Source organism: Bradyrhizobium ottawaense (assembly GCF_900099825.1).
Taxonomy (GTDB): domain Bacteria; phylum Pseudomonadota; class Alphaproteobacteria; order Rhizobiales; family Xanthobacteraceae; genus Bradyrhizobium; species Bradyrhizobium ottawaense_A.
Map to the genome: position 1 here is coordinate 7,858,340 of NZ_LT629693.1, position 54,988 is coordinate 7,913,327.

Consider the following 54,988-nt stretch of genomic DNA (forward strand, 5'->3'; position numbering starts at 1 on the left):
GCTCATTGCCTGGTCGGTCATGGGGAGGCTCCCGTCTGGAGTGAGGGTTGCAACTCCTCATCTTCAGACAGGACGCGCCTCTTATCTCTCCCCACCCCGCGCGGTTGGCTGCGGAGCGCTACCGCGCGAGCGGTTTAGACCGTATGTCCCTTTCCATGTGAAGGCGACTCGCCCTCGATGTGATGACGAGGGTTGCCCGGATAGGCCGGGTAGAGCCTCACACAAGGGGGGCGAGTCATGGAGCATCATAGCGAAGCGTTCGTGGCGTTGGACACTGCGAAATTGCGCAATGCGGTGGCGATTGCCGATGCCGGTCGAAACGGTGAGATTCGCTATCTCGGCGAGATCGACAATACTGAAGCCGAGACACGTAAGCTCGTGGCAAAACTCGCGAGCAAACATGCTCGATTGACGTTCTGCTACGAGGCTGGCCCGACAGGTTACGGTCTCTACCGCTTGATCAAGAGCATCGGCCATGACTGCATTGTGGTGGCACCGTCGCTGATCCCATCCAAGCCAGGTGATCGGGTCAAAACCAATCGGCGCGACGCCGTCAATCTCGTGAAGCTGCTCAGGGCCGGTGAGCTGACGGCGGTCTGGGTGCCTGATGAGCGTCACGAGGCGATGCGGGACCTCGTGCGGGCTCGCGATGCCGCGGTTAAGGACTACAGAATCAAGCGCCAGAACGTCTCCTCGCTTCTGCTTCGTCTCGGCCGTCACTATCCGGGCAAGAAAACCTGGGGGCGGACGCACATCAACTGGCTCACCGGCCTCAAGCTTGAGCATCGCGAGCAGCGCATCGCCTTCGAAGAAATGCTGTTGGCTGTACGACAGGTCCGGGAACGGATCGAGCGGTTGGAACAGGCCATGCGCGAGGCCGTGGCGGACTGGACTCTGGCACCAGTCATCGAGGCAGTGCAGGCGATGCGTGGCATCGACATGGTCGGGGCGATCGCGTTCCTGGCCGAGCTTGGCGATCTGTCGCGCTTCGAGAACCCCCGTCAGTTGATGGCCTATCTTGGCCTTACCCCGTCAGAGAGATCGACCGGGGAGAGCGTCAAACGCGGTGGCATCACCAAGGCCGGCAACACGCGTGCACGACGGCTGCTCATCGAGGCTGCGTGGAGCTACCGATTCCCGCCACGCGTCAGCAAGGACATGCAGACCAGGATCGGGGCCGCGCCACGGACGGCCCGCGAGATTGCCTGGAAGGCGCAGATGCGGCTTTGTGGCCGCTTCAGGACACTGACGCGGAAGGGCAAGCGGCCGACGATCGTGGTGACTGCGATCGCCCGCGAGCTGTCAGCCTTCATCTGGGCGATCAACCGTGAGTTCGTAGGATCTCATGCGACGGCGAACCGGTAGACCGGGGTCATGGACCGCTCGAGCTATGAAGGGCTCGACCGGCCCACAACCCCTCCGTCCTCACACGTAGCAACAGGCTAATATCAGCGGAGCATCATCGAACATCAATCGTGCAGCAGCGAGGGCGGGGCCACGGCAGGGGAACTCCCGCTTGGACTATGTGGCCGATCGCAAGATCGATGCCCGCGTTTAGACAGGGACAGCCCCGGACGAACAAACGGAAATGCGGTACCCAACCCGCGAATCAGAGTTTGATCACCGACGTCTTCAGGTCCCGCCCTCACCCCTGCACGATCTATCGCCCAGACCCTCAAGCCAGAATGGCAGTAAGAGGGCGATCAATCGCGCGTTCGGCGCTTGACGAGGGACATCAGCGTCCTTTGACCCACGACGGACATTGGTCGCATTCAAACGCCAGTAGCGTGCTAGTCTTCCCCATGGCGGGGCTAACGGGCTCGAAGGGTAGATTTCGATGACTTCCGACGTCGGGCGGGAACAATTACTTTCCGCAACACCACCAAGTCGAGACGAACTTTCATATCGATTGGAACAACAATCCTTACTTGGGGATTTCGGCCGCATAGCGATGCTGACCCGCGACTTCACGCAAATACTGCAACGCGCAACCGAATTATGCGCACAGGGTCTGAGAGTTCGCTTCGCTAAGGTCTTAGAATTTCTTCCAGATGAAAAACGCCTTATGGTTCGCGCCGGCGTCGGTTGGGCGCCCGGGACCATCAATATCGTTTCGCTTAGCACAGATACCGGGTCACCAGCAGGGTATGCATACCAGACTGGAAATAGCGTCATATCAAACCATCTAGAAGCGGAGACGCGTTTCCGCACGCCTCAGCTCCTAGCGGATCATGGTATCAGGCGGGCAATCAACGTGCTGATAGAACGGGGGGCGGAGGGCAATCAGTCCTTCGGCGTACTGGAAGTCGATAGCACCGACCCTGGCGAGTTCGACGAGGCGGACGCGCACTTCCTTGCGGGCTTCGCCAGCCTGCTTGGCATCGCCATCGAACGCCAGCAGGCCGACGCCAAGCTTCAGAAGGCCCTCGAGCATCAGGAGTTGCTGACACGAGAAATGAGCCATCGTGTCAAGAACAGCCTGACTTCGGTTGTCGGCCTCCTTCGCGTGCAAGCCCGGAGTGCACAATCCGAAGAAGTCAAGAATGCGTTAGACGATGCGAGTGCGCGCGTGGAAACCATCGCCCAGGTGCATGATCACCTATGGCGTGGTTCGCAAATCGGCTTTGTCGACCTGGAAGATTTTATGACCGAGCTTTGCAAAAAATTGAAGGGGGCAACCGAGGGGGTTTCCTTGCACTGCTATGCAGATTCAATGTTGCTCTCTGCGGATCACGCAATTCCGCTAGGATTGTTGGTCAACGAGCTCGTTACCAACGCGGTGAAGTATGCTTACCCGGGAGGCAAAGGCGCAATCGAAATCTCTGCCCGCGAGATAGAGGGACAACTTCGCCTCGAAGTTTCCGACCAAGGCATCGGCCTACCGGACGGCTTTGACATCGATCAACCGCGCACCAGTTTGGGGTTTAAGGTCATCAAAGGCCTGGTTGGCCAGCTTCAGGGACATATAGCCGTTGTCACTGGCGCGACGAAAGGAGCGCGGTTTTTGGTAAACTTACCTATTCTTCCCAAGAAAGTGATCTGAGGGGGGCCATAACGATTCCGCCAACCTTGCTCACTCGTGCCGGAGAGTTGATCGAATAACGCCAGTCATTGCTGCTGTGCATGAGTCGCCCTGTTGGCACCTTTGAGACATGCCGACGGACTCCGAGAATGTCTGTTCATGGGGGAAGACCGGAGTGCGCCGGGAGACCGGCAAGGAGTAGATGGTGGAAGTCCATCACGATGAAGGAGTAGCGAACCGCATCGACCCCGAGTCATGCGCAGATGCCCGCGAGGGCCTCGGCGAAGCGTTGACAGGGGAGCGCATAGGCCAGCCATTGAGCCGCGAAAGTACCCTCATTCTGGGTGCCGACGTCGTTCCGGTGACGGAAGGCAACACGGATGGGCGCGATAACGCGAGCGCCCAGACGGCCCGGCGTGGTCTTAGACACTGGCATGTGCGCACGCTCTTTGCTTGGGAACCGGGAGATCTCATGGTCGGCCAGCACCAGTATGCGTGCTGCACTGGCCCGCGTCGGGAAGGCGAGGAGCCGTAGCCGATGATGTACGATCATGAGAAGTCTGACCCCGCCATAGTAGCTGTGAAGCCAACGAACAAAGCCGGGCAACCGGCTGTGGAGTTGGTGGAGCCAAGGGCGGGGGCCGAGGGGAATGTGCGTCAGCAAAGCACGGGCCGGGCACAGTACCGGGGAACCGTGTCACAGGCGCTGGAGCGCATACGGCAAGCCGCAAGGCAAAGGAAGAAGGAGAAGTTCACCGCGCTCTTCCATCACGTCAGTATTGACCATCTCGCAGAGGCATTCTCTGAACTCAAGGGGAATGCTGCAGCTGGAGTGGATGGGCTGACATGTCGGGATTACGAGCAGCACCTTGAGCGCAATCTTGAGGACCTGCATGCTCGCGTCCATCGGGGAGCGTATCGGGCACTACCGTCGCGGCGGGTTTACATACCCAAACCGGATGGTCGGCAACGCCCGATCGCGGTCGCCGCCCTTGAGGACAAGATCGTCCAGAGGGCCACGGCTGCGGTGCTGAGCGCGATCTACGAGGAGGATTTCCTCGGGTTCTCGTATGGGTTCCGACCCGAACGCAGCACGCACGATGCGATGGATGCGCTCATGGTCGGGATCACCAGCACAAAGGTGAACTGGATACTGGACGCTGACATCCGCTCGTTCTTCGACACGGTGAGCCAGGAGTGGCTCATCAGGTTTGTAGAACATCGCGTCGGCGACCGACGTATCATCCGCCTGATCCAGAAATGGCTCAAGGCAGGCGTCCTGGAAGACGGAATCGTGACGGTCAGTGACAAGGGGACCGGGCAGGGATCGGTGATCTCACCGCTTCTGGCCAATCTCTACTTACACTACGTTTTCGATCTCTGGGCCGAGCGCTGGCGACGGCGTGAGGCAGCGGGCAATATGATCATCGTGCGCTACGCCGACGACCTCATTGTTGGCTTCGAGCACGAGACCGACGCCCGTCGCTTCCTCGACGAGATGCGTAAGCGGTTACAGGAGTTTGCACTGTCGCTTCATTCGGAGAAGACCCGGCTGATCGAGTTTGGACGCTTCGCGGTGGAAAACCGCAAGCGGCGCGGGCTCGGCAAACCGGAGACCTTCACCTTCCTGGGCTTCACCTTTATCTGCAGCAAAACTCGTCGGGGCAAATTCCAAATCAAACGAAAGTCCCGGCGCGATCGCATGCAGGCAAAGTTGCAAGCCATCAAACAGGAACTGCGACGGAGCATGCATCAGCCGATTCCCCAGCAGGGAAGATGGTTGCAGCAGGTCGTCACCGGTTACTTCAACTACCACGCGGTGCCGACAAACAGTTCGTCACTGTCCGCGTTCCTATTCCACGTTACCAATCTCTGGCGGCGAACGCTGCAGTGGCGGAGCCAAAAAGATGGGATGACCTGGGAGCGGATCAAGCGGTTGGCCGACCACTGGCTCCCGAAACCGCGAATCCTTCATCCGTGGCCAGAGAGTCGCTTCGCCGTCAGACACCCAAGGTGGGAGCCGTATGCCCGAATTGGGCCCGTACGGATCTGTGCGGGGGGCGCGAGGTAACTCGCGTCCCTACCGCGAAAGTCATCGGCCGACGTCCAAAACGGCGCGATTGACCCCAAGCGGAAGTCAGCATCGCCGCAAAGCGCAACCATACACTATGGATGAAAGCTCGCCTACTTTCGTTCGGCTTCAGCCTCTTGCTCCAGCCGCAAAATATGTGCGCGTAGCGCATCGAACCGCTCTTCGGTGACATCGCTGAACAGCGGATCCTTGTGACCGGTTACGGCCGAAGCGATCTCCGTCCAATCTTCAGGCTTGAGGGCCTTAAGCGCGGCAGGAAAGAAATCTCGATCTTCCATCATCATGTGGTGCCGCTCGTGCACGATGAAATCGCGAACAATGGTATCGACATCTTGCCGAAGAACTTCAGCATCCGCGAGCACGTTCTCGACCGCGCAAGCGACGCGGCGCAAGCGTTCAGCCCCTTTGTGGTGTTCGCCAGCGAGATCACCGACCTTCGCAGCCGCAACCGGATCGCGCGTTCTTAGCTTGGCAAAGACCAGGTCTTCCTGAGGATGGTGAAATACTTCCGGGTAGACTTCGAAATAGCTGATCACCGCGCGAATAACCTCGTAGTCGGGGCGGTTTCCCCGGTCGAAAACCTCAAGCTCCCGCTCGAGGATGGCGAGCAGCTTCTCAATATTGCGATGCTCTTGGGATAAGCGCTCAATGATCATGGCAGCACTCCATACAGTGAACCACAACAAATTATCCCTGACGCGATATCAGCTATTGCGGCAGATCAAATCAGGGTCGGAATAAGGTGCGCGATGAGAAGAACGAGCGGTTCAAAACGTAAAGTGAGTTCGCTGCGTGATGCGGTCGTTGGTCGGCTCTGATGCGGCGGCGGCGTCGGGGAGGCAGAATCATTCCAGATAGCTGAGATAGGCCGCGACAGCCTTGATCTGCGCCTCGCTCAGGTCGTGAGCGATCGGCTGCATGATCGCCGAGGTGTCGGGGTTGGCCTTGTCCTGACCACGCTCCTTGTCCCAATTTGTCAGTTTCCTGATGATGTAGTCATGGAGTTGGCCGGCCAAGCGTGGAAATGCGTCGGTTCCCTTGGCATCCGGGCCGTGACAGGACGCGCATGGGGGAATGTTCGCGCCTGCGCCTTCGAGATAGATTGTCTTGCCTTCGGCCAGATGATCCTTTGGCGCTCCGCCGAGCGGTTTGGGATTGAGATCTCTGAACTCTTCAGCCAAAGCTTTCAGCATCGCCGGACTGAGGACATGCGCGACGTTGAACATCACGGGGTTCGTCCGTCGACGTTCGACGAATGCCTGCAACTGATTCTCGAGATATTCCGGTTGCTGTCCTGCAAGCCGGGGCATCGGAAACGATCCGCGAAAACCTTGCCCCGCGACCCCATGGCAGGTTTTGCAATAATCCGTCTTGGCCCGGAGGTCCTGCGTCGAGACGGTTGCCTTTTCCTCAGCGTGCACCGCAGCAGTTACCACGATTGCGAAGGCTGCAGGCAGCCATACTGATTGGAAGCTCATAGGTCCGCCTTTCGACAATGACCCAAGCTACGCCTGACCGGATGCTTTGATCCAGCCCAAATCTTTCCCGGCCGATTTGATCGAGATCAACGCCAAGCGGCACACGTTCAGATCATTATTCCCGTTGGTAGGTAGATGACGGGGACTCCAGTCGTCTAGCCTGGGTGCTGGGCAAAGTTGGCGGGCGACGAAGCATGATGTTTCGGCGACGTTGAGTTGTTGCATATGCAACGATTGTTGCAAGAATGTCTCTCCAATCACCAAATCGGAAGCGTCGTTGCAGTTGGCTTAGCTGCGCCGGCGACTCTTGCACTATCGTCGTTGCCGTTAGCGGCTCTCAATTCGGTGTTGTGCATTTTGCACGGAGTACCGCGAACAACGGGATAGCACGTGATGGGAAGTGGCCGTCCTACTCGACCTTTCGGAAACGTCAGTCTGTTCGCGGCGGTTGCGGTTGTTGCCGTCCTGGTCGGCTATCTGACGATCGGCTTCGCGACGTCGGCGCAAGCGCTTCCGAGTTTCGCGCGTCAGACCGGACAGCCCTGCGGCACCTGCCACACCAATTTCCCCGGGCTCACTCCATTTGGTCGCCGCTTCAAGCTGCTCGGCTATACGACGGGAGGTGGTCTTTACCGGACCACGCCGTTCTCGAACAATCCGGGCCCCAATGATGCCGATGGTGCGCTGCGCAGCTATGCCAGCCGGATCGATGGCAATGGCGATGCGCCCAGGGCTGCTCCTGTCGCTGAGAAGGGGTGGGTGCCGCCGGTCTCGATGATGGCGATCGCCGGTTTTACCCACACGCAAGTCCCGGAGATCGCGCCACCGACTGATCCGTACAAGGCAAATGACAACACCGTGCTATCGCCATTCAGCGGGTTCTGGGGCGGCGCGATCACCAGCAACATCGGCGCCTTCGTTCAGGTCACCTATAACGCGCCAGGTCCGGTATCCAGCTTGTCCGGCAATCCAGCAGACCAATTCCTGCACACATGGACCTGGGACAATACCGATTTCCGTTTTGCCAGCACGGCAAATATCGGCGGACTCGACGTCATCTACGGCATCACCGCCAACAATAATCCGACGGTTCAGGATCCGTGGAATACGACTCCGGCGTGGGCATTCCCCTATGCCGGCTCGACGCTTGCGGCCAAACCTGCCGCCGCCACGATTATCGAGGGCGCCTTTGCCGCGCATGTAGGCGGCGTCGGTGCCTACACGATGATCAACGACATGCTGTTTCTCGAGTTTAGCGGCTATCAGACGCTCAAGTTTGAGCATCAGAACTCGCTGGGCCTGGACCCGTTCGCTTCGCCCGGCCTGTTCAACGGCGTGGCGCCGTATTGGCGCGTGGCGTTCGAGCCGCATTGGGGACCCCACACCTTCATGCTCGGCACCTACGGCATGATCTTCGATGTCAAACCGTGGATGGACAACACCTTCGTACTCGGAACGACCGGGACGCTGGCGCAAACCAACCGGTTCACCGACATCGGCGTCGACTCGCAGTACCAGTATCAAGGTTCGAATTACTGGGTGACACTGCGCGCCAACTATATTCGCGAATTCCAGCGGCTGGATGCGTCCTTCGCCACGGGCGTCTCGGCCAATCCAACCAACGAACTCAACACCCTTCGGCTAACGGGAGAGTTTACCTTCGGCGGAGACAACCGCATCTCGCTCACCGGTCAACATTTCAATATCTGGGGCACTGCCGACGCAGGCTTGTACGGCACCGACATGATCGCCGGGAACGCCCTGACCCCGAACAGCAACGGCTGGATGGCCGAGCTTGATTACATTCCGTTTGGCACGAGCAAGGCGCCGGGCTGGCCGTGGTTCAATGCCAAGCTTGGCCTGCAATATATCTATTACAACAAGTTCAACGGCACCACGGTCGGCGCCCATGACAACAACACCCTCTTCCTCCACGCCTGGTTTGCGATGTAGGCGGGATCGAGAGCACAAAGGAGATGTTTTCATGAAGAAACTGATTTTCCTGGGCGCAGCCGGACTTGCATTGTCCGGACCCGCATTCGCCGCCGATCTGCCGCCCGAGATGCCCTTGAAGGCGTCGTTCGTGCAGCGGTTCACCTGGACCAGTTGCTATCTCGGCGCCCACCTCGGCGGCGGCTGGGCCAAAGAGAATGTGACCGATCCGGTGCTACTGGTGCAGGACAATGCCGGACTGGGCGGACCGGGTTTCACGACCGGCGGACCCACCACGGTCGCGGTCAACCAGAGCGGCGCCATGATCGGCGGCCAGATCGGCTGCGACTATCAGTTCCCGTCGAATCTTGTACTCGGCGTCGAGGGAGCGGTGTCGGGCGGGACGATGAAGGGCAGTAAACTGGTGACGCTTCCGGACAGTCCACCGGACACCGCCCTTGTCCGCGTGAAAACCGATTTCATGCCGACGCTGACGGGCCGGATAGGCTATGCGGCCGATCACTGGCTGTTCTACGCCAAGGGCGGCGTCGCCTGGGCCAGCAACAAGTATAGCGTCGTCGGAACGTTCAACGGTGGGGCCGGACTCGGTCTGCCGTTCGACTTCGAAGGATTGAGCCTGCGTACCGGCTGGACCGCGGGCGCCGGCGTCGAATGGGCGTTCGCGGAGGATTGGTCGGCAAGGCTCGAATACGACTACTACGATTTCGGGTCCCATACCGCGACGATGAACGATGCGGTCAATGGTCCAGGCCCGCTGGGTTTCAAAACGACCATGCAGATGGTCAAGCTCGGGGTAAATTTCCATGTTTGGGGCTGGCAGTAGATCGATACACACGCGTTCGAATGATCGGCTCGTTCTTCAGCGGGGCAGACCACCGCACCCGGCGCAACGATGAAAGCAGGATGATGAAGATCGCTGGCTTACATTCGGCGTTGCGAACCGCGATCCTGGCCGTGGTGTTCTCCGCTGGTCTATCGATTACCGGTCACGCGGATGATTTTCAGGCCAAGCTTGCCTACTGCAAGACCTGCCACGGTTTGTCGGGCCAAGGTTACCATGGCTACTACCCCATGCCGCGGCTCGCGGGACAGCAACCCAAATACCTCGAGAACCAGTTGCGCGCGTTCATCGAGCACAGGCGGAAAAACGCGATCATGGCCAATGTGGCGCATGCGCTGTCGCCGTCGATGCTGTCGGCGCTGGCGCATCATTTCCGGGATCTCAATCCGCCGCCGCTGGGTGGCGGCGGATCGGGCGGCGCGGTCGCCACTGGCAAACGCATTTACGAGGAGGGACTTCCTGAATCCAATGTCCCCGCATGCTCCGCATGCCACGGTCCGGACGCCAGGGGGCAGGACCAGATCCCGCGCCTGGCCGGCCAGCTCCCGGACTACTTCTACAGCAAACTGGTCAACTGGAGCGCGGAGCGCGGTCAGAATTCTTCGATGCCGGATTCGTCTGCCGTCATGGGGCCGACTTCGCACAACCTAACTAAGTCGCAAATCGCAGCCGTCGCTGCCTATGTCAGTGGTCTCAGGTAGTCTTGAAAGTGCGGAAGCCAATTTCATGAAGTGGGTCTGGCCGAAACTAGCGATCCTTGCGATTCTTTGCTCGCCCGTTCCCTCATGGGGCGGCAGTTCGCTTGCGGCCAGCGTCCGCAACTGCACTTGGTGCCATGGGACCGGGGCGCAGGGCTATACGGTCGCGCCGCGATTAGCCGGACAACGATCCCTGTACATTGAAGCCCAGCTTCGCGGCTATGCCGCGCACATCCGCGATAACCCGCTTTCGAAACAGTACATGTGGGGGGCCGCAGCGAATCTGAATGCCGACACGGTGCGAGATCTGGCGGACTATTTTGCGTCGCTGCCGCCGAAAACCGCCCTTGATGGACATCGGGCGCTCGTGGAAAGAGGACAAGCGATTTACCTGCAGGGAATTCCGGAGGCCAATATCGCGGCATGCCTTGCCTGCCATGGCCCGGCGGGCCAGGGCATCAGAGAGATTCCGCGTCTCGGAGGACTGTCCTATTTCTACGTCAAACGCAGGCTCGAGGAATGGGGGCAGGGATATCATTCGGCTCCGATGTCGCCGATGCCTCTGGTTGCCAGCACGCTGGGCCCCGACGAAATCGAGGCACTGGCGTCATACCTTAGTTTCGTCAGGTAATTGCCGGCGACATCAGCCAATCAGGTATCGAACGGCGCGGAGAGGACTCGAAATGTCTGCTTCTGGCGCACTTTTCGGACATGAGCGGACCGGCTGAAAATGTCTGCTCTGGGGCGTGAAAAGGACAAAATAGGAATTCTGGGTGACGTCTAAGAAGGCTTCAAGTCGACATAGGCCTCGGCCCGCGCCCCATTCATGAAGCGCCGGCAATCGCAATTATGCATGGTCTCGCGCGCGCTGATGCTATCGAAATGATCGAAGATCTTCAGAGAGCGCATTTGAAACCCTTCCGCCGTGGCTTTCGACCGTGGTTCAACTATCGCAGTGACAGTGAAAGCGATCAAAGGCCAACGCTTTCAAGAGCATTCGATGGCGGGTGTGGAGGAGGGAAGTTCCTCCCCTGACTCAGCCTTCGATTATCTGGAGCGCCACTCCTGTGCTCTCTTCTGTCCGACTGCTTCTGGCGCAAAGCTGCCGTTCCTGTCTACAGGATACCTGTGGTCGAAGCGCAACGTGGGTACGCCGGCAAGCGGGTCAATCACAGTTCCAAAGATATTTGCGCTGGCTCATCAGGTCCTTCGCCTCCAAATCCCGAGACGGATACGCCGAGCAGCCTGACGGCTTTCTTCATCGGGAAGAGCGCCTTCAATAATTCGGCGGCTACATTCGCGAATTCGCTGCGGCTACCGACTGCGCCGGCCAACGATCGGCTGCGAGAGATCAACTCAAAGTCGGCGAACTTCACCTTAAGCGTGACGGTCCGGCCCCGCGTGCGCTTGTCCTCGCAATGCCGCCACACCTTGTCGATCAGCGGCTGCAGTTCCGACACCATCGCCTCCAATTCGGTGAGATCGGTGAAAAAGGTGTTTTCGGCACCGACGGATTTCCGGACTCGGTCGGCCCGAACCTCTCGGTTATCTACGCCGCGCGAGATCCAGTAGTAGTAGCTTCCGGCCTTTCCGAAGTTGGCCTGCATGAATTCGAGGGACTGGTTGCGCATGTCGAGGCCGGTGTAGAGTCCGAGCGAATTCATCTTGGCGCTCGTCGCCGGCCCGATGCCGTGGAATTTGCCGACCGGCAGCGTCTCGACGAACGCCGGCCCCATCTCCGGCGTGATGACGAATTGGCCGTTCGGCTTGCGGTGGTCGGAGGCAAGCTTGGCCAGAAATTTGTTGTAGGAGATGCCGGCGGAAGCATTCAGGCCGGTCACCTCCCGGATCTTGGCGCGGATCGCGAGCGCAACGTCGCGCGCCAGCGGAATCCCCTGCAGGTTTTCGGTGACGTCCAGGTAGGCCTCGTCCAGCGACAGCGGTTCGATGATCGGCGTGTGTTCGGCGAAGATCTCGCGGATCTGCTGGGAAACCGCCCTGTAGACCTCAAAGCGCGGCTTCACGAAGATCAGATCTGGACACTGCCGCTTGGCGGTCACCGAGGGCATCGCCGACCGGATGCCGAACTTGCGGGCTTCATAGCTCGCCGCCGCCACTACGCCGCGTTCGAGGGATCCGCCGACGGCGACCGGCTTGCCGCGGAGATCCGGATTATCCCGTTGCTCGACGGACGCGTAGAAGGCGTCCATGTCGACGTGGATGATTTTGCGTTGACGGGGCGAGGGCTCCGCCTGGTCGTTCTCGTCCGTCACGTTGTCTGGCCGGCCGGATCTTCCTTGACGCCGCGGGCGACGATCCGGAGCAACCCGTCCGGAAGCGGGCGCTGCAGCTTCAAGGCCTCGTCCGGAGCGGCCGTCATCCAGGTCTCCACCTCGGCCGGCGTCGTCAGGATCACTGGCATCGCCTTTGGATGGATGGCGCCGACCTTGGCGTTCGGTTCCGTCGTCAGGAACGCGAAGATGTCGTTGGTGGTCTCGCCCTCCTTGACCTTGCGGACGGATGTCCAGTTGGTCCAGATGCCGGCGAAGCAGGCGAGGGGGCGGGAGTCATCGAACGCAAACCAGATGTCGCCGCCTTCGGTCTTGTTAAACTCGCTGAAGGAGTTGAACGGCACCACGCAGCGGTTTTTAGTTCCCAGCCATCGCGTCCAGTGTTTGCTCTTCACGTTGCGGATATTGGTCGTTCCGCCGTCCGGCTCCATCCGGAGCAATTCCTTGAAATCGACGGTTTTGCCTTTAGCTTGCAACTTTTCGGCTCGTTTTTTGGTGGCGTCCATCAGCGCCTTCGACGACGATGGCATCCCCCACCGAGCCGTGGCGAGCTCGCGTCCCTGGGCTCCGTTACGTACGATCGGCGATCTGTAGTCCGGAAATACGCCCGGCATCGGTGCCAGATTGCCGACATACCGGTTGATCACCCGAAACAGCGCGATGATGGCGGCCTGGTTGGTGGTGATCGAATAGAGATTGCACACGGGGGTCTCGTTTGCTTTGACGGCCGCACGAACGGCCCTTGAATGGCGTCGAATCCTATTTGCGCGAGCAGGTGGTATCGCTGATCTTGTACTTGCCGCCGGAGAATTTGGGCCAGTCGCACGCGGTGCCGGACCTGGTCATCTGTTCGGCTATGTCGACCTTGTCGAGGAAGCACTGTGCCACGATGCGGTCCCGGCTGGTAGGTCGGGACCGCCCGTCGCAGACGGTGCCTTCACCCACTTGTAGGCAATGACCGTCTTGCCCTCGATCATGTTCGACAGCACGCCGGCGGCCTGTCCGTAACCAGCTTGCCCGCGTTCGGGTGCGTCGATTCCGCAGATCCTCACGCGTACCTTGGCGCCATCGGCTTCCATGGTGAAGGTGTCGCCGTCCGACACGGCTAGAACCTTTCCCAGGTAGTCCGCCGCGATCGCTGGCGAACAAACAAATGCGGCGATCAATATGGCGAGTAATCTCATTTCGGTATCTCCCGGCTACCGCCACATTCCCCGCGTGCGGGCGCCTATATCCACCTTCGGCCCTTGGCCGGGGGTGCGCGCCGCATTACCGGCAGGCACAATCGGCCAGGAAGTCCGCTCGAACAGACCCAGCAGCTTCTCGGGGATGAAGCGCGTCCTGGAGGCATAGAGATGGCGATCGCCCTGCGCGTGCTGGCCGTGGACGAAGAAGCGCTGCGGCACAACGAGATGAAGGTCGTCCTTGGCGCGGGTCATGGCGACGTAGAGCAGGCGACGTTCCTCCTCGATCTCGGCCGACGTGCCGGCGCCGAGGTCAGAAGGCATGCAGCCGTCAACAACGTTGAGCAGATAGACCGACTTCCACTCCTGGCCCTTGGCGGAGTGGATCGTGGACAGGATCAGATAGTCCTCATCAAGCAGCGGTACGCCGGCCTGGTCGCTGGTCGCGTCGGGCGGATCCAGCGTTAGCTCGGTCAAGAAGCGTTCGCGCGAGGGATATCCAGACGCGATCTGCTCGAGCTGGAGCAAATCAGCCCGCCGCGTGTCGGAGTCTTCGTGAATGCGGTCGAGATGCGGTTCGTACCACAGGCGTGCGCGCTCGAGATCGACGGGCCATTCCGAATACCGGAGATTGCCCAAGGTCTCGACGAAGCCCTTCCAATCATCGCCGGCGCGCGGCGGCGTCGGGATGCCGGCGAGCGCGGCGATCGGGTCGGCGGCCTCCGCCATGCGCTCCAGCACGCGCTGTGCGGTGGCGGAGCCAATGCCGGGCAGCAGATGCAGCAGACGGAATCCGGCGACCCGATCGCGCGGATTTTCGACGAATCGCAGCAACGCCAGCATGTCCTTGATGTGGGCGGCGTCGAGAAACTTCAGTCCGCCAAACTTCACGAACGGGATGTTCCGACGCGTCAGTTCGATTTCAAGCGGACCGCTGTGGCTGGACGTTCGAAACAGAACGGCCTGCTCCTTGAGGAGCGTACCGGACTCGCGGTTCTCCAGGATGCGCTCGACGATAAAGCGGGCCTGGTCGGCCTCGTCGCGGACGGTGACGAGTTGCGGCTTGGCTCCGGACGTGCGCTCGGTCCAGAGGTTCTTGGTAAAACGCTCCTTGGCGAGACCGATAACGCCGTTGGCGGCGGCGAGGATCGTTTGCGTCGACCGATAATTGCGGTCGAGCGTGATGATGCTCGCTGGCGGCGAGAACTGGTCGGGAAAGTCGAGGATGTTGCGCACGGTCGCGGCGCGGAACGAGTAGATCGATTGGGCGTCGTCGCCGACGACCGTCAGGCCACGGCCTCCGGGCTTGAGAGCCAGCAGGATGGAGGACTGCAGGCGGTTGGTGTCCTGATACTCGTCGACCAGGACGTGGTCGAAGCGGCCGCCGATGTCATCGGCCAGGCCGGCGTCGCCGACCATCTGCGCCCAGTAGAGCAGGAGATCGTCGTAATCGAGAACGTTCTGCTTCTGCTTGGCTTCGACGTAGGCCGCGAACAGTTCCTTAAGCTCCGCCGCCCATCCGGCGCACCATGGATACGAGGTGCCGATGACCTGCTCGATCGGCCTCTCAGCATTGACGCAGCGCGAGTAGATGGAAAGGCAGGTGCCCTTGGTCGGAAAGCGGCTTTCGGTCTTGGAGAATCCCTTCTCGTGCCGGACCAGGTTCATTAGGTCGGCGGAGTCTTCGCGGTCGTGAATCGTAAAGGCTGGATCCAGGCCGATGTGTTCGGCGTACTCGCGCAGCAGCCGGGCGCCGATGCCGTGGTAGGTGCCAGCCCACGTGAGCGCGTCCGTCATGACGCCGGCGTTCTCGCCCATCACCTTGCGGGCGATCCTTTCGACCCGCTTGATCATCTCGGATGCGGCACGCCGTGAAAACGTCATCAGCAGGATCCGGCGCGGGTCGGCGCCCTGTACGATCAGATAGGCGACCCGATGGGCGAGGGTGTTGGTCTTTCCGGACCCCGCTCCTGCGATCACCAGTAGCGGCGGCGCCGCCAATCCTCCCGCGGGGCCGTGCTCAACCGCACGCCGCTGCTCGGGATTGAGGGCTTCGAGGTAGGCGGTTGCCGTCTGCACCTTGGGCGTCCGTTCATGGTTGGAATAAGCGACGGTCAATGATTCCTGCCGTGATCGCAACCTAGACCTCCCCTCGAGGGTGACGCGGCTGCCAACCAAGTTGGAGCAAGGTCGCGGAGGGGCGCCGCCCGGCCTTGGCGCACTTGCGGCAGCGCAGCCGGCTTGCAAGATCGTGCACGAAGGTGGTTGGCGGATGCTTGAGGGCCGCCAGATCGACATCGTTCGGGGTCTTGCATCGCGCGCACTGGATTTCCAGCCAGGGAAAGCCGCCGTTGATCGCCTGGTCAATGGTTGGCGAGGGGTCGATCGGCTCGCCATCGCTCCACATCCGCTCGTTCCAGCTTTCACAGAGCATCCTATCGGCCTGCTGGATCAGCGCAGCACCCTTGGCTCGCATCTCTGCTGATTGCGCAGCCAGAATGCCGGTCATCGCGCGTGCTTTCCCCAATTCCTTCGTCAGAGCCTTTCGGTCTCCGCCTGACAGCGGCGTGGGGTGATGTTTTGGCGCCATCCGGACATCCAAGCGCAGACCAAACTCGGGGTGCAGGCTAGGTCATGTCAAATCCCGGCCAGCACCCGTCTTCTTCGTGTCTTCCGGTGCGCTGCTGGCAGGTGTTGTCGAGCAGTCGCTGCGCGACGTCCTTCCAGACCGCGTTTCCGCCATACAATCGGACTGCATCGGCAGTCTGGATTTCGACGGTCCGCTCGCAGCGACGGCAGGAGATGCGCAGCACGTGACGCTGAATTTCCGAAAGACGTCGCTGCCGCAGCTGGGCTCCGGTCGCATCGGCGCGAGGGTCTTTGAGGACCGATTCCCAGTATTCGGCCGGGAGGGGCGCATCCGGAGCCGCAGCGGAGGGGCCCCGCCTGCGGACGGCTTCAGCGGCCAGCTTTTCCATCTGCTTCGGGGTCGGCATGCGCCAGCTCGCGGGTCGGTCGGTCATTCCGAATTAGAACATAAAGTGAACAAAAGTCGAGTCCGATCGAGCCCGCTCCGTGAAAAAATCCTGCTGTTGGAAAGGTCGCGCTGTCGGAACCAAGCCCGCCCATTCGTCTTGAATCCGGCATCAGTAGTGGAGTTCCCCCGTCATGGCCCCCCGCGCTAACTGGAAAGGCTTCCTGCGTCTTTCCCTCGTCACCTGTCCGGTCGCGCTCTATCCGGCCACATCGGAATCCGAAAAGGTCTCCTTCAACCAGCTCAACCGGAAGACCGGCCACCGCATCAAATATGCCAAGGTTGATGCTGACACCGGCGAGGAGGTCGCCAACGAGGATATCGTCAAGGGCTACAAGGTCGACACCGACACCTTCATCGAGGTGACGAAGGAGGAGCTCGAGAACGTCGCGCTGGAATCGACACGAACCATCGAGATCGACGAGTTCGTCGACCGCAGCGAGATCGACCCGCGGTACCTGATCCGTCCCTACTACCTCGTGCCGGACGGAAAGGTCGGTCACGACGCCTTCGCCGTCGTCCGCGAAACCATACGTGAGATGAACAAGGTCGCCATCGGCCGGGTGGTGCTGACCAACCGTGAGCACATCATTGCCCTCGAGCCCATGGACAAGGGACTGATGGGGACGCTGCTGCGCTATCCTTACGAGGTGCGTTCTGCGGACGAATATTTCGACGACATCCAGGATGTCAAAGTCACCAAGGACACCCTACCAAGTTTCATCTTGTTAATGGCGATAATTCTCCGGACGTAATCGTGGAGGAGCCACGTTTCCTTCCCGCGATCCCAATTGGTCGCGGCGACACACCGGCTGCTGACGCCAGCATTGCTTACGGCAAGGACGTGATTGAAGCTCTCCCGGACCCTTTGCAGGCGTTACAGCAATGGGACAAAACCCTGCGAAGTGTCGACCGGAATGAATTGGCCGTACAGTTCACGCGGGCAGCGATCCATGTGCTAGGCCTAGCATCTCCTCAAGCAATGCCGGAGCAAACGCAGTTGTCCTCGATAGGCAAAAGCTCTTGAAGCCGGTAGGGGGCTGTGCGACTGCGCCGCCAGACTTTGAAAGTTTCTGAACCCCTCGAGGCCTTCTCCACCAGCCAGACCACAACCTTTAGCAAAACAAGGGCGAAGCCGAAAACCGGAATGAACCATGCGCATGTCTAGCGGCGCTCACCGTCATGTTTGCCCTGTCTTGCAATTCCGAGCAATTTATTCGTTCGCACGGCACGATACGCTGCCGGCCGCCTCGACGAGGAAGGGCAATGGCCTAACGGTAGCCACGTACAAACAGCCATATCGCGACGAGGAAAAGCACGACGGCGAAGACATTGCCGGCCGTTTCACGTCGCTGCGGAGCGGCCAGAAAGGCTTGCAGCGTGCCGGCCAGCAACACGATCAGGCTGTGCACGAGGGTGGCGACAGCGACATAGATGGAAACCAGGGCAGCCAGTTCGCGTATTGAAGGCGCGGGGCTGCTGATGAATTCCGGAATCACGGCAATGAAGAACAGTGCAGCCTTCGGGTTGAGCAGGTTGGTGATGAACCCGCGGCGGAATTGAACGAGGAGAGACTGGCTGATCGACGCCGTCTCGACCGGTTGGTGGGCATCTTTCCAACTGTCATAGGCCAGCCAGCAAAGGTAAATCGCGCCGGCCCAGCGAAGGGTTTCGTAAGCGACAGGATTGTTGAGGATCAGCGATCCCGCACCAAGCCCGACGGCAACGCCGAGAAGCGCCAGTCCCAGCGCGACGCCAAGGACGGCGGAGAATCCGGCGAGGCGGCCCCGGCTCGCGCCGAGCACGGCGAGGTAGGCCATGTTCGGGCCTGGCGTCATTTCGATGATGAGCGACGTCAGGACGAAGGCAATGAGGGGCGATTGAAATGCTGCGGAATACCCGGCGGCAAGTTGCAGGATCCGGTCCATGTCATCGCCCGCTCGTCAGGAGGCGCGGCTCCAAGTGTGTTTGCATGGAGCGGACGATGGATTTGACCTGTGCTCGAATTCATGATGGTCGCTCACGTGTACCACCTCGATGCAGTCGGCGTTGAGGCGTTCATTGTCAACCAGCCGTTCAGCCAGTACCACCGCCTGCGACAGACCATTCGATTGGACATCAACCTGACGCTGCAGGCACTTGAAGCTATGGCCGTCCGAATTCAGGAGATCCTTGTAGAAGGAGACGCGATAGTTGGTCATTCTCGACTCCTATCCATGTGCGGTTCATTGTCGTGCAGCAGATGGGGAAGCGGGCGGGTGGCCTGCCTCAGGCGTCCATGTCGGCGAGCCGCTGGCGGTTGCGCAGTACGATCTGGCGGGCACTCGAAAACACCAGGATGCCCTGTTCGTTAAGCTGCGAAAGCGCGCGCGATACGGTTTCCAGGGTAAGCCCGAGATAATCTCCGATATCGCGACGGCACATCGGCAGCGCCATCATGCCGGCATTAGCGAGCCGGCGGTCCATCTCCAGCAGGAAGGTGGCAACCTTTTCCATCGCGGTCTTGCGGCCGAGCAGCAGCATATGATCTTCCGCGTGCCTCAGATCGCTTGCGGTCATGGTCCAGAGATTGTGGGCCACCCTGATATTGGATCCGGCGGCGGTTTCCAGGCTCCGACGCTTCACCAGACGGACGGTGGTATCAGTGATTGCTTCGGCGGTCAGGCGATGGGAGGTGCCGGGATCGAGGCCGAACACGTCGCCGGCGAGATGGAACGCGCCGATCTGGCGGCGCCCGTCGGTCAGCAGCTTGTAGGTACGAACTGCGCCGCGGATCACCTGATAGACGTATTCGGAAGGCTCGCCTTCACCGTAGATCTCCTCGTCCTTGCGGTAGGAAAATTCGATGGCGATCACACCCGAACAGCTGGCGATGATGCTGAACTGGTCGGCCGGCGGGGATACCGGAGCGTGCGGCGCGTTCAGGGCGTGGGTTGCCGGGGCGGTGATCGTCTGGGTGTGCATGTCGCCATCTCCTCGATGCGGGATGGCTTGGTGTAGCGGCGATTCCGACTGCTGAATATTTGGGTCGATATCCTAAGGGGAGGCCCCTAAGGGATTCTACGGAGGCGATTGAGGCTCTGATTCAGGGGTGCCCGGGGGGAGGACCGGTATCGATAACATTCCGGACGCATTCGACCAGATTACCCTCCAGATTGGGTTTCAGGAGAACCTGACGCACCCCGGCCGAACTGGCCTTGGTTGTGATATTCTCGTCGGGATAACCCGTGATCATCACGATCGGCGTGCTGACATCGAGTCCGCGCAGCCGTTGTGCCAGGTCCAGCCCGTCGATTCCCGCCATCTTGTAGTCGACGATCAGGCAATCCGCGTCGCGCCGGAACGAAGAGTTGAGCAGCGCGGAACTGCTGCGGAATGTGCGGACGTCGAATCCCTCCGTCTCCAGCAGGAATCGCAACGACGTCAGGACGTCGTAGTCATCGTCTACGACGTAGATCATCGACTTCCTGTTCAGGGGGCCGATTTCGGAACGGTTGGATGGGTTGTGACGGGCATCGATCATCCCGGCACGATAGTCCGGTTCGCGACAGCCGAATTGACCTGCCTCAATTGACTTGGCTCAATCTTCGACGATCCCGGCACGGATCGCGAACCTCACCAGTTCGGAAAGGTTACCGGCCTGCATCTTGGTCATGACGTTGGCCCGATAGACCTCGACGGTCCGCGGGCTGATGTCGTAGTCGCGGGCGATCGCCTTGTTCGACAGCCCGGTCACCAGGCCCTGCATCACCTGGCGCTCGCGCGGGGTCAGCGAAGCGACCCTTGCTGCCATGTCCGCCGAGACCGCCTCGCTCTTTGCGCCGCTATCGCTCTGCGAGAGCGCGGTTTCGATCATGCCGATCAGCCGGTCGTCCTCGAACGGCTTTTCGAGAAAATCGAGCGCGCCGAGCTTCATGGCTTCGACGGCCAGCGGCACGTCGCCATGGCCGGTCATCACGATGACCGGAAGCTTGCGGGATGCCAGGTTCAGTTGACGCAGCAACTCCATGCCATCGATGCCCGGCATCCGGATATCCGTCACCACGCAGCCGGCCGCGAGGTCCGGCAGTTCGTTCAGGAATATCTGAGCGGATTCAAACAGACGCACAACGAAGCCGGCCGAACCCAGCAGGAAATCCAGCGAGTCGCGCATCGCCGGATCGTCGTCGATCACATAGACTTTAGCGTTCTGCATCGGTCGTATCCTTTGCAGACGCCGCCGGCAGGGTAAAGCGGAAGGTCGCGCCGCCGGCCTTGTTGGTCTCGGCAGACATTCGGCCGCCATGGGTTTCGATGATGGTGCGGCTGATCGACAGGCCGACGCCCATGCCGGTCTCCTTGGTCGTAAAGAAAGGCTGGAACAGGTTGGCCTGGGTGTCGTCGCCAAATCCATGGCCGGTATCCGACACCGCGATTTCGATCATGTCGTCGTCGGCCCTGGCGTTGGAGGCGATCAACTCGCGATGCTTTGAGGCGGCCATCGCTTCCAGTGCGTTGCGGAACAGATTGACCAGCACCTGCTGGATCTGGACCCGGTCGGCAAGCACCAGATCGCAGGCCGGGTCGAGGTTGAAGCGCAGGATCACGCCTTGCTCGCGGGCGCCGGTCAGCCCCAATGCGCCGGCCTCCTCGATCAGTTTCGACAGGCTTTCGACGTGCTTTTCGGAGGCTTCGCGGGCGACGAAATTGCGCAACCGCCGGATGATGTCGCCGGCGCGGATCGCCTGTTCCGCGGCGCGGTCGAGCGCGGCCTCGATCCTCGACGCATTGGGGTCGGTGCTGCCGGCCAGCAGGCGGCGTGAACCTTTCATGTAGTTGCTGATGGCGGACAAAGGCTGGTTGAGTTCGTGGGCGAGGGCGGAGGCCATCTCACCCATCGCGCTGAGCCGCGACACATGCACGAGTTCGGATTGCAGCTCCTGCAGCCGCGCCTGGGTCTGCTGCTGCTCGGTCAGATCGCGGACGAAACCCGTGAAGTGGGGCTGTCCCTCCGTCTGCATCTCGCCGATGGTGAGAAACATCGGAAAGGTGGTGCCGTCCTTGCGCATGCCGGTGACGATGCGGCCGATGCCGATGATGCGCCGTTCGCCGGTCTTCAAGTAGCGCGCGAGGTAGCCGTCGTGGCGGCTGCGATCAGGCTCCGGCATCAGCATGCTGATGTTCCGGCCGATCGCCTCGGGTTCGCTGTAGCCGAACTGACGTTCCGCGGCGCTCGAGAAAAACTGCATAATGCCGTGTTCGTCGATCACGATCATGGCGTCCGGGACGGTGTCCAGGATCGAACGAAAATGCCGCTCGCGCGTCCTGACCGCGTCCTCCAGGCGCTTCTCGCGGTCGATGTCGATCATCACGCCACTGAGTCGGGCAGGATTGCCGTCGTGGCCGTCGACGATGGCGCCGAGAGCGCGCACCCAGTGACCGGCATCTGAATGCCGGTGTATCCGGTACTGAACGTCGAAATTGCAACCGGTCTCGATCGATTTCTGCATCGCCTCCGCGGTGCGGTCGCGATCCTGCAGATCGAGCAGCGACAGGAACAGATCGTAGTCGATGGATGTATCCGGCGCGACGCCGAACAGTTTTCGCGCGGTGTTGGACCAGCGCAGCTCTCCGGTTGCGAATTCGAAATCCCAGGTGCCGACGCCGGATCCTTCGGCCCCGCGACGCACGTTCTGGTCAAGCGGGTCCTGGCCGCGAAACGGTCGGTCGACGTCTATCATGTCCCGCCTTCCAGGCTGATCTTTCGCGCCAGATATCGCATTCAATCGACCGGTAGGGAAGGGAGCATGACGAAATTATGGTTCGTTCGTATCGTTTTGAAATCACAAGCAGTTTCTGCAAGTTTTCGAGATCGCCGGGGGCCTCGATTTGCGCTGTCAGAAACTATGACAAAGCCCGCGCCGCCTTGATCTAGGTCAGATGCGGCCGGGATCAAACCCTTAAGGTGTGCCTCCATGGGCGAGAAACGTCCATTCGGCATTTCGCCCCAGGGAGCAGGATATGGACTACAAAACCGTGATGGTCAGTTTGGCGCTCGATCGGCCGAACGATGCCTGCCTTGCGGTGGCCGGAGACGTCGCCGAACGCTTCGGGGCGCGGGTGATCGGCGTCGCCGCGTCGGATATCAGGCCGACGCTCTATTTTGCCGAAGGCGATTTTGCGCAGAAGCTGCTCGACGAGGAAGCTTCGGCTATTCGCAAGCGGCTGTCGGAGCTCGAGGCGGAGTTTCGCCGTGCCGTCGAGAAGCGCGCCACGTCGGTCGAGTGGCGGTCGGCGCAGGCGCTGTCGGGACCGTACATGCTGCAGCAGGCGAGGGCGGCGGACCTGATCGTGGTCGGAGCGCGCAGCGAGGCCATCGTCGATGTCGGCATCGCGGCGGATCCGGGCGATCTCCTGATGCAGGCCGGTCGCCCGCTGATCGTGGTGCCGTCGACCGCGCAATGGCTCGACCTGCGCAGCGTGCTGGTGGCCTGGAAGGACGTCAGGGAAGCGCGCCGGGCCGTGTTCGATGCGCTGCCGCTGCTGGCCGCGGCCAAGGATGTGACCATCGCGGCGATCCCCGAAAAGCAAAGCGATCGGGCGGACGTATTGGCTGAAGTCGCCGACGTCGCGGCATGGCTGCGCGGCCACGGCATCGTGGCGAGCACGGTGGTTCCCGAAAAGACCAAGGACACGATCGAGCAACTCGACAAGGCAGCCGCCGACATCGACGCCGGCGTGGTGATCGCCGGAGCTTACGGCCATTCGCGTCTGCGCGAGTGGATACTGAGCGGCGTCACGCGCCATCTCGCCACCGAATCGCGCCGCTGCGCATTCCTGTCCCGCTGAGGCCATCAATTATCGCGAGGTCGCGCCGTGCATAAATTTCTCGAAGCTACTGCCGGTCAGTACATGACGGGAGCGGTCAAGACCGTGACGCGCGACGTCACGATGCGCGAGCTGCAGCGCATGTTCGCTGCGGACGATTTCAACTGCTACCCGGTTCGCGAGGGCGTCGAGACGGTTGGCCTGGTCAGCAAGTTCGATTTTCTGAAGTGCTTCGCGTTCAATCCCGGCCGGATGGTTCCGGCCTATGACGATCTGCTGTCGCGCACGGTCGCCGATGTCATGATGCCGGAGTTCATCTATGTCGATCCGGCGACCAAATTGACGCGGGTGCTGCAGTTGATGGTCGATCACCGGATGAAAAGCATTCCCGTGCTCGGCGCCGGACAGCGGCTGATCGGAATCGTTGCGCGTGAGGACGTCATGCGAGCGCTGACAGCCAGCGCGCCGGTGGCCTGAGAGGAACTCCCGAGCCTTGAGCGCTGTGGCCGCCTAGCGAGATCAACCGGCCTTTGCCAGTTCATATTCTGTGGGCGACCATGCGTTTCTGCAGGGAGACGTGCTGACGCGGAAAGCGGCTATTCCAGCGTCTTCATATACGCCAGCAGGTCGTGAATCTGGTCGGGGTCGAGCTGAAACTCCGGCATGGTCGGATGGCCGGTCTGGATGCCTTCGGCCAACGCCTCCGCGATGGTCTCGATCGGGTAGCGCTTGTGCAGGGTCCGGAACGGCGGCGCGATCTTGAGCGGGCTCGGCGTTACCTTGTCGATCGAATGACAACGCGCGCAATTGTTTAGCGCAAAAGTCCTGCCGCGCTGCTCGCCGGGGGAAGCCGCCGCGGCCGGGGTCAACGACATCAGCGTCAACGCCAGCGACATCAGGATTCGTCGAATCATTGGAATCTTCGCCTTCGTGGAGATTCGGAAATTTCAGGCATGGTCGCAGCATGAAGGCTTAACCGTCGGCCAGACTTGATCTGGATCAACCGGTCGTCTGTGAAATCACTAAAATGCACGGATATTCGCGGATGCCGGGCAAACGGTCACGCGTGACATATCCAACGCTCAAAGCGGGCAGGGCTATGATAAGAACGATCTCTCCAAAGGCTGGTCGCATCATCTTCGGCCGTTGCTCGGCCTGTACGGTCCGCTCACTCAGCATCTGCGGCGCGCTCGACCAAGCCGATCTCGCGGAATTCGAGCGGATCGCGCGCAACTTTCAATTCGCGCCAAATACGTCGATATTCACGGCAGGCCAGGTCGTCGGCGCCGTTCATAATCTGACCGCGGGTGTCGCGCGGTTGTACAAGCTGATGGCAGACGGCCGGCGGCAGGTGATCGGCTTCGCATTGCCGGGCGATTTTCTCGGCGCGTCGCCTTCCTATCGATACAGTTTTTCGGCGGACGCCATAAATGCCGTCGCCGCATGTCGGCTGTCGCGGGAGGCCTTCACGCATTTCATCGAGCAGCGGCCGCGCTTTCTGCTCCGAATCAACGAATTCGTTGCGCGGGAACTGATGCAGGCCCAGGAGCAGATGCTGTTGCTCGGCCGACGTACTGCGGAAGAGAAGATCGCGGCCTTTCTGATCGGTTGGCGCAAACGACTGGTTCATATCGGCGACGAACGCGATATCATATCGTTGCCGATGAACCGCCAGGATATTGCTGACTATTTGGGGTTGACGATCGAAACCGTGAGCCGGACCTTGACCCGTTTCGAGCGCGAAAGAATGTTGGTCATCATCTCTGGCGGCGTTCGCCTGCTGGATTCGTCGCGGGCGGAGGCGCTGGCGTCGACGTGAAACAGCTGCGAGCTTGACCCATCTCAAAGTCGGGATGCTGCGCGGCAGGCAATGTCTTTCCATTAGAGGAGGTAAGTCATGCCAGCCGATTCGATGTTTGTGTCCGTCTGCGTTGTCGCAATGTTCGTCGTCTTTGCTGCGGTTCTTTACTGGGGCGACCGTCAGACCAACCGCAAGCAACTGGCTCAGCAATCCAACATACGGCGCCGGGCATTCTGATCGTCGGGCGTATCCGCTGGGCGGAATCGCCTGACGGCGCAAGGGAGTAATGCGGTGAACGATATCGTCCGCAATTATGCCAGGCTGCAGGTGCCGCGTTATACGTCGTATCCGACGGCGGCCGAGTTCACGACTGCTGTCGGTGTAGCGGACCAGAAACGGTGGCTGCAGGGGCTCGACACCAGCGAGGCCGTTTCGGTCTATCTGCACGTCCCCTATTGCCGCGAGCTTTGTCTCTATTGCGGCTGCAACACCAAGAAGGCGCTGCGCGACGATGTCATCGCGGGCTATCGCGTCGCGCTCGAGCGCGAGATCGCGCAAGTCAGCGACGCTGTGCCCGGGCCGGTCCGGATCGCTCGGCTGCACTGGGGCGGCGGCACGCCCAGCATCCTTGGCGCCGAGGGGCTTGCCTCGGTCATGCAGGTGCTGCGCGACCGCTTCGTGTTCGACGCGGGCTTCGAACACGCCATCGAACTCGATCCGCGCTATGTGACGCCGGCGCTGGCCGAGGGGCTGCAAGAGCTGGGTATCAATCGCGCCAGTCTCGGCGTGCAGGACGTCAATCCACTGGTGCAGGTCGCGATTGGCCGCTGGCAGCCGATGCAGAGTGTCGAAGCCGCGGTGACGCGGCTGCGCGACGCCGGCATTCGCCATCTGAATTTCGACCTGATCTACGGCTTGCCGGTGCAGACCACAACCTCGCTGCGCAAGACCTGCGAGATCGTCGCCGCGCTGCAGCCGGACCGGATCGCCTGCTACGGCTATGCCCATATGCCGCGGCTGAAGGCCAATCAGCGGCGCATCGACGAGAGCACGTTGCCAGGTGTCGAGGAACGGATCGACCAGGCCGGAATCATCGCTGAGGAGTTTTTGCGCCAAGGTTTCCTGAAAGTCGGCATCGATCATTTTGCCAGGCCCGGTGACTTGCTGGCACGCGCGGCGGCCGCGGGAGGGCTGCACCGGAATTTCCAGGGTTATACCGACGACGGCAGGGAGACGCTGATCGGATTCGGCGCGTCCTCGATTTCCCGCTTCCGGGATGGTTATGTACAGAACGTCTCCGATGTTCCGAGCTATGTTCGCGCCATCACGGGCGGCGCTCTGGCGCCGGCGCGCGGCTGCCGGCTAGATGCCGCGGAGCGGCAGCGCGCCCGCACCATCGAGAGCCTGATGTGCCAGTTTCAGGCCGACCTCGACGTGACCGCGCCGGATCTGGCGTTCGACGAGGAATTGCCGTTGCTGCAGCCGCTGGTCCGCGACGGCCTGGTGCAAATCGACGGCCGCGTCGTCACCGCGACCGAGGCCGGCCGCGCGGTCGTTCGCGTCATTGCCGCGGTGTTCGATTCGCATACGCGCCAAGATGCCGCGCGATTCAGCAAGGCGGTCTGACGAGCCAGCCGGCTTGATGCTGGTCCTTTGCAGGTCCTTGATACAGGTCAAGGTGCGGATCGCCGCGATCTGCTTGGATGAAGCCCGATCCTGTGAGGCCTTCCCGTGACGTTGGATTCCGGCGACAGCGCAAGGTTACCCCACCCCGGCCGTCTTGGCGGCTGGATGCGGGGCGTCGTCGCGCGATGGCGGCATCTGAATCGGCTGCAGGGAATAAACCGCACCGAGTTCGAACAGGTCGCGCGCGATCTCAATCTGTCGCATCCGGAACTTTACGGGCTTTTGACGGGACGCAACGTTTCCGCTGAGCTCACGGAACAGAAATTGGCGGAGCTCGAGATTTCGCGAGACCGCATCCGGGCAGCGCAAGCGTCCGAAGCAAAACAGATTTCCGCGCGAAAGCAGGCGCTGCTGCCGATCGGCCCGTCCTGTTGCTGAATGCAGCGTTCCGGCAGGGCCTGTCCGGTCGATGTTTTCCCAAAAACTCTGCAAAAGCTTTCGACTTTGACTTCGATCAAATCTCCGCTCTCGGAGCTGTGATCATTGGAGCATGCTTTTGTAGAAAACGCGTCTGCAGAAAAGAAGCCAGGCATGACCCAATCCAAAACCGCAAAATCGATGACGCATGGCGAAGCCGGTCTGATGATCGCTTTTGCCGCCTCTGCCTTCCTTTGCCTTTTCGCCGCGGGGCAAGCGCTGGATACCGCATTCGCCTTTCATGCCTCGCTGGCATGCGCCGCCAGTCTCGCCGCCGCCGTCGCGATTGTGAACCGCTATTACGAGCGCGCGGCGTCGCTGCCGCCGCGGGAGATCAACGGCCGGCCCAACTACAATCTGGGTCCGATCAAATTCTCCGCCGTGATGGCGGTATTCTGGGGCATCGCCGGTTTTGCCGTCGGCCTCCTGATCGCCTCGCAGCTCGCATGGCCGGCGCTGAATTTCGACCTGCCCTGGACCAGCTTCGGCCGGCTGCGGCCGCTGCACACCTCGGCCGTGATCTTTGCCTTCGGCGGCAATGTCCTGATCGCGACCTCGTTCTATGTCGTTCAGAAGACCTGCCGTGCGCGTCTCGCCGGCGATCTGGCGCCGTGGTTCGTCGTGATCGGCTACAACTTCTTCATTCTGATCGCCGGCACCGGCTATCTGCTCGGCGTCACCCAGTCCAAGGAGTATGCCGAGCCGGAATGGTATGCGGATCTCTGGCTGACGATCGTCTGGGTGACCTATTTGCTCGTCTTTCTCATCACCCTCATCAAGCGCAAGGAACCGCACATCTTCGTCGCCAACTGGTTCTATCTCGCCTTCATCGTTACCATCGCGGTGCTGCATCTCGGCAACAATCCCGCGCTGCCGGTGTCGTTCTTCGGTTCGAAGTCCTACATCGCCTGGGGCGGCGTGCAGGACGCGATGTTCCAGTGGTGGTACGGCCACAACGCGGTCGGTTTCTTCCTCACCGCCGGCTTCCTCGCCATCATGTACTACTTCATTCCGAAGCGCGCGGAGCGGCCGGTCTATTCCTACCGGCTGTCGATCATCCACTTCTGGGCGATCATCTTTCTCTACATCTGGGCCGGCCCGCACCACCTGCACTACACGGCGCTGCCGGACTGGGCGCAGACGCTCGGCATGACGTTCTCGATCATGCTGTGGATGCCGTCCTGGGGCGGCATGATCAACGGCCTGATGACGCTGTCGGGCGCGTGGGACAAGCTGCGCACCGATCCGGTGCTGCGCATGCTGGTGGTGTCGGTCGCCTTCTACGGCATGGCGACGTTCGAAGGCCCGCTGATGTCGATCAAGGTGGTCAACTCGCTCAGCCACTACACCGACTGGACCATCGGTCACGTCCACTCGGGTGCGCTGGGCTGGGTCGGCTTCGTGTCGTTCGGCGCGCTGTATTGCCTGTTTCCCTGGCTGTGGGATCGCAAGGGCCTCTACAGCCTGAAACTGGTCAACTGGCACTTCTGGATCGCGACCATCGGCATCGTGCTCTACATCTCGGCGATGTGGGTGTCGGGAATCCTGCAGGGCCTGATGTGGCGCGCCTACACCTCGCTCGGCTTCCTCGAATACTCCTTCATCGAGACCGTGGAAGCGATGCATCCGTTCTACATCATCCGCGCCGCGGGCGGCGCGCTGTTCCTGATCGGCGCGTTGATCATGGCCTACAATCTCTGGATGACGGTGCGCGTCGGCGCGGCCGAAGCGCCAGCGTCCGCAGCTCTTCAGCCGGCGGAATGAGGAGCGCATAAATGTCTTTCTGGGCACGGCATCAAGTCTTCGAAAAGAACTCGATCATCCTGATCGCGGGCATTCTCGCGGTGATCGCAATCGGCGGCCTGGTCGAAATCACCCCGCTGTTCTATCTCAAGAGCACCATCGAGGTGGTCGACGGCATCAGGCCGTACACGCCGCTGGAGCTTGCGGGGCGCAACATCTATGTCCGCGAGGGCTGCTATCTCTGCCACTCGCAGATGATCCGCCCGCTGCGCGACGAGGTCGAGCGTTACGGCCATTTCTCGCTGGCGGCCGAGAGCATGTACGACCATCCCTTCCAGTGGGGATCCAAGCGCACCGGTCCCGATCTGGCGCGCGTCGGCGCCAAATATTCCGACGACTGGCATGTCACGCACCTGACCAATCCGCGCGCGATCGTGCCGCAATCGGTGATGCCCGGCTATCCGTTCCTGGCCGAAACCGAAGTCGATGCCTCGATCATGGCCGCGCATCTGGGCACCAGCCGCAGCGTCGGCGTGCCCTACACCGACGATCAGATCGCCAACGCGGTAGCGGACCTCAAGGCGCAGGCCGATCCTGATAATGCCGGGGTCGACGCCTTCACCAAGCGCTATCCGAAGGCGGTGGCGCGCAACTTCGACGGCAGGCCGGGCGCGCCGACCGAAATGGACGCCCTGATCGCGTACCTGCAGATGCTGGGCACGCTGGTCGACTTCAAGCTTTACAACGAAAAAGCCAACCTTCGCTGAGCTGAGAAAGCAGAACGATGAAAGCCATTCTCACTGTCCAGAACATCACCTCGGACTTCGTGACCACCTTCTGGACCCCGATCTTCGTCGCGATCTTCATCGCCATCGTGACTTACGCGCTGTGGCCGCGCAACAAGAACGACTTCGACGAAGCGGCGAAAATGCCATTGCGCGAGGAGTGAGGGGATCATGACCGATCACAGCGAGACTGATCACGTCACCGGCACCGCCACCACGGGCCACGAGTGGGACGGCATCAAGGAACTCAACACTCCGCTGCCGCGTTGGTGGATTCTCACTTTCTACGCGACGATCCTGTGGGCGATCGGCTACTGGATCGTGTATCCGGCGTGGCCGCTGCTGTGGAGCAACACGACCGGCGTGCTGGGCTATTCGTCCCGCGCGGATGTCGCCGTCGAGTTAGCCAATCTGGAAAAGATCCGCGGCGACAAGATGGTGGCGCTTGCGGCGGCGCCGCTGGCGGAGATCGAGAAGGACCCGGCGCTGCTTGCACTGGCGCGCGCCCGCGGCAAGACCGTGTTCGGCGACAATTGCGCGCCGTGCCACGGCTCCGGCGGCGCCGGCGCTAAGGGCTTTCCCAACCTGAACGACGACGACTGGTTGTGGGGCGGCTCGCTCGACCAGATCATGCAGACGATCCAGTTCGGCGCACGCTCGGGGCATGCCAAGACCCACGAAAGCGCCATGCTGGCCTTCGGCAAGGAAGGCGTTCTGAAAAGGGACCAGATCGTCACCGTCGCCAATTATGTGCGATCGCTGTCGGGGCTGTCGACCGGCCCCGGCTATGACGCCGCCGCCGGCGCGAAAATCTTCGCCGATAACTGCACCGCGTGCCATGGCGACAAGGCCAACGGCAACCAGGAACTCGGCGCGCCTGACCTGACCGACAAGATCTGGCTCTATGGCTCGGACGAGGCGACGCTGGTCGAGACCATCACCAACGGCCGCGCCGGCGTCATGCCGGCCTGGGTCGGGCGTCTCGATCCCTCCACCATCAAGGCGCTGACGGTTTACGTGCACTCGCTCGGCGGCGGCAAATAGCCGCCGGGCAGAGGCCTGATCCCGGTCTTGCTTGAGGTGGATCAAACGCGTTTGCGGGGGCGGGTCTAGAGTCAGTTCAATTGACGAGTTTAACCCCTGCAATGAACAAGCCCGTGAACCCGACCGAGCTGCAACTGGACGATGAGGGGCCACTTTATGTGGCCCAGAAGAAGGTCTATCCGCAGAGCGTTTCCGGCACCTTCCGCCGCGTCAAATGGGGGCTGATGGCATTCTGCCTCGGCGTCTATTACCTGCTGCCCTTCGTGCGCTGGAACCGCGGCCTCGGTGCGCCGGACCAGGCGGTGCTGGTCGATCTTCCCAACAGCCGCTTCTACTTCTTCTTCATCGAGCTGTGGCCGCAGGAAGTCTATTACTTCACCGGCCTGTTGATCGTGGCGGCGCTGACGCTGTTTCTGATGAACGCGGTCGGTGGCCGCATCTGGTGCGGCTATCTCTGCCCGCAGACGGTCTGGACCGATCTGTTTTATGCCGTGGAACGCCTGATCGAAGGTGACCGGCGCGAGCGCATGCGCAAGGACGCCGCCCGGGGCACCATGAAGCTCGAGCGGTTTGCCGAGATCGTGCTGAAGCATTCGATCTGGCTGATGATCGCCTGGTGGACCGGCGGCGCCTGGGTGCTCTATTTCAACGACGCGCCGACGCTGGTGAAACAGCTCGTCACCTTCCAGGCGCCGATGATCGCCTATATCTGGATCGCGATCCTGACGGCCACGACCTATGTCTTTGCCGGCTTCATGCGCGAGCAGGTCTGCACCTATATGTGCCCGTGGCCGCGTATCCAGGCGGCCCTGACCGACGAATGGGCGCTCACCGTCAGCTACAAATACGACCGCGGCGAGCAGCGCACCTCGCTGAAGAAGGCGAACGAACTCAAGGCGCGCGGCCAATCCGCCGGCGACTGTATCGATTGCTATCAATGCGTCGCGGTATGCCCGACCGGGATCGATATCCGCAACGGGGCGCAGCTCGAATGCATCCAGTGCGGCCTGTGCATCGACGCCTGCGACAACGTGATGAAGAAGATCGGCCGGGAAACCCGCCTGATCGGATACGACAACGACATCAACATTCACCGCCGTAAGGGAGGCAAGGCGCCGGTCTACCGGCCGGTGCGGCCACGCACCACCGTCTATGCGCTATTGATCGCTGGTGTCGGCGCCATCATGCTCTATGCGCTGCTGACGCGCACGCTGCTCGACATCAACGTGCTGCACGACCGCAACCCGGTCGCGGTCAAGCTGAGCGACGGCTCGATCCGCAACGCCTATACGGTTCGTCTCCTCAACAAGCGCGGCTTCGATCGCGTCATCGCGATCGACATCGACGGTCCGGTCAATGCCACCGTCCATGTCGTCGGCGCCGATTCCATCACCCAGGACCGGCCGATGATCGTGCTGGGCCGGGACCAGACCTCCGAGTTGCGGTTGCTGGTGACCGCGCCCGCCGAAGGCAATCCCGAGAAGTCCATCCCGGTGCACTTCCACGTCACCGACATCGGGCTCGGCGAGGTCGCCTCCGCGACCGACAATTTCGTGACGCCATGAGCCATTACCTCGCGGCTTCGAGGGCGAACAGGAGTTTGACATGAACCAAACGCGGGCTCCGAGACCTCTCACCGGGCGCATGGTGTTTGCCATGCTGGTCGCCTTCTTCGGCGTCGTGATCGGGGTCAACCTCGTCATGATGCGGCTCGCGATCAAGACGCTGCCCGGCACGGAGGTCGACAGCGCCTACAGCGCCAGCCTGGCCTATGAGAAGGAGATCGCGACGGCCCGCGAACAGGCCGCGCGCGACTGGAAGGTCGACGCGCATGTCGAGCGCAGCGGGCAGGGCGGCGCGACGCTGCAGGTCGAGGCCCGCGACAATGCCGGCCGTCCGATGACCGGCCTGACGTTCGAGGGCCGCTTCGAGCGGCCGACCGACCGGCGGGCCGATCTGCCGGTCACGCTGGCCGAAGTCGGGATCGGCATCTATCGCGGCAGCGCGCCGGCGATCGCGCCGGGCCAATGGGACCTGGTGCTGGAAGGCGCATCGGCCGGCCAGCGCATGTTCCTGTCCAAGAACCGCGTTGTGTTGAACTAGGAAACGCACGATGCAGGCGACGCGCGACTTTTCACATTACGTCAGGAACTTGGACTCAGGCCTGTCGCACATCGATTTGGCCGTCGAGGGCGTCAGTTGCGCCGGCTGCATGTCGAAGATCGAGCGCGGCCTTTCCGCGTTGCCGGACGTGACGCTGGCGCGCGTCAATCTGACCGACCGCCGGGTGGCGCTGGAATGGAAACAGGGCGCGCTGGATCCGGCGCGTTTCATCGATCGGCTGGCCGAACTCGGATACAAGGCCTATCCGTTCGAGCCGGTCCGCGCCGAGGCACTGGAGACGGAGCAGGCGAGCTTTCTCTTGCGCTGTCTCGGCGTCGCCGCCTTTGCCGCGATGAACGTGATGATGCTGTCGGTTCCGGTGTGGTCCGGCAACGTCAGCGACATGATCCCGGAACAGCGCGATTTCTTTCACTGGCTGTCGGCGTTGATTGCGCTGCCGGCGGCGGCCTATGCCGGCCAGCCGTTCTTCCGCTCCGCCTGGCGGAGCCTGCGGGCGCACAGCACCAATATGGACGTGCCGATCTCGATCGGCATCGTGCTGGCGCTGGCGATGTCGGTCTCCGAGACCATCAGCCACGCCGAACACGCCTACTTCGATGCCGCGCTGATGCTGATCACCTTCCTGGTGGCGGGGCGTTATCTTGATCAGAGCATGCGCCGCAAGACCCGCGCGGTTGCCGGAAACCTTGCCGCGCTGAAGGCCGAGACCGCGACCAAGTTCGTCGGTGCCGATGAAATCAGCGAGGTGCCGATCGCCGCCATTCAGGCCGGCGATATCGTGCTGCTGCGCCCCGGCGAGCGTTGCGCGGTCGACGGCTCGGTGATCGAAGGCCAATCCAAGATCGATCAAAGCCTGATCACCGGCGAGACGCTGCCGGTCAAGGCCGAGCCGGGCACTGCCGTCTATGCGGGAACGCTCAATCTCTCCGGCGCGTTACGGGTGCGGGTCGCTGCATCAGCGGAAGGCACGCTGCTGGCCGAAATCGCGCGTCTGCTTGAAAATGCCGTACAGGGCCGCTCCCGCTATGTGCGGCTGGCGGACCGGGCCTCGCGGCTTTATGCGCCGGTCGTGCACGCTGCGGCGCTGTTGACCATGCTGGGCTGGGTCGCGTTCGGCGCGAGCTGGCATGATGCCATTATCACCGCGATCGCGGTCCTGATCATCACCTGTCCCTGCGCGCTGGGGCTGGCGATTCCCGCCGTGCAGACCGTGGCGTCGGGCGCCATGTTCCGGAGCGGCGTGTTGCTCAATTCCGGCGATGCCATCGAGCGGCTGGCCGAGGTCGACAGGGTCGTGTTCGACAAGACCGGCACGCTGACTTTGCCCGAACTCGACGTCAGCAACGCCGCCGCAATTCCCGAATCCGAATTCGCGCTGGCGGGCCGGCTCGCGCTGTCCAGCCATCATCCGGTCGCCGCCGCGGTGGCCCGCGCGGCCGGCGCCAACAAGCCGTTGTCGGGAATCGAGGAAGTGCCGGGCCAGGGCGTGCGCGGCGCTGTCGGCGGCATCGAGGTGAGACTTGGGAGGCCGTCGTTCTGCGATGCGGACCGGCAGGCCAACGAGATTTTGTGCAGCGATCCGGAGGCCTCCGTGGTCGCCTTCAGGCATGGCAACGACTGCCATGTCTTTGCGGTGCGGCAACGCCTGCGCGCCGATGCGGAGGCGGCAGTGGCGCAGCTTTTGCGGGCCGGGATCGCGGTTGAGATCCTTTCCGGGGATCGCGAGCCCGCGGTGAAGCACGCCTCGTGCTTGCTCGGCATTCAGGAATGGCGCGCCGGGGTCACGCCCGCCGACAAGATCGCCCGCATCGACGAGCTGAAGCGGCAGGGTTTCAAGGTGATGATGGTCGGCGACGGCATGAACGATGCGCCGGCGTTGGCCGCTGCCTACGTGTCGATGTCGCCGATCAGCGCCACCCATCTGAGCCAGGCCACGGCCGATCTGGTTTTCCTCGGCGACCGCCTCGCGCCCGTGGTGGCGGCGATCGGCTACTCGCGCAAGGCGCTGCGGCTGATGCGTCAGAACCTGTGGCTCGCCGCCGGATACAATCTGCTCGCGGTGCCGCTGGCGATTGCCGGTCTGGCAACGCCGCTGGTGGCGGCGGCCGCGATGTCGGGTTCGTCGCTGCTGGTGATATTGAATGCGCTACGCGCGCACCGCGGTGTCGAGGAGTTTGACTGATGGAAGTCCTGGTATTCCTGGTTCCGCTGGCGCTGCTGCTGGGACTGCTCGGCCTGATGGGATTTCTCTGGTCGCTCAAGAACGGTCAGTACGAAGACCTTGAAGGGGCTGGATGGCGCGCGATTGCGGACGATGAAGCGGTAGCGGACAAACCGGCGCGCTGAAATTCAGCTGCCATGCACCCAGATGTAGACTCCGACGCTGACACGCAAGATCAGTGTCAGCATGCTGCTTACGGCGCGCATTGCGCCGATTTGTCGCGATGAACTCCGACGGGCGGCAAGACAAGTGATCATCATCTTGAGCATGAATTGTCGCATCGAGGAACCTTGCCAAGCTCGGTCCAAGCCCTGTGCCAAACTTGACGCAGAGTGCGCCCAAGAATGATCAGGCGATTTGACTTGAATCAAATCGCGAGCGACGCAGCGGCTCATTCTCGACGCTAGTCCCATACCTTCAAATATGATCAAGTTTATTGCCGGCGGCTTCCTAGTCTCTGCGTTGGGTGGTAGCCGCTACCAGATCGGAGGGCCCGCGGCGCTTTCATCGTTCTGGTATCGGCGACTTCGGGCCAGATTCGGTCTCGAGGGACTTTTACTGACCGTCCATGGCGACGGGATCCTGCTTTCTTTTTGCGCTGAATCAAGGATTGTCGTCGGAATATTTCTTAGGTTGCCATCATGGGGTCGACAGTTGGCAATCGAGGAGGCGAATATGAGTGCGAGAGAGGAGAACTATCCGATCGTCGAAGGTCTCATCGGCGTCTTCGGTGACTGGTTAAATCATCGCCGCGAAAGGGGCGATTACGACCAGCTCGACTCGCGCACGTTCGAGGACATCTCGCGCGACCTGCGCCTTCCGCAGGGAGAGCTCAGCGCCCTCATCAAGCTGCCTCCTCATTCGGCTGACGAGCTGCCAAAGTTGCTGAAAGTTCTCGGATTCGACGAGGCGGATCTCATTCGCTCCGAGCCGGGAGTGCTGTGTGACATGGAGCGCGTCTGCAGCCAGTGCGTACGGAAAGCCCAATGCAACAACGACATCAAGACCGGCGCTGCGGCGAGAGACTACGAGGACTACTGTTCGAATGCTCCGACGATACAGGCGCTAGGCAAGAGCCTCGCGCGCCGTTGAGGAGGGCTTGTTGTGAACCGATTGCGAACCGATCGGTGCCGGGCGAGCTCATCGCCTTAATGTGAAATGGAGAGATAGCCGTGACAAAGTACATAGCCCGCTTCATGAAGAATGTTCTCGGCGAAAACGGACACGAAGTGGAAATTTGTCAGCGCGTGGTGAAGGTCGAAGCGTCGACAAAAAATCAAGCTTGTGAGATGGCAAAACTCAGCTTTTGCCAGCTGGAGAACGTTAGCGAATGGTGGTTACATGCGGACAGCTTCATAGTTTCGGCGGTAAGAAATCCGGGCGACGCTCCGCGCAACCCGGCGGGCGCAGTCTCCAAAACGTTAGTAACGAGCTAAACAATGCTATAAGAAAGGCAAAGAATGACAGCGACGAGTGTCTCGATAACGTCAAGGTTCAGGGCGCCGCGGGGCGCCCACAGCGCCCCGATGATCCCGGCGAAGAGTAGGAAGATCCGCGACACGATCATCAACTGATGTGTTTAGGCTTCTCTCGGTATGTTACCAAGTTTTTCGCTCCTTGCTGCAGGAAGTCTAGCTGGCCCTTGCCATTTCGTTATCTTCGGGCGATTCGACGTACATTCCGCACATTGTGTCGACCCAGCACAGATGGTCGTGAACCTTCCTGACTCCGGTAACGTTCTCCGCCGCGACGATAGAGGCCAGCCGTGAGCGTTCCTCGGTGATGACGCCGCTGAGATGGGCGATGCCGTCGCGCACGATGACATTGAGCCCGAACGGGCTCCAGTCGTTCTTTTCGATCGCGGCGACGATGCGGCTGCGGATGTGGTCGTCGTCGGCGGTCGGATCGGGGATGTCGCGGGCGAGGCCGGCGACCGCCTGCAGCAGATTGGCGCGCGACACGATCCCGACCAGCTTGCCGTCCCGCATCACCGGCAGCCGCTTGACCCCGTTGCTCTCCATCGACGACACGATGTCCTCGAGCGGCGTCTGCTCGGTGATGGTGATCGGATCCAGGGTCATGACCTCGGAGATCTTGCGGCCGTATTCATGGACGTAGTCGGTGGCAGCCTTGCCCGCTCCGAGCAGGAACTTGAGCCAGCGGCCGCGCTTCTTCTGGGTGCCGATCTCGCTGCGGCGGATGAAGTCGCCTTCCGAGACGATACCGACGAGCCTGCCGGCCGTGTCGACGACGGGAAGTCCGCTGACGTGATACCGCAGCATCAGATTGGCGGCCTCGAGCACGGTGGCATCCGGTGTGACTGTGATGACCGACCGGGTCATGATCTGATGGGCGCGCATGGGACGATCTCCTGTTTCGTGGCCTTTGGAAATGGTGGAGCGCCGCGGACGGCGCTCCGTCTGTGATCTCAGGCGGCGGTCTTGATCTCGATCTGCTTGACCTGCGTGGGCGCCGGCTTCGGCACGGTGACCTTCAGCACGCCGTTGGCAATCTCGGCCGTAATGTCCTCGACCTTGACGCCGGCCGGAAGCTCGACCGAACGGGAGAACGAGCCGTAGCTGCGCTCGACGAGGTGATAATCCTTGTTTTTCTCCTCGCGCTCGTTTTTCTTCTCGCCGCGGATGGTCAGCAGGTTATCGGTCACGTTGAGCACGACGTCCGTTTTTTCCAGCCCCGGGAGTTCGGCGGTGATCTCTATGACCTTATCGGTCTCGCCGATATCCATGCTCGGCATGGCGGTTGAGCTCAAGCCGGGGATATTGCGTGTCACGCCCTCAAACAGCCGGTCGATTTCCTGCTGCAGAAGTGCGAACGGGTTGGTCTCGCGGCTGGCAACGGCGCGCTGGGTTCCAACCGGGATCACGGATTTCGTCGTCATGTGGACCTCCTGGTTAAAGCCTTCCTGGCAGGATGATATGATAGAGAGGACAGGCCGACGCTGTTTGACGAGGATCAAATCCGGGCCGGGTTGGCCCGCTAGGTTGCACACGGTTGCGTGAGGTGACGTACAGAATGCACGCCATGGTCCTGACAGCGCCCGGCGCGCCGCTCCGGTTTGAACCGCGGGAGGACCCGGTACCCGGGCCGGGGGAGGTGCGCGTCACGGTCAGCGCCTGCGCCGTGTGCCGCACCGATCTGCATGTGGTCGACGGCGAATTGCCCGATGTCGCCTATCCGATCGTCCCCGGCCATGAAGTCGTCGGCCGGGTCGATGCGCTCGGCCCCGGCGTCACCGCGCGGAAGATCGGCGACCGGGTCGGCGTGCCCTGGCTCGGTTCCACCTGCGGGGAGTGTTCCTATTGCCGGAGCGGTCGGGAAAATCTCTGCGACCGTCCCCGCTTCACCGGCTATACCCGCGATGGCGGCTTTGCGACGCATCTTCTGGCGGATGCCGGATTCTGCTTTCCACTGGGAGAGATCGGCGACGACGTCGCGATCGCGCCGCTACTCTGTGCAGGCCTGATCGGCTGGCGCTCGCTGGTGATGGCGGGCGAAGGCAAGCATCTCGGTATATATGGCTTCGGCGCGGCGGGGCACATTATCGCCCAGGTGGCGCGCTGGCAGGGTCGCTCGATCTATGCCTTCACGCGCGCCGGCGATGTCGACGCGCAGCGCCTGGCGAGATCGCTTGGCGCCGATTGGGCGGGAGCGTCGGAGGACGCGCAGCCGGTGGCGCTCGACGCCGCCATCATCTATGCGCCGGTCGGCGGACTGGTGCCGCTGGCGTTACGCGCCGTGCGCAAAGGCGGGCGCGTGGTCTGTGCCGGCATTCACATGTCGGATATTCCTTCGTTTCCCTACGATATCCTGTGGGGGGAGCGGCAACTGCTTTCGGTCGCCAATCTGACGCGCAACGATGGCGTGGAATTTTTCAAAATTGCTGCGCAGGCTGGAATCAAGACGCACACCACGGTGTTCCCGCTGCAGCAGGCGAACGAGGTGCTGGCGAAATTGCGCGCGGGACAGATCACCGGCGCCGCGGTGCTGCAGCCATGACGGCGCCGGCAGCAGCCACGCTGGCGAACGGCTCCGGGGCCGCGACCCAGGCGCGCGTGCTCGGTTTCCTTGATGGCTCCGGTTTCAAACGGATCGACACCCACGCCTCCGCGGTATTCCTGGGTGGCGACCGCGTGCTGAAGATCAAGCGCGCCGTGAAACTGCCCTTTCTGGATTACTCGACGCTCGAAAAACGCCGGCTTGCCTGCGAGGAGGAACTGAAGGTCAACGCCGGCAACGCTCCGGAAATCTACCGGCGCGTGGTCGCGATCACGCGCAAGGGCGACGGTGGCCTTGAAATTGGCGGCGCCGGGACCGCGGTCGAATGGGCAGTCGAAATGGCCCGCTTCGACGAGGCGCAGACGCTCGACCATGTCGCCGTGGCGAACGCTATCGATCAGCCGCTTGCGCTGGCGATGGCGGATACGATCCTGCAATCGCACGACAAGGCGCCGCGCGCTGGCGGCGAAACCTGGCTCGATTCCATTCCCGGTATCATCGACCGCAACACCGATAAATTCCACGCGGTGCGCGGTCTCGACGTCGCCGCCATCGACCGGCTCGACGCCGCCAGCCACGATCACCTCACGCGTCTGCAATCCCTGCTCAGCCGTCGCGCCCAACAAGGTTTCGTGCGGCGTTGCCATGGCGATCTCCATCTCGCCAACATCGCGCTGGTGAACGGCCGGCCGCTGCTGTTCGACGCCATCGAGTTCGATCCTTCGATCGCCACCACCGATATGCTCTACGATCTCGCCTTCACGCTGATGGATCTGGTTCATTTCGGCCAGCGGCATGCCGCCAACGTCCTGTTCAACCGCTATCTCTCCGGCGCGGCGGAGGATCATCTCGACGGCCTCGGCCTGTTGCCGCTGTTCCTGTCGATGCGGGCGGCGATCCGCGCCCACGTGCTGTTCACCCGGAGCGAGCAGGCGGCGCACGGCGAAGCGGCCCGGCAGGAAGCGAAGCGCTATTTCGACCTCGCCGGACGGCTTATCGAGCCGGAGCCGGCGCGCCTGATTGCGATCGGCGGCCTGTCGGGAACCGGCAAGTCGGTGCTCGCGCGCGGGCTTGCCGGGCTGATCGGGCCGCCGCCGGGGGCCGTCGTCGTCCGCTCGGACGTGGTTCGCAAGCGCCTGTTTGGTGTCGGCGAAACCACGACGTTGCCGGAAGCCGCCTATCGGGCCGATACCACCAAGCGTGTCTATGATCTTCTTTCGTCGACCGCGGAGCGGATCCTCGCGCAGGGCCATTCGGTCGTACTCGATGCGGCCTTCATCCAGGAGACGGAGCGGAACGCCGTCGGGGGTATCGCGCGCAAGCAGAATGCTGAATTCTCAGGACTGTTCCTGACGGCTGATCTTGCGACCCGGATGGCGCGGATCGAACGCCGTCAAGGCGATGCATCGGACGCCACGCGCGAGGTCGCGGCGATGCAGGAGACTTTTGCGACCGGCCATGTGGATTGGCAAATGGTCGATGCTTCCGGTGCGCCCGGCGACACGCTGCGCCGCGCCTGTGCCGGTGTGCCCGGTCTCGCACCGGGCGTGGGCCGATGATGCCGGCCGGCCGAGCCAAAACCTCCGGCCGGCGCAAGGCCGATCCGGTGGCCGACCTCGATGGTGCGGCCGCCTTTCAGAAGATGGCGCTGGATTGCGTTGCCGGCATCAAGGCGCATCACGGCAGCGCTTGTGCCGGCGATGCCGAGGCCGTGCACCAGATCCGCGTCGCCATCACCCGGTTGCGCGCGGCCGTGTCGTTCTTTGCGCCGATCGCGGTTGACGCGGAATGGCATCGCCTGAAAGGGGAATTCGCCTGGCTCAACGCCTCGCTCGGCGCTGCGCGCGACAGCGATGTGATGGTGGAGTATGCAAGCGGCAAGCGCTATCAGGCCTAGGCCGATCGCGTGATCGGCGAGCGTCTCCGTCGGCGACGGGGCAGGATCATCGGCGGCTGGTTCGCTGCCTGCGGTCGGCCCGTACTCCGCGCCTGATCGCGGCGCTATCGGTCTGGACCAGGCAGGGGCCGTGGCTGGCGCGCTGGGAAGCGGCCGCCCGCCGCGGCGACGCTGAGCCGCTGCAAGCCTATTGCGAGCGCGAACTCAATCGCCGACGCGAGCGGTTGATCCGCAAGGGAAAGCATCTTTCGAGCCTGAACGCCGAGCGCCGTCACCGCCTCCGGATCAGGGCCAAGCGCTTCCGCTATATCCTGGAAGCATTGGCGGATATCGTCGCGATGCACAGCCGTGCCGAGGTTCGCGACATGCACAGTGCGGCGAAACGGCTGCAGCGCAAGTTGGGCGATCTGCGCGACCTCAAGCGTTTTGCCGGGCTGTCGCCATCGGCAGACAAGCACCGCCCACCGGGCTATCGCCGCCAACGGGAACAGCTCAGAAGCGCCGCGGTAGGGGCCTGGCGCGCCTGAAGCAGGCCAGGGCGTGCTGACGCCGGATCTCACCTGCGCCGGCCGCCGGGCTTGATGTGCGTCAACGTCCGCCGTGGACGCGGCGTCTAGTCTTCCCGTCATCGTTCGGATGTGCGCGGGCTGCGCATCCCATCAATGTCGGGAGAATGGCGATGTTCAGAAACCTGTTGGTCCACATTCCGACCGAGCGAGCGGTCAGGCCGGTCATCGACGTTGCCATCGCGCTGGCCGCCGCGCGCCGGTCGCACCTTGATGCGGTTGCGATCGGCTACGAATCCATGAGCGCGGTCGGGATGGTGGTGGAGGGCGGCAGCGCCGCTGTCGCCGCCGTCATGGGCGTCGAGGAGGAGCGGGCCCAGGAGCGGGCCAATGCCGCGATCTCGGTGTTCGAGGTCGAGGCCAAGCTCGCCGGGATCGAATACGGCACGCGGACATTCGCGGCCATCCCCGCCGATGCCGAACAGCACGTCGGCGCGCTGTCGCGGCTTTACGACATGACCATCGTGCTGCAGCCGGAAGGCGGCAATGCCAGTTATGACGACATCATTCCGCAGGGAGTCTTGTTCAATTCCGGTGGACCGATGCTGATGGTTCCCCACACCCACAAGGGACCGCTCGAAACCCGCCATGTCGGGATTGCCTGGGACGGCAGCTGGCTGGCCGCGCGCGCGGTGCGTGATGCGATGCCATTCCTGATGGGCGCCAAGGCGGTCACCGTGATCGCGGTCAATGAGGACGCGCGCACGGCTTCGTCGAACGATCTGGTCAGCCATCTTGGCCGGCGCGGCATCGCGGCGCGTGTCCAGGGGGTGACGGTCGATCGCGGCAATATCCAGGGCGCCATTCTGTCGATCGTGGCCGAAAGCGCTATCAGCCTGCTGGTGATGGGCGGGTTCGGACATTCGCGGCTGCAGGAGCGGATTCTGGGCGGCGTCACGCGAGAGATGTTCCAGTCGATGACGGTTCCGGTGCTGATGTCTCACTGATCTTCCGACCTGGCGCAACTGCCTTCGGGGCGTGGCAACTACGCTCCTGACTTTTATTCAAACCAAGAGAAAAACCATGACTGTTCACAATCACGCTGTCGTCTGGGTCGATCACCGCACCGCCAAGATATTTTATCTGGGTTTGGACACCGCCGATGAGCGGAAAATCGATGCCAAGCTGGACAACGAACATCTGCATCACAAGGCCAATACCATCGGCTCCGGCAAGACCCACGACGATTCGACCTTCTTTCCACGCATCGACGAGGCGTTGTCACATTGCGAGGCGGTGCTTCTTGTCGGTCCCGGAAACGAGAAGACGCTGCTGCTCAAGCATCTTCAGGAGGCCGGCGGCTCCCACAAGGGACGCGATCTCCATGCCGAGCCCATCGACCACCCCAGCGACCGCGAGATCGTCGCGTTGGGCCGCCGCCACTTCCATCTCGGCGAGGCCGTACGCGAAAATTGAGGCCGTTCAAGCGCCTTGCTTGAGTGCGAAGTGCTTGGCGACCTCCGCGCTCGCGAGATAGGCTACCGTCACCGCAGCCATGGCCCCCACCAGCGGCCAGGGCAGCGGGACGAAGCCGAACAGGCTTTGCAACGGGCCGAGAACCACAAAGAACGCCGCGGCGAGTGCGCCGAGCGAGGTGACCACCAGCGCGATATGCGGCGCACGCGATCGCCACGGCACCCTTGCGGTTCGGATCAGGAATATCACCAGGATTTGCGTCGCGATCGATTCGAGGAACCAGCCGGTCTGGAATTCCGCCGCACCTGCGCCAAAGCCCTTCCAGAGGATGAGAAACGTCGCCGCATCGAACAACGACGAGACCACGCCCATCACGATCGTGAAGCGCAGGACGGCGGCCATGTCCCAGATATGCGGGCGGGTGGTTTCCTCCGCATCCACGGAATCGAACGGGATGCCGATCTCCGAGAGGTCTGCAGCGGTAACAGCGGCAGGAACGGAAGCACCAGTGAGGCCAGCGCCATCGACAGCATGTTGCCGAAGTTGGAGCTGGTGCCCATGCGGACATACTTCAGGATATTGGCGAAGGTTCGCCGGCCCTCGCGGACGCCTTCCGCCAGCACGTTGAGGTCGGACGCCAGCAGGATCATGTCGGCGGCGGCACGGGCGACGTCGGTGGCACCCTCGACCGACAGGCCGACATGCGCGGCGTGGATCGCGGGCGCGTCGTTGATGCCGTCGCCGAGGAAGCCGGTGACATGGCCGCGCTTGCGAAGCGCCTCGATGATGCGCTTCTTCTGATCCGGATCGACGCGCGCGAACAGGTCGATCTGTTCGACCTTTGCCGCCAGTCCGGCATCGGTGAGCTCCGCGATCTCGGCTCCTGTCAGAACGTTGTCGCTGCGCAATCCGACGGCGCCGGCGACATGCCGCACGACGGCAGCATGGTCGCCCGAAATCACCTTGAGCCGGACCCCGAGTGCCGACAGCTCCGCGACCGCTTTGGTGGCATCGGGCTTCGGCGGATCGGCGAAGACGCAGAAGCCCAGGAAGGTCAGGCCCCGCTCGTCATCCAGTGTCAGAGCTGTGTGGCCGGCAGGGACCGATTTGACGGCAACGCCGAGCAGCCGGAACCCCTGCGCGTTGAGGCGCTGTTGCGCGGCATCGATGCGGGTCCGCAAGGATTCATCGAGCGGGTGGGCGAGGCCGTCGATCTCGACCGCCACCGCGCGGGACAATACCGCTTCCGGCGCGCCCTTGGTAACTAGCAGCGTGTCCTGGCCGCGTTCGGCCAGGACCGAAAGGCATCGCCGGCTGAAATCGAACGGCAGTTCGCCGCGTCGTGTCCAGTCCGTACCGGCGATGCAGTCCGCCAGGATCGCGTCGTCGAGCCCGCTGCGCGCGCCGGTCTGAAACCGGCTGTTGACGCGCGCCAGCTCGAGCACCTGGTCGCTCTTGATACCTTGCCAATCGACGCACTCGGCGAGCGATATCTTCGCTTGCGTCAGGGTGCCGGTCTTGTCGAAGCACAGCACGCCCATGGCACCGAGATCGTGGATTGCCGACAGCCGCTTCACGATCACCTTTTGCCGAGCCATGCGCTGGGCGCCGCGCGCCAGCGTCACGGTCATCACCATCGACTGCATCGCCGGCCGGTCCGAAGCGAGATGGGCGAGCAGAACGAACAGGGTGAGAAAGATCGTGAGTCGCAGGATCAGCAGGCCGAGCCGCCGGACGCCCTGCTCGAGCGCCGTCGGCGGCACATTGGCGGCCAGTGCCGAAGCAATCGCCCCGAAGCGGGTCCGCTGGCCGGTTTCGACCAGCAGCATTGTGGCCTTGCCGGCAACGACGGACGTGCCGGCGAACAACGCATTCTGCGCGTCTGCCGCATCCTTCGCCGCACACGGCGCATTGTTCTTGCGCGCCGGAAACGGCTCGCCGGTCAGGATCGACTCGTCGAGCTGAAGATTCTCCGAATCGAGCACGAGACCGTCTGCCGGCACCAGATCGCCGATGCGCAGCAAAACGATGTCGCCGGGCACCAGCTGGCTTACCGGCAGGGCCACCGGGGTTCGATCGCGCACCACGTCAGCGCGAACCGCCACCGAATGCCGGAGCGCCTCGGCGGCCTTTTCGGCGTGATATTCCTGGACGATATCGAGCGTGATCAACGGCGTCAGCACCGCCAGAATGATGAAGAAACTGCCGAAATCGCCGCTGATACCGGAGATCGCCGCCGCCGCGATCAGGAGCGCGACAAGCGGATTGAGCAGGCGCTTGCCGAGCTTGAGCAGGACAGCCTCGCCATGGGTGGCTTCGATCAGATTGGGGCCATAGGTCTGCAACCGTCTGTCGGCTTCCTCCTGCGTCAGTCCGGTCAGCCGGGACCCCAGTCGGGTCAGGAGCCCGTCTGCGGTCTCATGCCAGAAGGCGTGGTCGGCTCTCTTCACCTCGTGCGAAGCCTGCATCGGTCATCTCCGGGAACTGGGCAGCGTCCGCTGTTTGCCCGGAAATGCCCGGCCGGCCGTTGATGTGCCTCAAGCGGCAAATCCGGGCGCAGAGCTTGATCCGTATTTGATGCATCTCAATGTCCGGATGGATGCCAGCCGCTATCGTTTCTAAAGACCCCTGAAATCGGAGATCGCCATGACCGAACTATCTGAACAGGTTGCTTCCGGTTACGCGGAATCGGCCGCCAAGGGCGAGGCACAGGCTTCCCAGATGAACCAGAGTGCCGCTGAATTCATGATCGGCGCGCAAAGGCTGATGTTTGAGGAATTCGTGTTCTACACCGACGAGATGCTGGAGCGGACACGGATCGAGATGAAGCTCTTCACCGAATTCGCCGCGAAAATGGGCGGCGCGCATTCCGTCAAGGACATCAAGACGATGTGCCGGGAATGCGGCCAGCACCAGCTCGATTTCCTGCATCGCGATTCCGAGCGGCTGTTCAAGCATGGCGAACGGATCATCGCGACGACGTCCCACCTGATCAGCGGCGATCCCTTGAATTGACGGCTGCGTATCCAGCATCCGGCGAAACCAGACAAGCGATAGACAGCATGCAGCCGAAACCGACCCAGCCGCCGGAGGAAGTAACCGTCCTGCCGTTTCGTACCCGTGCCCCGACCCAGGGCGATAATCGGCAACCGGTGGCGCTGCCCGAGCCGCAGATCGCACCGGCACAGCAGGAGACAGAAACCTACCAGGCGGACAGGGCGTTTCACGCGATGCTGGCACGGCTGAGCGGCGGCATTTCGCCGGTGGCGCTTTTGTTGGCCTATACCGACTGGCTTTCGCATCTGGCGACATCGCCGCAACGGCAGATCGATATCACCCGGGAAGCGGCGACGGACGCGAAGAAGCTTGTCGAAGCCGCGCAGCACGTCTTTTCGCCGAAACAGGCGCCTTGGGACCTGATCAAGCCGCAGCCGCAGGACCGGCGTTTCGCCCGGCCGGAATGGGAGACGCCGCCGTTCAATTGGATGGCGCAGGCGTTTCTGCTCGGCGAGCAATGGTGGCACAACGCCACCACCGGCGTGCGCGGTGTATCGAAACAGAACGAGGCGATCGTCGAATTTTCGGTGCGGCAGATGCTGGACGTGCTGTCGCCGTCGAATTTTGCCGCGACCAATCCGGAGGTGCTGCAGAAGACGCTGAAGAGCGGCGGCGCGAATTTCGTGTCCGGCTGGCAGAATTTCTGCAGCGACTGGATGCGCGTGGTGTCGGCGGGCAAGGATCCGGTCAAGGCGGGCGATTTCGTCGTCGGCGAAACCGTGGCGGCGTCGCGCGGCAAGGTGGTTTTTCGCAACGCGCTGATCGAACTGATCCAGTATCAGCCAACCACTGCCAAGGTGCATCCGGAACCGGTCCTGATCGTGCCGGCATGGATCATGAAGTATTACATTCTGGATCTGTCGCCGCACAACTCGCTGGTGAAATACCTGACCGGCGAAGGCTTCACCGTGTTCATGATTTCATGGCGCAATCCCGGCGCCGAGGACCGCGACATTGCCTTCGACGATTATCGCAGGCTCGGCGTTGAGGCGGCCCTTGACACGATCGGAAATATCACGCCCGATCGTCGGGTTCACGCGCTGGGCTATTGCCTTGGCGGCACGCTGCTGTCGATATCAGCGGCCACCATGGCGCGCGACGGCGACGACCGCTTGAAGTCGGTGACCCTGCTGGCGGCGCAAACCGATTTTACCGAGGCCGGCGAACTGACTTTGTTCATCAACGAAAGCCAGGTTGCCTTCCTCGAAGACATGATGTGGGAGCGCGGCGTGCTCGACACCACGCAGATGGCCGGCGCGTTTCAGCTGCTGCGTTCCAACGATCTGATCTGGTTGCGGCTGACCCGCGACTATCTGATGGGAGAACGGACGGCGCCGAACGATCTGATGGCGTGGAATGCGGACGCCACCCGCCTGCCATACGTCCCGCTCCAGCAACCCGTTGCGTACCATACGCGACTGGTTCAGAAAGGCCGGCACCGGCCGGATAACAAACACCGATGTCGACCTATCGCCTGAAAAATCTGCTGTCGCCGCGTTCGGTTGCACTGGTCGGTGCCAGTCCACGTCAGGGCTCCGTCGGCCGCGCCATTCTCGGCAACATCCGCCAAGCGGAATTCAAGGGCGAATTCGCCCTGGTGAATCCGCGCTATCCCGAGATCGATGGCCTTACGGCGGTCGATCGCCTCGACAAGCTGGCCTTTGCGCCGGAACTGGTCGTCATCACGACGCCGGCCAAATCGATCCCCGGCCTGATCGACGAGGCCGGCCGTTGCGGCGCTGCGGGCGCGCTCATTGTCAGCGCCGGGCTCGGCCACGGTCCGGGCTCGCTGGCGGATGAGGCGGAAAAAGCCGCGCAGAAATACGGCATGCGGCTGATCGGCCCGAATTGCCTCGGCATCATGATGCCCTGCGCCGCCCTCAATGCCAGCTTTGCCGCGCACATGCCCGCCAAGGGAAATCTGGCGCTGATCTCGCAGTCGGGCGCCATCGCCGCGGGTATGGTGGATTGGGCGACGCAGCGCGCGGTCGGCTTTTCCGGCATCGTGTCGATCGGCGACCAGCTCGATGTCGACATCGCCGACCTGCTGGATTATTTCGCGCTGGATGAGAAGACCAACGCCATCCTGCTCTACATCGAAGCCATCAAGGACGCGCGCAAGTTCATGTCGGCGGCGCGCGCCGCCGCCCGGATCAAGCCCGTCGTCGTGGTGAAATCCGGCCGCATGGCGCAGGGCGCCAAAGCGGCCGCGACCCATACCGGCGCGCTGGCCGGATCGGATGCCGTCTACGACGCCGCCTTCCTTCGTGCGGGTATTCTGCGCGTCTCCGATCTGCGCGAACTGTTCGACTGCGCCGAAACGCTCGGACGGCTCAAATCGCCGCCGGGCAGGCGGCTGGCGATCCTGACCAATGGCGGCGGCATCGGCGTGCTGGCGGTCGATCGTCTGGTCGAACTCGGCGGAATTCCCGCGGCGATCTCGCCGGAAGTCAAAACCAGGCTCGACGCGGTATTGCCGCGGACCTGGTCGGGCTCGAACCCCATCGATATCGTCGGCGACGCCGATGCCGCGCGCTACGCCGCGGCGCTTGAAATATTGCTGGCCGATCCCGGCAACGACGCCGTGCTGGTCATGAACGTGCAGACCGCGATCGCGCGTGCCGACGAGATCGCCGCAACCGTGATTGACGTGGTCCGGAATTACCGTGCCGCGCATCGGATGTCGCCGAAGCCGGTGCTGGCGGCCTGGGTCGGCTCGGAGCCTGCAATCGGCGATCTCCTGAGCGGCGCCGGGATCCCCAATTATCCGACCGAAGACGACGCGGTGCGCGGCTTCATGCATCTGGTTCGGTACCGCGAAGCGGTCGAGACGCTGGCGCAGGTACCTCCGGCAATGCCGAGCGAGTTCGCGCCCGACATCGATGCCGCCAGGCAAATCGTCGCGGCGGCGCTGGCCGATGGCCGCCAATGGCTCGACCCGATCGAGATCAAGCGGCTGTTCGACACCTCCGAGATTGCGATGGTGCCGACCTTCGCCGCCGCCGATGCCGAGGAAGCGGTCGCCCATGCCGAGGCGATCTTCGCGCAGGGCTCGACCGTCGTGCTCAAGATCATGTCGCGCGACATTGTGCACAAATCCGACGTCGGCGGCGTCGTGCTCAACCTCACCAGCGCCGACGCGGTGCGCCGGGCGACAGCCGATATCATGGCGCGGGCGCGGTCGATGCGGCCGGACGCCCGGATTTCAGGCGTGATGGTGCAGGCGATGGTGGTGCGGGCGAAGGCGCGCGAACTCATTCTCGGCCTCGCCGACGATCCGACCTTCGGCACCGTCGTGGTGTTCGGCCGCGGCGGCACCGCCGTCGAGATCATCAACGACAAGGCGCTGGCGCTGCCGCCGCTCGATCTGCAACTGGCGCGCAGCCTGATCGAGCGCACCCGGGTCTCCCGGCTGTTGCGCGCCTATCGCGACGTGCCGGCGGTGAAGCAGGACGCGGTCGCGATGGTTCTGGTCAAGCTGGCGCAGATGGCAGCCGACATTCCGGAAATCCGCGAACTCGATATCAATCCGCTGCTGGCCGATGAGAATGGCGTGCTTGCGGTCGATGCCCGCCTCGCGGTCGGGCGGGTGGCGCGCAAGTTTCGCGGTTCCGGGCCGGCGAATTTCGCCGTGCGGCCCTATCCGTCGCAATGGCAGCGCCATATCGACGTCAAGGACGGCTGGCGGGTATTCGTCCGCCCGATCCGGCCCGAGGATGAGCCGCTGATGCACGAGTTTTTGCGGCATGTGACCGCCCATGACCTGCGGCTGAGATTTTTTGCGGTGATGAAGGAGTTTTCCCACGAGTTCATCGCGCGCCTGACGCAGATCGACTATGCCCGTGCGATGGCCTTTGTGGCGTTCGACGAGATCACCGGCGAGATCCTGGGCGTGGTCAGGATTCACTCGGACTCGATCTACGAGACCGGCGAATACGCGATCCTGCTGAGATCCGGTCTCAAGGGCAGGGGGCTCGGCTGGGCCCTGATGCAGATGATCATCGAATACGCGAAGTCTGAAGGACTGAAGACCATCTCGGGAGATGTACTGGCCGAAAACAGCGTCATGCTGGCGATGTGCCGCAGCCTCGGCTTCGAGGTCAAGACCGATCCGGTCGAGCACGACATCTGCGACGTCAGGCTGACGCTTTAGCGAACTGGCTTCGTCGGCGAACGCCCACCGAACCACGCCGCGAGGCCCGCCACCAGCACCAGGACTATTCCGCCAAGGCCGATCAATTCGATCGACCTCAGCACAAAGGCAAGCTGCAGATACCATTGCGGCTGTTCGCTGTCGGCGACAGGCACGGCGTTGGGCACCAGGAGGCGGCTTGCCAGATACGCCGCGCCGGCAGTCAACGCGAACAACAGAAGCAGACGCAGATAGGCCCGCATGGTTTCTCTCCGTCGGATTCGCCGACGTCAGGCTGACGCTTTAGCGAACTGGCTTCGTCGGCGAACGCCCACCGAACCACGCCGCGAGGCCCGCCACCAGCACCAGGACTATTCCGCCAAGGCCGATCAATTCGATCGACCTCAGCACAAAGGCAAGCTGCAGATACCATTGCGGCTGTTCGCTGTCGGCGACAGGCACGGCGTTGGGCACCAGGAGGCGGCTTGCCAGATACGCCGCGCCGGCAGTCAACGCGAACAACAGAAGCAGACGCAGATAGGCCCGCATGGTTTCTCTCCGTCGGATTCGCCTGGTGTGCAACCGGCCTGCGAAGGCGCGCCGGGATTTCCCTGGCGTCAGATGTGCGACGACGTCGTGACGCGATAGGTGTGCATCTTGCCGTGTTCGTTGAGCGAAACATATCCGCCGACGACGAAACGTTCGTCGGCGAAATGATGGCCGACCTCGTCGGCCGGCGCGGCTTCGCCGTCATAGTGGAACGCCCAGCCGCCGCCTTGCCGGTGAACGAGATGACCCCAGCTGTCCTGCTCGTCCGGTCGCCGTCGTACCACGCGGCAGGCGTCGCGATGTGCTTTCCACAGTCTGGCGTCGATGCGATCTTCGGCATCGAGCGGCGCCACCAGGATATAGGCCACCTCGGCATCGCCGTCGGGATGGTCGGGTTCGCGCGCAAGCGCGATGCGGATCTGCCGGAACTGGGCCGGCAGCGATGCGTTCAGGATCGGTTGGCGCTGGGTCTTGGACATCTCGGTGGTGCTCCCTGGTGTGGCGGCGTAAGGCGCATGCCTTCGTTGCGATCAGCCTTGTTCGGGCGTGGCAGCAGCGGCGGCGGCCGCTCTGGTTTTCCTCAGGCTTTTGACGATGATCGTGATCAGCGGCAGCAGAATGAGCGGCAGCGCGCTGTTGAGGGGATGATGGACCATGCCGGCGAATTGCTGCTGCATGCCGCGCGCCTCGGTCTGCAGCGCTTCAACCGCCGAGCCGTGGATTTCGTTGGCGAGTTCGAGTTCGCGGCCTGCCGGCGGCCTCCCCGCGATCACGAACAAGACCGCGGCAATCGTGAAATTGACCGCGCCGAGGATCGCAGCCGCGGAAATCGCGTTCCAGATCTGCACCAGCGCGAAATAGGCCGCCAGTTCCAGCGTCAAAAGGCCGAACGCTGCGATCAGCGCGGCGAAGGCCCGCAGGCCCAGTCCGACCAGCATGTGCCGCATCCGCAGCTCGGCGATGATGCGGTCGGTGCGCCACAGCGCGCGCAGGTTCTTGACGACGTTGTCGCTGTTCACGTCAGTGTCTCCTCAGCATGAAGCCGATAACGACGCCGAGCGCGAAAGCCGAGGCCATGGTGGTGATCGGGCGTTCGGCGATCAACTGTTCGACGTGCCCTTCTTCCTCACGCAGGGTCTCGCCGAGTTCGGTCAGCGCGGCCTTGATCTGGTCGCCCAGCGCGTCGGCGCGGTTCTTCGCGGCGTCGAACATGTTGCCGCCGTCCGGATTCAAGAGGCGCGATACCTCGCTTTCGAGAGTTTTCAGCTCGTCACCCAATTCGCTCGATCGGAACATCGCGCCACTCTCGTTGTTTGACCAAGGCGAACTCTACGCGCGTGCGCGCATTTTCCATTGATTTGGGTCAACAGGCGGCGTGCCGGGGACGGCATCGACGCTTTGAGGCAGGTCAACATCGATGCCGCACCGCCGCCTAGAACAGGGCGCTATCCAATTGAGGGAACAATCATCTTGACGTCCACACCTTTGCTAACGGCCACAGCGTCGGGCGACACGCTTGAGCTGCGCCCGGGCGGGTCCTGGACCGCGGTCAATGCCGCAGCGCTGGAACGCATGTCCAGCGACGTGACGCCGCAGCTCGATCAGGCCCCCAGCGTCAAGGTCGACATGACAGGGTTGCGCGAGCTCGACACGCTCGGCGCCTGGATGCTGGAGAAGATGTCGCGCAGGGTGACTTCAGTCGGCCATCGCGCCGACGTCGTCGGTGTAGCCGACAATTACGCCGGCCTGATCGAGGAAGTCCATCAGGTCAATCGCCACAACGCGGCCGCGGTCCGGCCGCTCAACCCGGTCGTGCTCAAACTCAACGACATCGGCCGCTCCGCCATCAGCGCGACGGGTGATGTCGGTGCGTTCCTGCAGATGCTGGGCTCGCTCTTCATGGCCCTGATCGGCGTGCTGCGCCGGCCGCGATCGCTGCGGATCACGTCATTGGTCTATCAGCTCTACCGGGTCGGCTGGCAGGCGATTCCGATCGTGGTGCTGATCACCTTCCTGATCGGCGCCATCATCGCCCAGCAGGGCTTTTTCCATTTTCGGAAATTCGGCGCGGATTCCTATGTCGTCGACATGGTCGGCATTCTGGTGCTGCGCGAGCTCGGCGTCCTGATCGTCGCCATCATGGTCGCCGGCCGTTCCGGAAGCGCCTACACCGCCGAGCTCGGCTCGATGAAGATGCGCGAGGAAATCGACGCCCTGTCCACGATGGGCCTCGATCCGGTCGAAGTGCTGATCCTGCCGCGCGTCATTGCGCTGGTGCTGGCGCTACCGATCCTGAGCTTCATCGGCTCGCTGGCCGCGCTTTACGGCGGCGGCCTGGTGGCGCAGTTCTATGGCGGCATGGGGCCGCAAATCTACCTCGCGCGGTTGCACGACGCGGTTTCCGTCACCCATTTCGAGGTCGGCATTCTCAAGGCGCCGTTCATGGCGCTGGTGATCGGCATCGTCGCCTGCAGCGAAGGCCTGCGGGTGAAGGGAAGTGCGGAGTCGCTCGGCAAGCAGACCACGACGTCGGTGGTGAAGTCGATCTTCCTGGTGATCGTGCTCGACGGCCTGTTTGCGATCTTCTTCGCATCGATCGGAATGTAACGATGCGGGAAGAGCTCCCCGAGTTTGCCATTCGTGTGCACGACCTTGTGGTCGGCTTTGGCCGGCAGATCGTGATCGACCATCTGACGCTGGATGTCCGCCGCGGTGAAATCCTCGGTCTGGTCGGCGCTTCCGGCGGCGGCAAGTCGGTATTGATGCGAACCATCATTGGCCTGATTCCGCGGCGGAGCGGCGACATCGAGGTGATGGGCGCCATGATCGGCGGCGCCAATCAACTGGTCACGCAGAGTGCGGCGGGCCGATGGGGCGTTCTGTTCCAGCAGGGCGCGCTGTTCTCGTCGCTGACGGTGCGGCAGAACGTTCAGTTTCCGCTGCGTGAAAACCTTGTGATGTCGCAGCCGCTGATGGACGAGATCGCCACCGCGAAACTGGAAATGGTCGGGCTCAAGCCAGAGGATGGCGACAGGTTTCCGTCCGAATTGTCCGGCGGCATGACCAAGCGCGTGGCGTTGGCCCGCGCGCTCGCGCTCGATCCGGCGATCGTCTTCCTCGATGAGCCGACCTCGGGGCTCGACCCGATTGCCGCCGGCGAGTTCGATACCCTGATCAAGACCTTGCAGAAAACGCTGGGGCTGACGGTGTTCATGGTCACCCATGACCTTGCCAGCCTCAATGTCGTCTGCGACCGCGTCGCGGCGTTGGCGGACGGCAAGATCGTCGCCATCGGACCGATGCGCGAACTGCTTCAATCCGGGCATCCCTGGGTGCGGGCCTATTTTCACGGCAAGCGCTCCCAGATGCTGCAACCCAAAGCGAGTTAACAGATGGAAACCCGCGCTCCCTTCGCCGTTGTCGGCGCTTTCGTTCTGGCGGCCATCGTCGCCGTGTTCGGCTTCGTCTACTGGCTGAATGCCTCCGGCGGGCTCGGTCCGCGCACCTCCTATCATGTCCGGTTCGACGGACCGGTGCCGGGCCTGTTGGTCGGCGCCGGCGTGCTGTTCAACGGCATCCGCGTCGGCGAGGTGACGGAGCTCGGGCTTGCGCCGGACGATCCGCGCCGCGTCAACGCCACCATTTCGGTGACGACGACCACGCCGGTGCGATCAGACACCAAGGTCGGCCTTGAGTTCCAGGGCCTCACCGGTGTTCCCGTCATCGCGCTGGAAGGCGGCGTGATGCTGGCGAATAACGGCGAGGTGCCGACGCTGATCGCCGAACCCGGCGCAGGACAGGGCATGACCCAGGCCGCGCGCGACGCGCTGCGCAAGGTGGATTCGGTGCTGACGGAAAATTCCGGCGCGCTGAAGGACACCATCGGCAATTTCAAGATTTTTTCGGAAGGCCTGGCGCGCAATACCGGCAAGCTTGACGGCATCGTCGCCGGCCTCGAACGGATGACCGGCGTCACCGCGCCGCCACCGAAGATCACCTACGATCTGCGCGCCGTGCCGAGCGCCGGCCCCGCCGGCAAGACCATCAATGTGCAGTGGGCCATTCCGGAGCCCACCGCAGTGGTGATGCTGGAGACGCAACGCTTTCTGTTTTCGCCGCCGCAGGAAGTTCCC

Annotated in this window: 60 protein-coding genes and 2 pseudogenes (2 of these 62 cut by a window edge); 37 read left to right on the plus strand and 25 right to left on the minus strand. The window is 62.4% G+C overall.

Going from position 1 to position 54,988, the window contains the following annotated elements:
* Positions 1-21 carry the 5' end (the start) of a phage integrase N-terminal SAM-like domain-containing protein gene (locus BLR13_RS42125; protein ID WP_083387670.1) on the minus strand. The gene continues 372 nt to the left of window position 1, outside the view, so 21 of the gene's 393 nt are visible here — the first part of the coding sequence; the start codon lies at positions 19-21; its stop codon lies off the left edge, out of view.
* Between the two features lie 216 nt (positions 22-237).
* On the opposite strand from BLR13_RS42125, the gene BLR13_RS37115 reads away from it, so the two are divergent.
* From BLR13_RS37115 to ltrA, 3 genes are all read left to right on the plus strand, one after another.
* A complete protein-coding gene (locus tag BLR13_RS37115) occupies positions 238-1,365 on the plus strand; it encodes an IS110 family transposase (protein ID WP_074817250.1) in 1,128 nt (375 codons plus the stop codon).
* Positions 1,366-1,837: 472 nt separating this feature from the next.
* The gene (locus tag BLR13_RS37120) at positions 1,838-3,043 is read left to right on the plus strand and encodes a sensor histidine kinase (RefSeq protein WP_074829804.1); all 1,206 of its coding nucleotides are present in this window, start codon (positions 1,838-1,840) and stop codon (positions 3,041-3,043) included.
* Positions 3,044-3,560: 517 nt separating this feature from the next.
* Entirely contained in the window at positions 3,561-5,093 is a 1,533-nt protein-coding gene (ltrA, locus tag BLR13_RS37130; protein ID WP_171944931.1) for a group II intron reverse transcriptase/maturase, read from the plus strand.
* 113 nt (positions 5,094-5,206) lie between these two features.
* Here ltrA and BLR13_RS37135 read toward each other — a convergent pair whose 3' ends face one another.
* Together BLR13_RS37135 and BLR13_RS37140 are read right to left on the minus strand one after the other, a co-directional pair.
* A complete protein-coding gene (locus BLR13_RS37135) occupies positions 5,207-5,770 on the minus strand; it encodes a hemerythrin domain-containing protein (protein ID WP_074829801.1) in 564 nt (187 codons plus the stop codon).
* A 189-nt stretch (positions 5,771-5,959) separates the two neighbouring features.
* Positions 5,960-6,610: a c-type cytochrome gene (locus BLR13_RS37140; RefSeq protein ID WP_244525015.1), complete on the minus strand. Its 651-nt coding sequence runs from the start codon at positions 6,608-6,610 to the stop codon at positions 5,960-5,962.
* Positions 6,611-6,985: 375 nt separating this feature from the next.
* On the opposite strand from BLR13_RS37140, the gene BLR13_RS37145 reads away from it, so the two are divergent.
* The 4 genes from BLR13_RS37145 to BLR13_RS37160 are packed head-to-tail and all read left to right on the plus strand — an operon-like array spanning position 6,986 to position 10,715.
* Complete coding sequence (locus BLR13_RS37145) at positions 6,986-8,545, plus strand: cytochrome C (RefSeq protein WP_074829794.1); 1,560 nt, start codon at positions 6,986-6,988, stop codon at positions 8,543-8,545.
* A gap of 31 nt (positions 8,546-8,576) precedes the next feature.
* Positions 8,577-9,368: an outer membrane protein gene (locus tag BLR13_RS37150; RefSeq protein WP_074829783.1), complete on the plus strand. Its 792-nt coding sequence runs from the start codon at positions 8,577-8,579 to the stop codon at positions 9,366-9,368.
* A 20-nt stretch (positions 9,369-9,388) separates the two neighbouring features.
* Positions 9,389-10,087, plus strand: a complete 699-nt coding sequence (locus BLR13_RS37155) for a c-type cytochrome (RefSeq protein WP_244525016.1) — start codon at positions 9,389-9,391, stop codon at positions 10,085-10,087.
* A 25-nt stretch (positions 10,088-10,112) separates the two neighbouring features.
* Positions 10,113-10,715 carry a c-type cytochrome gene (locus tag BLR13_RS37160; protein WP_074832307.1) on the plus strand — a complete coding sequence of 201 codons (603 nt, stop codon included), beginning with the start codon at positions 10,113-10,115 and terminating at the stop codon, positions 10,713-10,715.
* Between the two features lie 538 nt (positions 10,716-11,253).
* On the opposite strand, the gene dinB is transcribed toward BLR13_RS37160, so the two are convergent.
* The 6 genes from dinB to BLR13_RS37190 form a co-directional block, all read right to left on the minus strand.
* Positions 11,254-12,294 (minus strand): DNA polymerase IV, encoded by a 1,041-nt coding sequence (gene dinB / locus BLR13_RS37165; RefSeq protein ID WP_197679593.1) that lies wholly within the window; start codon positions 12,292-12,294, stop codon positions 11,254-11,256.
* A gap of 59 nt (positions 12,295-12,353) precedes the next feature.
* Positions 12,354-13,079 carry an SOS response-associated peptidase gene (locus BLR13_RS37170; RefSeq protein WP_074829778.1) on the minus strand — a complete coding sequence of 242 codons (726 nt, stop codon included), beginning with the start codon at positions 13,077-13,079 and terminating at the stop codon, positions 12,354-12,356.
* Between the two features lie 150 nt (positions 13,080-13,229).
* Positions 13,230-13,559, minus strand: coding sequence for a thermonuclease family protein (locus BLR13_RS37175; RefSeq protein ID WP_074829775.1), 330 nt, complete (start codon positions 13,557-13,559; stop codon positions 13,230-13,232).
* 15 nt (positions 13,560-13,574) lie between these two features.
* Positions 13,575-15,638: an ATP-dependent helicase gene (locus BLR13_RS37180; protein WP_074832304.1), complete on the minus strand. Its 2,064-nt coding sequence runs from the start codon at positions 15,636-15,638 to the stop codon at positions 13,575-13,577.
* Positions 15,639-15,699: 61 nt separating this feature from the next.
* Positions 15,700-16,149 carry a hypothetical protein gene (locus tag BLR13_RS37185; protein ID WP_074829771.1) on the minus strand — a complete coding sequence of 150 codons (450 nt, stop codon included), beginning with the start codon at positions 16,147-16,149 and terminating at the stop codon, positions 15,700-15,702.
* Positions 16,150-16,186: 37 nt separating this feature from the next.
* Positions 16,187-16,582, minus strand: a complete 396-nt coding sequence (locus tag BLR13_RS37190) for a hypothetical protein (RefSeq protein ID WP_171945016.1) — start codon at positions 16,580-16,582, stop codon at positions 16,187-16,189.
* Between the two features lie 145 nt (positions 16,583-16,727).
* On the opposite strand from BLR13_RS37190, the pseudogene BLR13_RS37195 reads away from it, so the two are divergent.
* Positions 16,728-17,306 (plus strand): annotated as a pseudogene (locus BLR13_RS37195) (Ku protein); the annotation flags it as partial.
* A gap of 558 nt (positions 17,307-17,864) precedes the next feature.
* Here the strand turns inward: BLR13_RS37195 and BLR13_RS37205 are convergent.
* From BLR13_RS37205 to fixL, 6 genes are all read right to left on the minus strand, one after another.
* Positions 17,865-18,521: a LysE family translocator gene (locus tag BLR13_RS37205; RefSeq protein WP_074829743.1), complete on the minus strand. Its 657-nt coding sequence runs from the start codon at positions 18,519-18,521 to the stop codon at positions 17,865-17,867.
* Between the two features lie 15 nt (positions 18,522-18,536).
* A complete protein-coding gene (locus tag BLR13_RS37210; RefSeq protein ID WP_074829738.1) occupies positions 18,537-18,794 on the minus strand; it encodes a hypothetical protein in 258 nt (85 codons plus the stop codon).
* Between the two features lie 67 nt (positions 18,795-18,861).
* On the minus strand, positions 18,862-19,557 hold the full coding sequence (locus tag BLR13_RS37215) for a helix-turn-helix domain-containing protein (RefSeq protein ID WP_074829735.1): 696 nt from the start codon (positions 19,555-19,557) through the stop codon (positions 18,862-18,864).
* A gap of 121 nt (positions 19,558-19,678) precedes the next feature.
* Positions 19,679-20,116, minus strand: coding sequence for a response regulator transcription factor (locus BLR13_RS37220; protein WP_079587222.1), 438 nt, complete (start codon positions 20,114-20,116; stop codon positions 19,679-19,681).
* Between the two features lie 57 nt (positions 20,117-20,173).
* Positions 20,174-20,788, minus strand: a complete 615-nt coding sequence (gene fixJ / locus BLR13_RS37225) for a response regulator FixJ (protein WP_074829734.1) — start codon at positions 20,786-20,788, stop codon at positions 20,174-20,176.
* Positions 20,775-22,313 (minus strand): sensor protein FixL, encoded by a 1,539-nt coding sequence (fixL, locus tag BLR13_RS37230; protein ID WP_074829732.1) that lies wholly within the window; start codon positions 22,311-22,313, stop codon positions 20,775-20,777. Before fixL ends, fixJ begins: the two co-directional genes overlap by 14 nt.
* 280 nt (positions 22,314-22,593) lie before the next feature.
* Between fixL and BLR13_RS37235 the strand changes: the two genes are divergently transcribed.
* Both BLR13_RS37235 and BLR13_RS37240 read left to right on the plus strand, forming a co-directional pair.
* Positions 22,594-23,421, plus strand: a complete 828-nt coding sequence (locus BLR13_RS37235) for a universal stress protein (protein WP_074829731.1) — start codon at positions 22,594-22,596, stop codon at positions 23,419-23,421.
* Positions 23,422-23,448: 27 nt separating this feature from the next.
* Entirely contained in the window at positions 23,449-23,877 is a 429-nt protein-coding gene (locus BLR13_RS37240; RefSeq protein ID WP_074829729.1) for a CBS domain-containing protein, read from the plus strand.
* Between the two features lie 119 nt (positions 23,878-23,996).
* Here BLR13_RS37240 and BLR13_RS37245 read toward each other — a convergent pair whose 3' ends face one another.
* Positions 23,997-24,314, minus strand: coding sequence for a c-type cytochrome (locus BLR13_RS37245; protein ID WP_074829728.1), 318 nt, complete (start codon positions 24,312-24,314; stop codon positions 23,997-23,999).
* Between the two features lie 185 nt (positions 24,315-24,499).
* Between BLR13_RS37245 and BLR13_RS37250 the strand changes: the two genes are divergently transcribed.
* From BLR13_RS37250 to BLR13_RS37310, 15 genes and pseudogenes are all read left to right on the plus strand, one after another.
* Complete coding sequence (locus BLR13_RS37250) at positions 24,500-25,219, plus strand: Crp/Fnr family transcriptional regulator (RefSeq protein ID WP_074832300.1); 720 nt, start codon at positions 24,500-24,502, stop codon at positions 25,217-25,219.
* A 78-nt stretch (positions 25,220-25,297) separates the two neighbouring features.
* Entirely contained in the window at positions 25,298-25,438 is a 141-nt protein-coding gene (locus tag BLR13_RS41265) for a hypothetical protein (RefSeq protein WP_171945015.1), read from the plus strand.
* A 54-nt stretch (positions 25,439-25,492) separates the two neighbouring features.
* Complete coding sequence (hemN, locus tag BLR13_RS37255) at positions 25,493-26,827, plus strand: oxygen-independent coproporphyrinogen III oxidase (RefSeq protein WP_079587221.1); 1,335 nt, start codon at positions 25,493-25,495, stop codon at positions 26,825-26,827.
* Between the two features lie 105 nt (positions 26,828-26,932).
* Positions 26,933-27,265, plus strand: a complete 333-nt coding sequence (locus BLR13_RS37260; RefSeq protein ID WP_143039829.1) for a hypothetical protein — start codon at positions 26,933-26,935, stop codon at positions 27,263-27,265.
* A 180-nt stretch (positions 27,266-27,445) separates the two neighbouring features.
* Positions 27,446-29,068 (plus strand): cytochrome-c oxidase, cbb3-type subunit I, encoded by a 1,623-nt coding sequence (gene ccoN / locus BLR13_RS37265; RefSeq protein WP_433994294.1) that lies wholly within the window; start codon positions 27,446-27,448, stop codon positions 29,066-29,068.
* Positions 29,069-29,079: 11 nt separating this feature from the next.
* Positions 29,080-29,814, plus strand: a complete 735-nt coding sequence (gene ccoO, locus BLR13_RS37270; protein WP_074829719.1) for a cytochrome-c oxidase, cbb3-type subunit II — start codon at positions 29,080-29,082, stop codon at positions 29,812-29,814.
* Positions 29,815-29,831: 17 nt separating this feature from the next.
* A complete protein-coding gene (locus BLR13_RS37275; RefSeq protein ID WP_074829716.1) occupies positions 29,832-29,996 on the plus strand; it encodes a cbb3-type cytochrome c oxidase subunit 3 in 165 nt (54 codons plus the stop codon).
* A gap of 7 nt (positions 29,997-30,003) precedes the next feature.
* Positions 30,004-30,876 carry a cytochrome-c oxidase, cbb3-type subunit III gene (ccoP, locus tag BLR13_RS37280; protein WP_074829713.1) on the plus strand — a complete coding sequence of 291 codons (873 nt, stop codon included), beginning with the start codon at positions 30,004-30,006 and terminating at the stop codon, positions 30,874-30,876.
* A 101-nt stretch (positions 30,877-30,977) separates the two neighbouring features.
* Positions 30,978-32,441, plus strand: coding sequence for a cytochrome c oxidase accessory protein CcoG (gene ccoG / locus BLR13_RS37285; protein ID WP_074829711.1), 1,464 nt, complete (start codon positions 30,978-30,980; stop codon positions 32,439-32,441).
* A 40-nt stretch (positions 32,442-32,481) separates the two neighbouring features.
* Positions 32,482-32,979, plus strand: a complete 498-nt coding sequence (locus BLR13_RS37290) for a FixH family protein (protein ID WP_074829709.1) — start codon at positions 32,482-32,484, stop codon at positions 32,977-32,979.
* Between the two features lie 10 nt (positions 32,980-32,989).
* Complete coding sequence (locus BLR13_RS37295) at positions 32,990-35,182, plus strand: cation-translocating P-type ATPase (protein ID WP_074829708.1); 2,193 nt, start codon at positions 32,990-32,992, stop codon at positions 35,180-35,182.
* Positions 35,182-35,346, plus strand: coding sequence for a cbb3-type cytochrome oxidase assembly protein CcoS (gene ccoS, locus BLR13_RS37300; protein ID WP_074829705.1), 165 nt, complete (start codon positions 35,182-35,184; stop codon positions 35,344-35,346). The genes BLR13_RS37295 and ccoS overlap by 1 nt, the downstream gene beginning before the upstream one ends.
* A gap of 310 nt (positions 35,347-35,656) precedes the next feature.
* Positions 35,657-35,809: pseudogene (locus BLR13_RS42790) on the plus strand (SulP family inorganic anion transporter); the annotation flags it as partial.
* Between the two features lie 66 nt (positions 35,810-35,875).
* A complete protein-coding gene (locus BLR13_RS37305; RefSeq protein WP_244525017.1) occupies positions 35,876-36,313 on the plus strand; it encodes a hypothetical protein in 438 nt (145 codons plus the stop codon).
* Between the two features lie 80 nt (positions 36,314-36,393).
* Positions 36,394-36,657, plus strand: coding sequence for a hypothetical protein (locus tag BLR13_RS37310; RefSeq protein WP_074829703.1), 264 nt, complete (start codon positions 36,394-36,396; stop codon positions 36,655-36,657).
* A 195-nt stretch (positions 36,658-36,852) separates the two neighbouring features.
* Here the strand turns inward: BLR13_RS37310 and BLR13_RS37315 are convergent, their stop codons facing one another.
* Positions 36,853-37,581: a CBS domain-containing protein gene (locus tag BLR13_RS37315; RefSeq protein ID WP_074829700.1), complete on the minus strand. Its 729-nt coding sequence runs from the start codon at positions 37,579-37,581 to the stop codon at positions 36,853-36,855.
* Positions 37,582-37,649: 68 nt separating this feature from the next.
* A complete protein-coding gene (locus tag BLR13_RS37320) occupies positions 37,650-38,120 on the minus strand; it encodes an Hsp20/alpha crystallin family protein (protein WP_074829698.1) in 471 nt (156 codons plus the stop codon).
* A 134-nt stretch (positions 38,121-38,254) separates the two neighbouring features.
* Here BLR13_RS37320 and BLR13_RS37325 point away from each other — a divergent pair, with 134 nt between their 5' ends.
* The 6 genes from BLR13_RS37325 to BLR13_RS37350 all read left to right on the plus strand — a co-directional run bounded on the left by BLR13_RS37325 (position 38,255) and on the right by BLR13_RS37350 (position 43,117).
* Complete coding sequence (locus tag BLR13_RS37325; protein ID WP_074829696.1) at positions 38,255-39,238, plus strand: zinc-dependent alcohol dehydrogenase family protein; 984 nt, start codon at positions 38,255-38,257, stop codon at positions 39,236-39,238.
* The gene (locus BLR13_RS37330) at positions 39,235-40,797 is read left to right on the plus strand and encodes an AAA family ATPase (RefSeq protein WP_074829694.1); all 1,563 of its coding nucleotides are present in this window, start codon (positions 39,235-39,237) and stop codon (positions 40,795-40,797) included. The genes BLR13_RS37325 and BLR13_RS37330 overlap by 4 nt, the downstream gene beginning before the upstream one ends.
* On the plus strand, positions 40,794-41,135 hold the full coding sequence (locus tag BLR13_RS42360; RefSeq protein ID WP_079587217.1) for a CHAD domain-containing protein: 342 nt from the start codon (positions 40,794-40,796) through the stop codon (positions 41,133-41,135). The genes BLR13_RS37330 and BLR13_RS42360 overlap by 4 nt, the downstream gene beginning before the upstream one ends.
* Complete coding sequence (locus tag BLR13_RS37340; RefSeq protein WP_074829687.1) at positions 41,027-41,662, plus strand: CHAD domain-containing protein; 636 nt, start codon at positions 41,027-41,029, stop codon at positions 41,660-41,662. The genes BLR13_RS42360 and BLR13_RS37340 overlap by 109 nt, the downstream gene beginning before the upstream one ends.
* A 152-nt stretch (positions 41,663-41,814) precedes the next feature.
* On the plus strand, positions 41,815-42,648 hold the full coding sequence (locus BLR13_RS37345) for a universal stress protein (RefSeq protein ID WP_074829685.1): 834 nt from the start codon (positions 41,815-41,817) through the stop codon (positions 42,646-42,648).
* 76 nt (positions 42,649-42,724) lie between these two features.
* The gene (locus tag BLR13_RS37350; RefSeq protein WP_074829683.1) at positions 42,725-43,117 is read left to right on the plus strand and encodes a hypothetical protein; all 393 of its coding nucleotides are present in this window, start codon (positions 42,725-42,727) and stop codon (positions 43,115-43,117) included.
* A gap of 6 nt (positions 43,118-43,123) precedes the next feature.
* Here the strand turns inward: BLR13_RS37350 and BLR13_RS42130 are convergent, their stop codons facing one another.
* Positions 43,124-43,519 carry a cation transporting ATPase C-terminal domain-containing protein gene (locus tag BLR13_RS42130; protein WP_244525018.1) on the minus strand — a complete coding sequence of 132 codons (396 nt, stop codon included), beginning with the start codon at positions 43,517-43,519 and terminating at the stop codon, positions 43,124-43,126.
* On the minus strand, positions 43,489-45,585 hold the full coding sequence (locus BLR13_RS37355; protein WP_244525019.1) for a cation-translocating P-type ATPase: 2,097 nt from the start codon (positions 45,583-45,585) through the stop codon (positions 43,489-43,491). The genes BLR13_RS42130 and BLR13_RS37355 overlap by 31 nt, the downstream gene beginning before the upstream one ends.
* A gap of 178 nt (positions 45,586-45,763) precedes the next feature.
* On the opposite strand from BLR13_RS37355, the gene BLR13_RS37360 reads away from it, so the two are divergent.
* The 3 genes from BLR13_RS37360 to BLR13_RS37370 are packed head-to-tail and all read left to right on the plus strand — an operon-like array spanning position 45,764 to position 50,327.
* Positions 45,764-46,132, plus strand: coding sequence for a hypothetical protein (locus BLR13_RS37360; RefSeq protein WP_074829682.1), 369 nt, complete (start codon positions 45,764-45,766; stop codon positions 46,130-46,132).
* Positions 46,133-46,179: 47 nt separating this feature from the next.
* Positions 46,180-47,652: a PHA/PHB synthase family protein gene (locus BLR13_RS37365; RefSeq protein WP_079587214.1), complete on the plus strand. Its 1,473-nt coding sequence runs from the start codon at positions 46,180-46,182 to the stop codon at positions 47,650-47,652.
* A complete protein-coding gene (locus BLR13_RS37370; RefSeq protein WP_074829679.1) occupies positions 47,634-50,327 on the plus strand; it encodes a bifunctional acetate--CoA ligase family protein/GNAT family N-acetyltransferase in 2,694 nt (897 codons plus the stop codon). Before BLR13_RS37365 ends, BLR13_RS37370 begins: the two co-directional genes overlap by 19 nt.
* Here BLR13_RS37370 and BLR13_RS37375 read toward each other — a convergent pair.
* The 5 genes from BLR13_RS37375 to BLR13_RS37395 form a co-directional block, all read right to left on the minus strand.
* The gene (locus BLR13_RS37375; protein ID WP_074829676.1) at positions 50,324-50,569 is read right to left on the minus strand and encodes a hypothetical protein; all 246 of its coding nucleotides are present in this window, start codon (positions 50,567-50,569) and stop codon (positions 50,324-50,326) included. The genes BLR13_RS37370 and BLR13_RS37375 overlap by 4 nt on opposite strands.
* 40 nt (positions 50,570-50,609) lie before the next feature.
* Entirely contained in the window at positions 50,610-50,855 is a 246-nt protein-coding gene (locus BLR13_RS37380) for a hypothetical protein (protein WP_074829676.1), read from the minus strand.
* Positions 50,856-50,923: 68 nt separating this feature from the next.
* Positions 50,924-51,334 (minus strand): hypothetical protein, encoded by a 411-nt coding sequence (locus BLR13_RS37385; RefSeq protein WP_074829672.1) that lies wholly within the window; start codon positions 51,332-51,334, stop codon positions 50,924-50,926.
* Between the two features lie 51 nt (positions 51,335-51,385).
* Positions 51,386-51,874 (minus strand): phage holin family protein, encoded by a 489-nt coding sequence (locus tag BLR13_RS37390; RefSeq protein WP_074829669.1) that lies wholly within the window; start codon positions 51,872-51,874, stop codon positions 51,386-51,388.
* A gap of 1 nt (position 51,875) precedes the next feature.
* Positions 51,876-52,151: a hypothetical protein gene (locus BLR13_RS37395; protein WP_074829666.1), complete on the minus strand. Its 276-nt coding sequence runs from the start codon at positions 52,149-52,151 to the stop codon at positions 51,876-51,878.
* A gap of 174 nt (positions 52,152-52,325) precedes the next feature.
* On the opposite strand from BLR13_RS37395, the gene BLR13_RS37400 reads away from it, so the two are divergent.
* The 3 genes in view from BLR13_RS37400 to BLR13_RS37410 are tightly spaced (at most 3 nt apart) and all read left to right on the plus strand, a layout consistent with a single transcriptional unit that may run on beyond the window.
* Positions 52,326-53,462 (plus strand): MlaE family ABC transporter permease, encoded by a 1,137-nt coding sequence (locus tag BLR13_RS37400; protein ID WP_074829660.1) that lies wholly within the window; start codon positions 52,326-52,328, stop codon positions 53,460-53,462.
* A 2-nt stretch (positions 53,463-53,464) separates the two neighbouring features.
* Positions 53,465-54,244, plus strand: a complete 780-nt coding sequence (locus BLR13_RS37405) for an ABC transporter ATP-binding protein (RefSeq protein ID WP_074829657.1) — start codon at positions 53,465-53,467, stop codon at positions 54,242-54,244.
* 3 nt (positions 54,245-54,247) lie between these two features.
* On the plus strand, positions 54,248-54,988 hold the 5' portion of the coding sequence (locus BLR13_RS37410; protein WP_074829656.1) for an ABC-type transport auxiliary lipoprotein family protein. 363 nt of this gene lie beyond the right edge of the window; the window shows 741 of its 1,104 coding nt (coding positions 1-741); the start codon lies at positions 54,248-54,250; the stop codon falls past the right edge of the window.

Excerpts from the sequence above, each read along its gene's own strand:
- BLR13_RS37115 (WP_074817250.1), top strand. The coding sequence starts at position 238 with ATGGAGCATCATAGCGAAGCGTTCGTGGCGTTGGACACTGCGAAATTG.
- BLR13_RS37120 (WP_074829804.1), top strand. The coding sequence starts at position 1,838 with ATGACTTCCGACGTCGGGCGGGAACAATTACTTTCCGCAACACCACCA.
- ltrA (WP_171944931.1), top strand. The coding sequence starts at position 3,561 with ATGATGTACGATCATGAGAAGTCTGACCCCGCCATAGTAGCTGTGAAG.
- BLR13_RS37135 (WP_074829801.1), bottom strand. The coding sequence starts at position 5,770 with ATGATCATTGAGCGCTTATCCCAAGAGCATCGCAATATTGAGAAGCTG.
- BLR13_RS37145 (WP_074829794.1), top strand. The coding sequence starts at position 6,986 with ATGGGAAGTGGCCGTCCTACTCGACCTTTCGGAAACGTCAGTCTGTTC.
- BLR13_RS37150 (WP_074829783.1), top strand. The coding sequence starts at position 8,577 with ATGAAGAAACTGATTTTCCTGGGCGCAGCCGGACTTGCATTGTCCGGA.
- BLR13_RS37155 (WP_244525016.1), top strand. The coding sequence starts at position 9,389 with ATGATCGGCTCGTTCTTCAGCGGGGCAGACCACCGCACCCGGCGCAAC.
- BLR13_RS37160 (WP_074832307.1), top strand. The coding sequence starts at position 10,113 with ATGAAGTGGGTCTGGCCGAAACTAGCGATCCTTGCGATTCTTTGCTCG.
- dinB (WP_197679593.1), bottom strand. The coding sequence starts at position 12,294 with ATGGACGCCTTCTACGCGTCCGTCGAGCAACGGGATAATCCGGATCTC.
- BLR13_RS37175 (WP_074829775.1), bottom strand. The coding sequence starts at position 13,559 with ATGAGATTACTCGCCATATTGATCGCCGCATTTGTTTGTTCGCCAGCG.
- BLR13_RS37185 (WP_074829771.1), bottom strand. The coding sequence starts at position 16,149 with ATGGCGCCAAAACATCACCCCACGCCGCTGTCAGGCGGAGACCGAAAG.
- BLR13_RS37190 (WP_171945016.1), bottom strand. The coding sequence starts at position 16,582 with ATGACCGACCGACCCGCGAGCTGGCGCATGCCGACCCCGAAGCAGATG.
- BLR13_RS37205 (WP_074829743.1), bottom strand. The coding sequence starts at position 18,521 with ATGGACCGGATCCTGCAACTTGCCGCCGGGTATTCCGCAGCATTTCAA.
- BLR13_RS37210 (WP_074829738.1), bottom strand. The coding sequence starts at position 18,794 with ATGACCAACTATCGCGTCTCCTTCTACAAGGATCTCCTGAATTCGGAC.
- BLR13_RS37215 (WP_074829735.1), bottom strand. The coding sequence starts at position 19,557 with ATGCACACCCAGACGATCACCGCCCCGGCAACCCACGCCCTGAACGCG.
- BLR13_RS37220 (WP_079587222.1), bottom strand. The coding sequence starts at position 20,116 with ATGATCGATGCCCGTCACAACCCATCCAACCGTTCCGAAATCGGCCCC.
- fixJ (WP_074829734.1), bottom strand. The coding sequence starts at position 20,788 with ATGCAGAACGCTAAAGTCTATGTGATCGACGACGATCCGGCGATGCGC.
- fixL (WP_074829732.1), bottom strand. The coding sequence starts at position 22,313 with ATGATAGACGTCGACCGACCGTTTCGCGGCCAGGACCCGCTTGACCAG.
- BLR13_RS37235 (WP_074829731.1), top strand. The coding sequence starts at position 22,594 with ATGGACTACAAAACCGTGATGGTCAGTTTGGCGCTCGATCGGCCGAAC.
- BLR13_RS37245 (WP_074829728.1), bottom strand. The coding sequence starts at position 24,314 with ATGATTCGACGAATCCTGATGTCGCTGGCGTTGACGCTGATGTCGTTG.
- BLR13_RS37250 (WP_074832300.1), top strand. The coding sequence starts at position 24,500 with ATGATAAGAACGATCTCTCCAAAGGCTGGTCGCATCATCTTCGGCCGT.
- BLR13_RS41265 (WP_171945015.1), top strand. The coding sequence starts at position 25,298 with ATGCCAGCCGATTCGATGTTTGTGTCCGTCTGCGTTGTCGCAATGTTC.
- ccoN (WP_433994294.1), top strand. The coding sequence starts at position 27,446 with ATGACGCATGGCGAAGCCGGTCTGATGATCGCTTTTGCCGCCTCTGCC.
- ccoO (WP_074829719.1), top strand. The coding sequence starts at position 29,080 with ATGTCTTTCTGGGCACGGCATCAAGTCTTCGAAAAGAACTCGATCATC.
- BLR13_RS37275 (WP_074829716.1), top strand. The coding sequence starts at position 29,832 with ATGAAAGCCATTCTCACTGTCCAGAACATCACCTCGGACTTCGTGACC.
- ccoP (WP_074829713.1), top strand. The coding sequence starts at position 30,004 with ATGACCGATCACAGCGAGACTGATCACGTCACCGGCACCGCCACCACG.
- ccoG (WP_074829711.1), top strand. The coding sequence starts at position 30,978 with ATGAACAAGCCCGTGAACCCGACCGAGCTGCAACTGGACGATGAGGGG.
- BLR13_RS37290 (WP_074829709.1), top strand. The coding sequence starts at position 32,482 with ATGAACCAAACGCGGGCTCCGAGACCTCTCACCGGGCGCATGGTGTTT.
- BLR13_RS37295 (WP_074829708.1), top strand. The coding sequence starts at position 32,990 with ATGCAGGCGACGCGCGACTTTTCACATTACGTCAGGAACTTGGACTCA.
- ccoS (WP_074829705.1), top strand. The coding sequence starts at position 35,182 with ATGGAAGTCCTGGTATTCCTGGTTCCGCTGGCGCTGCTGCTGGGACTG.
- BLR13_RS37315 (WP_074829700.1), bottom strand. The coding sequence starts at position 37,581 with ATGCGCGCCCATCAGATCATGACCCGGTCGGTCATCACAGTCACACCG.
- BLR13_RS37320 (WP_074829698.1), bottom strand. The coding sequence starts at position 38,120 with ATGACGACGAAATCCGTGATCCCGGTTGGAACCCAGCGCGCCGTTGCC.
- BLR13_RS37325 (WP_074829696.1), top strand. The coding sequence starts at position 38,255 with ATGCACGCCATGGTCCTGACAGCGCCCGGCGCGCCGCTCCGGTTTGAA.
- BLR13_RS37330 (WP_074829694.1), top strand. The coding sequence starts at position 39,235 with ATGACGGCGCCGGCAGCAGCCACGCTGGCGAACGGCTCCGGGGCCGCG.
- BLR13_RS42360 (WP_079587217.1), top strand. The coding sequence starts at position 40,794 with ATGATGCCGGCCGGCCGAGCCAAAACCTCCGGCCGGCGCAAGGCCGAT.
- BLR13_RS37340 (WP_074829687.1), top strand. The coding sequence starts at position 41,027 with ATGGCATCGCCTGAAAGGGGAATTCGCCTGGCTCAACGCCTCGCTCGG.
- BLR13_RS37345 (WP_074829685.1), top strand. The coding sequence starts at position 41,815 with ATGTTCAGAAACCTGTTGGTCCACATTCCGACCGAGCGAGCGGTCAGG.
- BLR13_RS37350 (WP_074829683.1), top strand. The coding sequence starts at position 42,725 with ATGACTGTTCACAATCACGCTGTCGTCTGGGTCGATCACCGCACCGCC.
- BLR13_RS42130 (WP_244525018.1), bottom strand. The coding sequence starts at position 43,519 with ATGGCCGCCGTCCTGCGCTTCACGATCGTGATGGGCGTGGTCTCGTCG.
- BLR13_RS37355 (WP_244525019.1), bottom strand. The coding sequence starts at position 45,585 with ATGCAGGCTTCGCACGAGGTGAAGAGAGCCGACCACGCCTTCTGGCAT.
- BLR13_RS37360 (WP_074829682.1), top strand. The coding sequence starts at position 45,764 with ATGACCGAACTATCTGAACAGGTTGCTTCCGGTTACGCGGAATCGGCC.
- BLR13_RS37365 (WP_079587214.1), top strand. The coding sequence starts at position 46,180 with ATGCAGCCGAAACCGACCCAGCCGCCGGAGGAAGTAACCGTCCTGCCG.
- BLR13_RS37370 (WP_074829679.1), top strand. The coding sequence starts at position 47,634 with ATGTCGACCTATCGCCTGAAAAATCTGCTGTCGCCGCGTTCGGTTGCA.
- BLR13_RS37375 (WP_074829676.1), bottom strand. The coding sequence starts at position 50,569 with ATGCGGGCCTATCTGCGTCTGCTTCTGTTGTTCGCGTTGACTGCCGGC.
- BLR13_RS37380 (WP_074829676.1), bottom strand. The coding sequence starts at position 50,855 with ATGCGGGCCTATCTGCGTCTGCTTCTGTTGTTCGCGTTGACTGCCGGC.
- BLR13_RS37385 (WP_074829672.1), bottom strand. The coding sequence starts at position 51,334 with ATGTCCAAGACCCAGCGCCAACCGATCCTGAACGCATCGCTGCCGGCC.
- BLR13_RS37395 (WP_074829666.1), bottom strand. The coding sequence starts at position 52,151 with ATGTTCCGATCGAGCGAATTGGGTGACGAGCTGAAAACTCTCGAAAGC.
- BLR13_RS37405 (WP_074829657.1), top strand. The coding sequence starts at position 53,465 with ATGCGGGAAGAGCTCCCCGAGTTTGCCATTCGTGTGCACGACCTTGTG.